A 57671-nucleotide genomic window follows, 5' to 3' on the forward strand; every position below is an offset into this window, starting at 1 on the left:
TGTGGGGTTGAAAAAGCCCAAGTGCGTTCTTCTCGTGCTCAACGCAATCACATTGGTTTGGCGATTCGAGCGTTTCTACGCCTGGAGATGCATTGGTTTAATACTGGCATTAGTTGGTATGAGTCCAAAGCCAGTATTGTTCGGGAGGCGGTGCGTTCCTACTTAGCGGCTCCTTGGCTGACTCTTGTACCAACTGCGTAACTCCTGTCAATGATGAATTTATCTTAGCTAAGGAAGAGAAGGCGATCGCGTCCAATCTTATCTCTTGCCGCTAAAACTTCCTGCCTTGCCCATTCGTCGGCTGCTACAATGTCATCAAGAGAAGGATTTGGTCGATTGTCGGATTGATGGCGATCGCATACATATTCAATACAACGCGGAATATCCAAAAATTCGATTTTTTCTTCCAAAAAGAGCGCCACTGCCTGTTCATTTGCCGCATTCAATACAGCAGGCATTGAACCACCAGCTCTTCCCGCTGTATAGGCAAGTTGCATACAGGGATACTTTTGATGATCTGGTTCTTTGAAAGTTAAATTTCCAGCTTTTACTAAATCTAACTGTTGCCAATCTGTATGAATTCGTTCCGGCCATGACAACGCATAAAGCAGCGGCAAACGCATATCAGGCCAACCCAACTGAGCTAAAACTGAAGTATCTTGTAACTCAATTAATGAGTGAATAATACTTTGGGGATGAATGACAATATCAATATGGTCGTAATCCATGCCAAATAGGAAATGAGCCTCAATTACTTCTAGCCCTTTATTCATCAAGGTGGCGGAGTCTATAGTAATTTTTTTACCCATTGACCAATTAGGATGCTTGAGGGCATCTGCAACTTTAACTGTTGCTAATTTTTCTACAGGCAAATCGCGGAAAGCACCTCCTGAAGCCGTGAGCAAAATTCGCCGCAAGCCGCCCATCTTAACCCCTTGAAGGCACTGAAAGATGGCAGAATGTTCTGAGTCAGCTGGCAGCAACTTAACGCCATATTTCTCCACCAAAGGCAGCACAACTGGCCCCCCAGCAATTAGAGTTTCTTTATTTGCCAGAGCAATGTCTTTTCCAGCTTCAATTGCAGCGATGGTTGGCAATAGACCTGCACAGCCGACAATACCAGTGACTACGATTTGGGCATCGCTGTAACGGGCAACTTCAATCACCCCGGCTTGGCCCGCAAGTAGGACGGGCTGGGGGTCGAGGTCTTTTATCGCCTCTTTCAGTTCTGACAATTTCTCTTCTTCGCAGATGGCTGCTATGCTTGGGCGAAACTGTCGTATTTGTGCAGCAAGCATTTCTACGTTGCGTCCAGCTGCTAACCCTACAATCCGAAACTGGTCCGGGTACTGAGCCACGATATCTAGCGTCTGAGTTCCAATTGATCCGGTAGAGCCAAGGAGAGCGATCGCTTTCATATTTATTTAATAATTCGCTGTACTTTACACTATACGATTGTTTGGGCTGTCTTAGTCGTTGGTCATTGAAACGTTGCCGGATTGAAAAGTTAAAGCCTTGTCAGGTTCTAACTTTTCAACCTAACAACAATAATTTATACTCAACTTTAACCTCAACGGACAATTGACAAAAGATGATAATTATGTTTTTCAACTTTAAGAGTAGTCGAAATTAATTTAACGGAGATACTGATGAAAGAAAATAAAGTTGAACATTACACACTTAAGGAAATCCACGAGCAGTCAGCCGTGGTACAAGCTTGTTTAGATGCTTTTACTAATCAGTCAATACCAGCATTAGGTGAACACATCATAAATTTAGGTTTTTACTCTAAGTTTTACCTTGATATAAACCAAATTCAAATTATTGCTTGTGGTAGTAGTTTGTATGCCGGCTTAGTAGGTAAATCTTTGTTTGAACAAGTGGCAAAACTTCCCACTATAGTACATGATGCTGCGGAATTTCGAGATGCACCACCGCCCCCAACTGCTAACACACTTATCATTGGCGTTACCCAGTCCGGAGAAACCGCAGATACACTCGCTGCGTTGGAAATAGAAAAAAATCGTAGGGTGAAGCAGCGACTTTTAGGAATTACCAATAAAACAGGAAGTTCTTTAGAGAAACTGGTAGATCATACTATCCATACGCAGGCAGGAATTGAAGTAGCGATCGCTGCCACAAAAACGTTTGTGGCTCAGTTGATAGCGTTTTACTGTTTAGCTCTTGATTTGGCTTACTACCGCCAATTTTTATCGGCGGAACAATTACATCAAATCATGGCACAATTACGACAAATTCCTGCGAAAATAGACATAATCTTGCAAACCCAAAAAGACGATATTGAAAAATTAGCGCAAGATTTAAAGGAAACACAAAATTGGATTTTATTAGGGCGAGGTATTAACTTTACCATTGCTTTAGAGGGAGCATTGAAACTAAAAGAAACCAGCTATATTCACGCCGAAGGTTATCATAGTGGAGAATTTTTGCACGGGCCAATTGCCATCCTAGATTCTAAAGTTGCTGTGGTAGCGATCGCTATGCCTGGTGTCGTTTACGAAAAAGTCCTTGCAAATGCTCAGAAAGCAAAGGCTTGTGGTGTTCGCCTAATTGGGGTAACATCCATCAAGTCTGAAATATTTGATGATGTGTTGTCTGTACCTGAAGTAGACGAATTACTCTCTCCCCTTTTAACAGTTATTCCCCTGCAAATCTTGGCTTACTATCTCGGAGTGCATCGGGGAGTCGATGTTGACCGCCCCAGGAATTTAACTAAGGCTATAACTCATGAATGAAGCTGGAACAATTGATACAAAAAAAGCTTTTTTAAACAATGCTTTCATCTTTGCAGTGGGAATGTGGCTAATTAGCAGACTCGTGATTTTGATAGCAATGATATTGATTGCTCCGCTGCTTCCGGCTCCACCAGGTGGGGTTGCGCCTACGTTTGGCTGGGGAGTTTTCGATTATTGGGATAGTGTACATTATCGCGCGATCGCTACTACTGGCTACGAATATATCAATGATGGAAAAGGGCATAATGTTGCTTTTTTTCCCCTATTTCCTTTAATTGTTCGTGGAATAATGCTCCTTGGCTTACCCTTTGAAGTAGTAGGAACATTAGTAAACAATTTTGCCTTTTTGGGCGCAATAATTATTGTTTACTTTTGGGTAGAAGAAAATCATGGAAAAAGTGCTGCAAGGTGGTCAAGTGCTGTGCTCGCTTGGTGTCCGTTTTCTCTATTTGGAACGGTAATTTATACAGAAGGGCTGTTTCTGTTACTAAGTACAGCCGCTTTGAGAGCATTTGATAAAAAACAGTATTTTTGGTTAGCTTTGTGCGGTGCATTAGCAACTGCAACTCGACCAACTGGGATAGCACTTATCCCCGCTTTTTTGATAGTAGCCTGGAGACAACGCAGACCCCTGATTGCCTACGTTTCCAGTTTAGCTACCGCAGTTGGTTTGCTGCTGTTTAGTTTGTATTGCTGGATTCGTTTTGCAGACCCCTTAGCGTTTGTCAATGCACAGCGGGGATGGCGACAAAATGTGGGGTTTGATTGGCAAGGTTGGGGGAAAATGCTGATGCAAATTTCGGTGGGGACAGCAAACTGGAAACACGGCTCAATTGTAGACCCTTTGCATCCACTGCTATTTTTAATTATTGTCGCTAGTGGCTTTTTGTTGTGGCGATTCCGGAAAAAATTGGGTGAGGTTAAAGTTAGATATGGTTTTTGTTTGTTATGGTTAATTTTATGGCTCGTGGCGGGCGATCCGTTGATTAATACGGTTGCTTTAGTAGGTGGTGGCTACTTGTTATGGCACTTACGCAAACAGTTGAGTTTGGTGACAGTAATTTATGGTTTTTGTGGTTTGGGATTAATTTTGAACTCTGGAGGTACTTGGTCAATTGGTCGGATTGCTTATGGAATTGTATCACTAGCGATCGCGCTTGGTTTATTACTTTCCCGTTATCCGCGTTGGGGATACCCTACAATCGGCTTTTTCACCATCTTTCTTGCCAGTTTATCTATTAGATTTGCCCAACACCTCTGGGCAGGGTGAAGATTGGATTAATTCAGCAATTAATGTAGAGTGGGCAATGCCCGCTATCAAACCAATTGGTGGAAATTTCCTCTAATAATATAAGGGATCAACAGAGATTTACCCTGTGCCTGAAGCGGTTCAAAAATATTATGAAAGAAAAACTGTTAAAGCCTGGTGCTGTGGCGCTAACAATCGGCACAAGTATCTTAATTTTATTTGCGTGTAGCAGTCTTAGACACGCAATGTTTCAATCGGGGGCTTTTGACCTGGGAATTTACGATCAAGTAGTTTATTTAATCAGTCAAGGACAACCGCCGATTTCCTCTATTCTCGGCTTTCATCACATGGGAAACCATGCAGCTTGGGCAGTTTATCCGCTGGCTTTATTTTACAAAATTTTCCCAAATGTTCACTGGTTATTGATAGTCCAAGCTGTTGCCTTATCTTTGGGTGCATTACCGATGTGGCACCTTGCACATCAGGCGGGGTTAAAACAATCACAATGCGTAGCAATGGCAGCGGCGTACTTACTCTACCCGTTAATTTTTAATGTTAATTTATTTGAATTTCACCCAGAAGTTATGGCTGTTCCCGTCTTTTTAGCAGCCGTATGGTGTGCTAGGGAAAGTAAAATCGGGTGGTTTTGTTTAAGTATTATTTTTATTTTGGGATGTAAAGCTGTCTTATCTCTAACTGTAGCGGCGATGGGTTTCTGGCTGCTGGTGTTCGAGAAGAGACGTTTTTATGGTGCTTTTGCTCTCTGCGCTGGTATTGCCTGGTTCCTCATTGCAACTCAGGTGGTTATTCCGTTCTTCAGCAGCAGTGAAGCCGCAGCAGTGGAACGTTACAGTTATCTCGGCAATTCAGTTTTAGACATTGCGAGAAATTTAGTATTTAAGCCAGAATTGGTGTTAGGAAGAATATTCTCAATTAATACCATAAACTATTTAATACTTTTAATTTTACCGTTAATTTGGGGGCTTTCGCCGCAGCATTTAACTCCTTTGGTGAGTTCTATTCCCGCTTTCATGTTGAACATTCTTTCCGACAAACCCCATCAACGGGATTTAATTCATCAGTATTCTTTGCCAATTTTGCCTTTTCTGCTGCTGGCTGTAATTTCTAGTCTTGCTGCTAATCGTAGTTGGTTGAAAAATAGAAAGGCGATAATTCTCTGGTCGCTAGTAGCTTTCTTAGCATTAGCAAAGTATGGGTATTTTTGGTCAAAATATCAGATTTCGCTAGATAATTGGCAAGCAACGCGGGAAGCGATCGCGCAAATTCAAACTTCTGATGGTGTCTTAACTACCCACAGAATTGTCCCCCATTTAACCCACCGCCGCCTGATCCAGTTCGTTGACGATTTTAATCCACCACCCGCCGGCCTTTCAGCCTTTGAGTATGTCTTGCTGAATGTGCGTTATCCCGGCGGATCTGGTAATCGAGAATTTGCCGCCAACTTTGTCAATCAACTCAGAAATGCACCGCAATTTCAATTAACCTATCGACGTGATGATGTTTATTTGTTTAGAAAAAAGTCTTAATAAAATTAAATACGATTTTAGGAGTTTCAAATGACATATCCCCAGGCACCTTGGACGCTTCAAGGTTACGCATTACAAACCTTGCATTTGGTAGATATTCCCAAAGCGCGTCCTTTCATCCCTCCAGAGTTTGAAATCGTCTCTGTATTCCCAGGAAAAACGCTAGGCGGGGTTTACTTATCCTATTACGGCACAGGTTCAGTATTAGAGTACAGCGAGTTAATTGTTGTCCCTGGTATCGTCAGCTATGAAGGAAAATTGGGCGGTTGGGTTTCCCATATTTATGTAGACAATTCTGATTCTGTTGCTGGTGGACGAGAAATTTGGGGACTACCCAAAGAAATAGCTGAATTTACGTGGCAAAAAGGCGACAATTCTCTTGTCACTGTCCGTCAAGGCGATAAGCAGTTGTGCAGCCTCAGTTACACAAACACCCCATTACCCCTTTCTACCTGGTGGCGACAACCCTTAACCGGATCTGCCTTCAGTACCCTAGACTCCAATGTGCTATTTTTCAAAAGTGGATTAGAGTCTCAGCTAAAGGCAGTTAGTGGCAAATTGGAAGTACCTACAATTAGTCCTTTCTCCCAGTTAGGCTTAGGTCAGCCTTTGGTAACAGTTTACTGCGACCAAATGCGTATTGTTGTAGATGCGCCGGAAGTAGTGGGAGGCACAGCAAGAGAAGCTGAGTTTAGCTATCGGTAAGCACTAGAACACCAATTCATAACAATTGTATTTAGGCTGACCGAAATAGCAAAACGCAACAAATGCTTATATTGCATTTGTTGCGTTACCGCAAACACCACTCGTAAGGGCGTATAAAAATACGCTTTTTGTGTGGCTCCCCAACCTACTATTTTGTTAACTTTGTTTGTCTAGCGCCACCTTAAAGAGCGATCGCAAAAATCAAAAAACCGCTAATTGCTTCCCCAATTAGCGGAGGATGATTGAGAGGAATCAGTCCGATATTTACTAATCTTTCTAGATATCAGATCCCGGTGCAGCTTCAGCACCCATAGGTAATACAGCACCACGTAAGAAATCAATTTGCTGCTGAAAATCCATGCCTTCAATTTGCGCTAACAAGTCTTTTCCTTCTTGGGGAAGTTCATAATTAGGAGGCATAGGAATGATGGTACCGTTGTCCATTCCTTGCGCTAAAAAGTACCAGAAAGCCAGCTTAGTTTCAGGACTCAAAGAGCCGTATTGACGGCTAATCTGAGTATTAGCATTTGTAGCGATGTCACGCTGAACTTGCAGCTGTTCTTCATGGGAGAGTTCTTTAACTTGATTGAACAATCCCTGTGCAATATCAGAGCCAGAAGCCCCTGGAGCCGCTGGTGTGATTGATTTACCCATCTTAGTGTAAACAAACCACAGCAATCCTAGCTGATCGTCTACATTCAAGCCCTTAAGAGCTTCTTTACCTTTGTCGTAGCTACCCGTAGTGGTGAATGTCATAATGCCCTCCAAAAAATCAATTATTGCTTAGTTTCCGCAGTTACTCAGAAAACTACTTTTCGCTTTCTTAAAGAAAATTAACTAATAATCGATGATGGTTTAACCCCGCTGAAGATAGATTACGATCCCCAAGACAAATCCATCAACGAGAGGGTAGATAAGTTATAAATTTATAACCAAAGGAAGATATGAAAAAGTAAGCGATCGCGCAACACTTAAAAAAAATCTCAGAAGGCGATCGCTCTTAGAATTTAAACAAGTAAGGTAAGGTAATATCTGCTAATTTACAGCGTTTAACTGCTCAGTTCCTCTACTTGGGCTACAGACAAACCAGTTAACCGAGTTACTTGTTCTACACCCATCCCTTCTGCCAGTAAGTTGCGTACCATCTGCTGCAACTGACATAAAATCAAGGCTTTAAGAGACTGGTTTGCTAAAACCCAGCCTGCTCCACCTGATTTTGATGCAGATGAAGCTAGATGGGAAGGTTTAAAGGAGAAACACAACCTATTGAAATTTTGCTAGGCATACGCCCAAGCAAGCTACAAATTCCTTAGGATTTCACTAAATTAAACTCTCTATCCCGTGTTGCAAATCTTTAGTCAAATGGGTTACAGCAAGTTTGGCACCGTGACGATTTTCTTGATAAACTGCGTAACGTTCTGAAACAGATATTGGTTGCCCGATAGTCATCTCTACTTGTTGATTGCCAAGACGAGGGCGTTCAAAAGGATTACTATTCTTAATGCGAGTCACCATATCCCATAAAAGTAAAGTTGTCTCAGCAAAGCGTTCTACTGTTGGTTTTTCTATAACATACTTGCCTGTAACTGCCACAAAAGTTTCTACCAAGCGCATATGCCATATATGGCTGTTTGCTTCGTCAGCTATTCGATTAGCTAATGCCCTTTCTAGGGGAGACAGTGCCTTTATATTCTTGTATTCTTCTCGATAAATGTGATTCCAACCAGCCTGCTCTAGGCGACGACAGCGGTCAATCACGCTTCCCTTGGGCGGTAAGTCAAAATATTGCTCTGCAACTTGTAGCGCCGCATCCATCAAAGCTTGAAGTCGAGCTTCCAAGGCTTCATTCTTTGGCAAATTTTTATGATAAAATCGGGTATAAAAATCCTCCATTAATGAGAGTAAATGTTCCCCTAAACGATACAAGCGTTTATAGAGAAAATGAGGATTTAAAACATCAGGCTCAGCACTTTCTGCATATGCGGTTAAACCGCTAACTGCTTCCAATTCACCTAAAAGCTTTTCTAAAGACTTCCAGGGAGCTTCAAGGTAACGATATTTAATCCCCACTGGTACAATCAAAACTTGCTCGGAGCGTCCAGCTTTAAGCAAATCTTCAACACACCAAAAGCCTAATTGAGAGATACCTGGTTCTAGTGGACTGATAATCTCATTGTGACCGTTGGTGGCACCTTCTGGGGCAGCTGCCATCGGAAACTGAGCATTAGCAAACAAGTCACGCGCCGACTTTAACCCTAACCAATCTGCTTTGCCTCTATGAATGGGGGTGCCACCTAAGCGAGAATAGATCCAGCCCATGTGTGTGCCTGCCCATAGGGGAATTCCCCGGTCATAGATAAAGTGGAAATGTAGGGGATTTTGCAGGGATACGCCTTGTTGTTGTGCTACCCGTGGCACCAATTTCCACATCAAGTGAGCCATGCACAGCGCATCTTCGGCATTGGGATGGCGAAATGCCATTAGGAAGCGGATTTTTCCGTCCTGAAATTGGCGATACAGATCAACCAAAACCTCCAGGTTGTCGGCTTGAATTTGGGTAATTGCTGTATGCGATCGCATCCAAAACGGTAGCACCATCTGGGCGGAGCGTAAAACTAGAGGATTGAAAGCTGGCGGAATAAATTCTAGCGGTGGTTGAGCCTGTATCATGAAATCTGGCAATGTCCTATCCTTATAACTTGCGATTAGACATCCTAGACTTAGCTTAGATAATAATTTTCCCATCTGTAGAGGCAACCACTGATGCGACTGTCACAAATGCTTTTTGTTACGCTGCGGGAAGATCCAGCGGAAGCAACAATCCCCAGTCATAAATTACTGCTCCGTGCAGGCTATATTCGTCGCATCGGTAGCGGTATTTACGCCTATCTTCCCTTGATGTGGCGAGTGCTGCAAAAGGTTTCCCAAATCGTGCGCCAAGAGATGAATGCAACAGGCGCTCAAGAATGTCTGCTGCCACAATTGCAACCAGCAGATTTATGGCGAGAATCGGAGCGCTGGGATACTTACACCCAAGCTGAGAATATCATGTTCGCCCTCACAGACCGACACAAACAAGAATTGGGATTAGGGCCGACGCATGAGGAAGTAATTACGGCGATCGCTCGTGATATGATTCGCTCCTACCGTCAGCTACCACTGCACCTCTATCAACTGCAAACCAAATTCCGGGATGAAATTCGTCCCCGCTTTGGCTTGATGCGCGGGCGAGAATTCATCATGAAAGATGGCTACTCGTTCCACACCAATGAGGAAAGCCTGAAGAAAACTTATCAGGATATGCACCAAGCTTACAGCAATATGTTGCGACGGTGCGGTTTGGCTTTCCGAGCGGTAGAAGCGGATTCTGGCGCTATTGGTGGCTCTGGTTCCCAAGAATTTATGGTACTCGCTGAGGCGGGTGAGGATGAAGTTCTCTACACCGAAGATGGACAGTATGCTGCCAATGTGGAAAAGGCTGTTTCTTTGCCACCGGATGCAGAAGAATCCTCATTTACAACTTCCGAAAAACGGGAGACACCGGGAACAGAAACTATCGATAAACTGTGCCAATTTTTAAAGTGTCATTCTACCCAAATTGTAAAAAATGTTCTCTACCAAACTGTGTATGACAATGGCATGAAAGTTTTGGTGCTGGTAAGCATCCGAGGAGATCAAGATGTTAATGAAGTTAAGTTGCAAAATGAGCTGACGAAGTTAGCACCACAGTATGGCGGGAAAACCATCATCGCCTTGACAGTACCAGACGCAGAAGCGCAGCAAAAATGGGCGGCAAAACCTCTACCTTTGGGTTATATTGCCCCTGATATTACTGATGACTACATCACTGAGGATAAACAAATACATCCTAAGTTTGTGCGCTTAGTTGATAAAACTGCTGTTAATTTAAAGAACTTCGTCACAGGTTCTAATGAAAGTGGCTACCACGTCGTCGGGGCAAATTGGGGTGAGCAATTTAAGCTACCAGAAATGGTATTGGATGTGCGAAAGGCAAGATTAGGCGATCGCGCAATTCACGATCCCAGTCAAACTCTCCAAACTGCCAGAGGAATTGAAATCGGTCACATTTTCCAGCTAGGCACCAAATACTCTAAAGCAATGGGAGCAACTTACACAAACGAACAAGGTGAAGAAGTACCTTTAGTAATGGGTTGTTATGGTGTTGGCGTGTCGAGACTGGCGCAGGCTGCGGTAGAACAATCTTATGACAAAGATGGGATTATCTGGCCGGTAGCGATCGCGCCTTATCAAGTCATCATTTCAATTCCCAACACAGGCGACACCAAACAAGTCGAAGCTGCTGAACAACTCTACACTCAACTTAATGAAGCGGGAATTGAAACATTATTAGATGACCGCGACGAACGCGCTGGAGTAAAGTTTAAAGATGCCGATTTAATTGGGATACCCTATAGAGTGGTGACAGGGCGATCGCTCAATAATGGCAAAGTGGAAATCGTCGAACGAGCCACCCATAAATCACAGGAAATTCCCCTTTCGGAAGTGGTATCGGCCTTAAAAGAGTGGATTTCTACTGCTGTCTCATAAGTACATCAATACTCATTCCCAGCCTATAACTGGGAATGAGTATTAAATAATTAATATTACCTAATGGAACTTATAGCCATCTTTTTGTCTGGGATACTAGCTCTCGTCTCACCTGTTGGATTAGTTCTCGATCGCACAGTAGAGAGCGCCATCCGCTCTCGATTTGATAAAATAGAGCAATTGCAAGTCCGCATCGACAACGCCCCCAACTATCAAATTGTCCGAGGAAAAGTCGAGCGAGTGCGGGTTGCGGGGCGGGGGTTCTGGCTAACACCAGAAATCAGAATTGCAGCTTTGGAACTAGAAACCGATCCCCTTGATATTGATGTAGCGCGTTTGCAAAAGCGGGGAAAGGCTCCAGTGACGACTTTACTAGAGCAACCTTTACAGGGGGGATTGCGTTTAGTTATCACCCAGGAGGATATTAATCAAGCTTTACTCTCACCTGCTGTAACAAAGCGTTTGAGTAAACTGGCAAGCCGTCTTTTGGGCAGTTCAGCTGAACTGATAGTTCAACGTTATGAGTTTGTCAATCCCAAGATAGAACTTTTGGGGAATAACCGAGTGCGTTTGCAGTTGGAATTACAAGAACAGGGAGCGGATAAACTGAGTGTATCGGTGGAGACAGGGGTGAGTGTTGCCGAAGAAACTAAGTTGCAGTTAATTGAGCCGTCGGTTTTGGTTAATAATACGCCAGTGCCACCCCCAGTGGTTGCTGCTTTGCTGTCCACTTTGAATGACCGATTGGATCTCAGTACCTTGGATGATGCTGCGATCGCTCTTAGAATCCTAAAATTAGATGTAAATAGGGAACAGCTAGAGGTAGCAGCATTTGTGAAAGTAAAAGCGCCAACTGCTGTACCTAGTGTGCGTTAGGTTTTTCCGGAGCAGCGCCCCTTTCAAATGTATTTCTCATCAAAACCTCCTCACAAAAATCCCAATAAATCTTTAAGGAGGGAAATTAATATGCAAGCTCAACAACCAGTCCGCCGGATAGCGATCGCGATCGCACTCGGTATGTCGGCGCTAGTTTTTGCGGCGTGCGCTCCAGAAGAGCCGCAGGCAGTAAATCCAAACACGTCTCCCACAACCTCTCCAGCTCCCATCGCCCAAGAGTCGCCCACGCCGTCTCAGACTAAGCCCCAAGCAGCCCAGAAGACAGTTGAAGTCTATTGGCTCAAAAGTAGTGGCAACAATATTGAGGTGGTGCCAACTCAGGTCAAAGCGGCAGCCGCAGTCAAATCGCAAGCTCCTCTCAACGAGGCTTTCAATAGTTTGCTGGCTGGCCCAACCGATCCGGCTTACAGCAGCACTATTCCCAAAGGAACCAAGCTCAGAAGTTTGAAGGTTCGGGACGATGGTGTTTATGTGGATCTATCCCAAGAGTTTACCAGTGGCGGCGGCAGTACCTCAATGACAGGTCGCGTGGCACAGGTTCTCTATACAGCCACCAGTGAAAATCCCAATGCCAAGGTTTGGCTGAATGTAGAGGGAAAACCTTTAGACGTTTTGGGCGGTGAAGGTTTAGAACTAGATCAGCCACTCACAAGGCAAACCTTTCAGGAAAATTTTAAACTGTAGTTTTTGCTTTGCCATTCATAGGGGCGGAGTTTCCCTGCCCCTAGAGAAAACAGGCTCAAACGGTGGATAATTCTACAATTGATTGAGGAATTGCTCTAAAGAGCCTGCCGTCAGCGCTACCTCTACCAAATCTTCCAATTGATTCAAATCAAGTGTTTGTAATCTTGGCTCGATTTCAGTAGGAACGTCCCCAAAGCGAGTGGTGAGTAAACGCAACAACTGTCGCAAAGCGCCTTGCTGTAAACCTTGCTCGATTCCTTGCTGTAAACCTTGCTCAATTCCTTGCTGTTGCGCCGCCTCCTCTGGTAAGGGGACAAGATTACCAGCTTGGTCATAAAAGCGCAACCATACCCCCGTAATTCGCTCCAGGGTTCCTTCCCAAGTTCCCAACCACAAGCCTAACCGCTGACACCAAAGCCATCCTTGCTCGTTCGGTATTAGTGGCTGATACTGTTGATTAACATCCAAATGCCACCCCCGTAAGGAATTGGGCTCGAACGGGTCAAACCCATAATAATCCGGGGTACGGAAAATCTGCTCGTAAATATCCTTCTTAACTCCCGTGTCTACCCCTGCTGTGGAGGGCGACATCAGCTCCACAATTACATCGGGATAGCGACCATTTTCTTCCCATACTACCCACCCTTGGCGGTCGGTTCTACCATCCACGTTCAACGCTACAAAAAAATCCGGCCCCCGGAAGTCTCGATTACGAACTTGAGTGCTGCTGTAGTAAACGAACATATTTCCCCCCGCAAAGTAATCATTGCGGTCAGCCAATGGGATTAACATTGACCGAATTAGGACATTCATAGCAATGCGGTGGAGATTGCTTTCCAAGGGTTCACCATCATCAAAAATTAAATCTGTAGGTGGCATAGGCGGTTCCCACTCTACCACCTGCCTCTGGGATTCCTGTTCTTGGGTTGTCTGGGGTTGCATCATATCAACCTGCCATCAAATTAAATAATTATAGAAATTAACATCAGCACTTCCAGCTATTGCAGTAAGTCGGCGGTTCAGCTCTATCCTACTAAAGTTTCCTCCTCAGCGCGATCGCACTTGACGGTTAATGGTATCGCTCAACTGCGATCGCACTTTTACTAATAGGGCTTGATTGGGAAACTTAGCAATCAAGCCCTAACTCGATAGCGGTTTTTAAAATTCTGGAGTTTAGACTAAGGCATGACAAAATGACTCAGAGGTAGTGAGTTAATGAACTATACTAATCAAAAAAACAAAAGTTAAAGTCGGCTTGGCTCTTTAACTTTTGTTTTTTTGAGCGATCGCTTCACGATAAAAAAAGGTATTGCAGCTAAAGTCGTGGCAAAATTCTGATTCCAACCGTGGCAATATCATAGGTATAACGACAAGCATTCATGTAACACGGCTTAACCCGATTTTCTGTTTTGATGCTACTGATACCCCGTCTTCTGAAGCCCATACAAAAATGCAAATTGAACCATACGATCCCCGCCAACTTGATGCCGTTATTCGTCTTTCGCTTCTGGCATGGACTCCGGTCTTTGATTCGATTCAGAACGCGATGGACTTTGACGTGTACCGAGCATTTTATCCCGACGATTGGCGTGTAAGCCAGCAAAAGGCTGTCGAGGAAGTCTGTGCTGATGCGGACACAAAGGTGTGGGTTGCGATAGACTCTGGTTCAACCGTGGGCTTTGTAGCGGTGAAACTCCACTCGGAGAGCAGCATGGGTGAAATCTACATGATCGCCGTTGATCCAGACTATCAACGTCGAGGCATTGGCACTGCGCTCACGCAATTCGCTCTTGATTGGATGAAAGTTGCTGGGATGTCCGTTGCTATGGTCGAGACTGGAGGCGATCCTGGCCATGCCCCGGCACGTCGTACCTATGAAAAGCTGGGTTTTGGGCTTTTACCGATTGCCAGGTACTTCAAGAAGTTGTAGGTGCGGAGGGTTTGAAGACGATCATATCTCAGAAAAATCCTAGTAGCGCATCCGAGATTTGTCAGTTAATCAGCTGCGTTGGGTTACGTTTAAGTAGGTAAAGTTTACCGCATTGCCTAAAGCACAAAAATACTTACTTAAATATGAAATAAATTGTTTTGGTGTAATCTTCGTTACCTTTTTATATTATTATTTTGGGTTATTATATTAAATAATGGAAATATTTGCACTTGTTAATAAACGTCAATATTTCCATTATAAAAATGCAATTATTAGATAATTAGATCGTAGACAAAAGTAGCCGAAAAAGCAAGATTTTTTTTGAACATTTATCGCACCTCGAATTGCAATCTAGAAACAGGAAAATTATTCTGGGTTAATCCGCATTAAGGGTTGCCCATATTCGACGGGTTCGCCGTTTTGAACCAAAATTTCCATCACAATACCAGACACTTCAGCCTCAATTTCATTCATCAGCTTCATTGCTTCAATAATGCAGACTGTTTGCCCGGTACGGATGCGATCGCCTACCTCGACAAATGGAGGTTCATCGGGTGCCGGAGAGCGATAGAAAGTTCCCACCATTGGGGATGCCACCTCTGGTAATTTGCGATCGCTATTGGGAGCAGCAACGGGAGCAACCGCACGGGGCGGCACCTCAATACCCGGACTAGGTAGCACAGGAATAGATGCTGCTTGGGTGGGAGGCGCAACGCTGGGGCTATCGCTTGTTGATAGGGCAGGTGGATCGACCGGAGCGATAAAGCGCGGCGCTTTCCGCACCGTAAGTTCAAAATCAGCGCTTTTTAATGTCAACTCCGCAATATCGGTTTGCGCGATCGCCGCCAGCAGTTCGCGGAGTTCGTTGAAATCTATTGACATGACGGGAAGAATGAAGAATGAAGGATGAAAAAAAAAATTAAAAATACCAAGTTAAAAATTTTAAAAGCGAAATTTTTAACTTGGCATTTTTAATTCTTCCTCTGACTTATACCATTTTGTTTGAGACTTGCGGATTTCAAATTCTGGACTTGTGTATTGGCTTTTAGTTGACAATCCAAAATCACCCGATGTTTTGGGAAGAATCCATCTCCTCAAAAATCGCTTCAAAATCCAAAATCCAAAATCCAAAATGGTATTAGGCATTTTCTCGACCCAGATAAGTATCGGTACGAGTGTCAACCTTAATTCGTTCGCCGACAGTAATAAACAGAGGAACCATTACCTGAGCGCCAGTTTCCACAATTGCTGGTTTTGATCCTCCCGTAGCAGTATCTCCTTTGAGACCCGGATCGGTTTGGGTGACTTCCAGCACCACCGAGTTAGGTAGTTCTACTTCCATTATCTGCTCGCCCCAGCGGATAACGTTCACTTCCATGCCTTCCTTGAGGTATTTCACGCGATCGCCAATCTGATCTGTTCGCAGAGAAGCTTCCTCATAGGTTTCCATGTCCATAAACACGAACTGGTCAGCCTCTTTGTAGGTATGCTGCATCGTGCGCTTTTCCAGGTTGGCTTGCGGTACCGTTTCAGCAGCCCGGAAGGTGCGCTCCACTACACTACCTGTTTGCACATTTTTCAGCTTCGTCCGCACAAACGCTGCACCCTTCCCTGGCTTGACGTGGAGAAATTCCACCACCCGCCACACAGCGCCATCTAATTCAATTGTGACACCGGGTCGAAAGTCGTTACTCGAAATCATGAATCTCTATCTTGGGGAGAACAATCGGCAATTCATTTTACCGCACTAGGGGCTGGGGGCTGGGTATTGGGGATTGGTGGTTGCGGATTGGAGACAAGTTATGAGATATGAGTTATGAATTCATATCTCATATAGGAGTCTTAAATAATTCGTGAAAGCGAGATGCCCGACTTCTCTAAGAAGTCGGGCATCTAAAGGGCTAGTGTCTTACAACTCTGGCTCAGATTGCTATAGCAGCCCTAAATGATTAGTGAAAGCGAAAAAACCCGGTAACTTTTAAGAAACCGGGACTGGTGGAGATAGTAATTTTACGTGTCTAAAATAAAATTGCTGTAACTCAGCATTTAGTCCCCAGTCCCCAGTCCCCAATCCCTAATCCCCAGTCCCTAGTGAACACCCGTATGGCAAGATTAAGAATGGAGTTTTTCAGCTGACGAAAGCTTCCGCCGTAACTGGTTGGCAGCACCCAGGGATTAATTTATGCTTCAAAAAAACCGTTCTATACTCAATTGGTGCAAGCGCTTGGCTCAAACTAGCGTCTTAGCGCTACTGCTGATTACTCTCTCAGTAGGACTTAGTGCTGCTTGGTGGGACACATCAGCCAAAAGTGTCCGCGATAGTGGGTTGCCATCTGGAAATGCGATCACAGACGGAAAAGCATTGCTACGGTATGCCCTACCCATTGAGAACCAAGAAATACGGAATATGCAAAGCAGTTTGGAAGATATCGCTAACCAACTGCGAGGTAAACGCTGGAGTCCCATCACTAGCGATATTACCAGGGCAGATCGGATTCTGAGCGATCGCGTCTCCGAATTACTCGCCAACATCCCAGAGTTGCAAAAACCCGAAGCCCTTGCCCTCATAGATAACATGAAGCAGCAAATCTCCCAGCTTCGAGAGGCGGTGGAAGCCAAAGATAAAGAACAAACCTGGACTGAGCGCGGTAAACTGCTCGACATGGTGGGACAGTTGGAAGAAATGATGGTGCAAAGTTTCCCCTACGAAGTGCCATCAGAGTACAGCAACCTGCCTCAACTCAAAGGTCGCGCCACCGTGGAAGTGACAACCAATCAAGGCACCATTACCCTAGTGGTTGACGGCTACAGTGCGCCCGTGACTGCTGGTAACTTTGTCGATTTAGTTCAGCGCGGCTTCTATGATGGTCTGGAGTTTGTTCGCGCCGAAGAGTCCTACGTGCTGCAAGTGGGAGATCCACCAGGGCCAGATCAAGGTTTCATTGACCCAAAAACTGGCAAGTACCGCAATATCCCCTTAGAAGTGCTAGCCAGAGGCGACCAAGAACCCGTCTATGGCATTACCTTAGAAGATGCTGGACGTTATCGCGATCAGCCAGTGCTTCCCTTCTCCGCCTACGGTGCGGTTGCGATGGCACGTCCTGAAGGGGAACCCGATGGTGGTTCTTCCCAGTTCTTCTTCTTCCTGTTTGAACCAGAACTGACCCCAGCAGGACGCAACCTCTTGGATGGGCGATATTCCGTCTTTGGCTATGTAACTGAAGGCAAAGAAGTCTTGCAAAAGCTGAAAGCAGGTGACAAGGTTGAATCTGCGAAGGTCGTCCAAGGGGCGAAAAATCTAGTTCAGCCACAAGTAGCATAAACATCTAGTTGATATGTAGAGTTATAAGTAGGGTGGGCATTGCCCACCCTACTTGCTAAGAGGTTGTCTTAAAAGTTGGTTGAGCAGTAAAAAAGCTCACTCGGTGTAAGCTGCGAATACGAATTGCACAGCACCGAGAGAGCCGCATGAGTAAAGCATATCCTAGCAACCTAACTCAAGCCCAATATGAATGCTTGAGTGACATGATTCCAGACGCAAAACCGGGTGGTCGTCCCCGGGAAGTGGAGATGAGGGACATCCTCAACGCGATTTTTTACATTCTGTGTGAAGGCTGTCGCTGGCGTGCGTTGCCGGGTGACTTTCCCAAATGGCAGACGGTGTACACCTACTTCCGCGACTGGCGGCTCAACGGAACTTGGGTGAGGATACATGACTATTTACGAGAGTGGGTGCGAATAGACCATGAGCGACAACCAAGTCCATCAGAAGCCATCATTGACTCTCAAAGCGTCAAAAATGCGGCGATGGTAAGCAAGCAGGTCGGATTTGATGCTGGAAAACAAATCAAGGGTCGCAAACGGTTCTTGACAGTCGATACATTGGGGTTAGTACTGCGTGTTTTAGTGACCGCAGCGAGTGTGGGTGAGCGCGAAGGCGGCAAACGGGTACTCAAGCGAGTCAAACCCATGGAAAAAGCGGTGTCACGGCTTCACACAATTTGGGTCGATGGGGGCTTCGATGGCAACCCATTCATGATGTGGGTGATGGACGTTTGCCGTTGGATTGTGCAGGTGGTGCTGCGACCGGAGCAAACCAAAGGATTTGTGTTGCTCAAAAAAAGGTGGGTAGTAGAACGAACGTTTGGCTGGCTGATGGGGTGCCGTCGTTTAGTTAGAGACTATGAGTTATTGCCAGAAACCTCGGAGACGTTTATCTACCTAGCAATGATCCGTATCATGGTAAGGCGATTGGCATAAAGTTTTACCCCTCAAACCTTTTCAAACATCCTCTTAGAAAGATGGCTAGTGCGAGTAATTAATGTGCCAAAAGCCCTTTCATTACGTGGTTATCCGGCGGGTGTAGAAGCCGAATTGCATTTGGAAATTCAGGATAACATTCTACCCGATAATAATGGGAAGTTTATCTTAGCAGTTTCCGGAGGTCGCGGTGAAGTAACTAAAGGCGGGAGGGGAGAATTACGTTTAGATGTGCGTGGATTATCGCCTTTATTCACAGGTTTGTTTACACCTCATCAACTGCAAACAATTGGGCAAATTGAAGCAACTGCTGATGCAATCGCCGCAGCAACGCAAATATTTGCGGGTTCGGAACCTTGGATGTCCGATCATTTTTGATAATAAGTTAGGAGTAGCGTGGCAATTAGCTATTAGCCAGAAACTGATCAAAATCCGGTACATCCACCCAGCAACCTGTTTCATGGGATTGATGGGTTAAATCCATTAATAGCTGAGAATAAACCCCTTCTCGCAGCGATGGCGTGACTGCTTTTCCTGCGTCAATTCCTTTCACCCAGTTATCTACAACTCTGATAAATGGTGCCAAACGCCCATCAGTGTAATTTTGGGGAAACAGCAAATGATTAGGAATTTCTATCTCAGCTAGGGATTTACCCGCGCCTGCACCCCAGAGGCGAAAACCATGAACGTAATCTTTTTGATTGTCGCTGCCCAAGACTAACGTCCCGCGATCGCCATATACTTCTATCCAGTGGGTTCGGCTTGCATAAACTACGGAACTGATACAAACTTGGCATGGCGTACCATCCGCCAAAAGTAGCATCAACGTACAAGTATCATCAGCATCCACAGCCTTCATTTCCCCCGTCTCTGGAACTGGACGAAAAGGAATCCCCGTAATCAACTGGGCGCATAGTCGCTGCACGGGTGCAAACAACCAACTAATATAATCAAAAGCGTGAGAACCAACTGCTCCCAAAGCACCGCCGCCTTGGTCTTTCCGAGCATACCAGTTCCAAGGGCGCGAGGCATCAGCGCGACTCGACACCAACCAATCTATTTTAATCAGGCGCTTTTCTCCTACATACCCTTCTGCCAATAATTCAGCAAATTTTTGCCATGCGGGGACAAAGCGAAATTCAAAATCCATTGTAGCGATCGCGCCAACATCGATCGCCATATTGTGCAATTCTCGCGCCTGGGTTGCTGATAAAGCTGTCGGTTTTTCTAATAATAAATGCTTCCCAGCTTGCAACACAGTCTTTGCCATTTCGTAGTGCAAAAATGGCGGCGTTGAGATACTGACAGCATCAACATCCGATAGGGTGACGATTTGTTCTAGATTATCGCCAGCGTGAGGAATATTGTGGGCAGAAGCGATTGCTTTTGCTTTCTCCAGATCCCGGTGATAAACTGCCACTACCTGAGTGCGCGGATGTGCCTGAAATCCGGGAATGTGGATTTTCTGACCAAATCCCGTGCCTACAACGGCTACGTTAACATTGCTGAGTGTCATGCTAAATTTGCGGATTTAAACTTTTCCACCCATTCAATCACTTGATGACCTAGACGAGTGCCGTTTAGTCGGTCGGCTTCCCGGATACCAGTGGGGCTGGTAACGTTAACTTCAGTAAGGTAGCCGCCAATTACATCAATACCAACAAAAATTAAGCCATCCCGTTGTAATGTAGGCGCTAGTTGGGTGCAAATTTCCCGCTCTCGTTCGGTAATTTCCGTCTCCGCTACTCTACCACCGACTGCCATATTACCCCGAAATTCTTTACCTGTGGGAATGCGATTTAACGCCCCAATTGGTTCGCCATTGAGTAAGATAATTCGCTTATCTCCATCTTTAGCGGCAGGTAAATAGGTTTGTACCATGACTGGAACTCGTCCCTGAAGGGTACTCAGTTCAATTAGGGAATTAAAATTGCGATCACTCGCATCCAAAAATAATATCCCTTCTCCCGCTTTCCCACCCAGTGGCTTCAATACAGCTGTCCCTTTTGCTTCCAGAAATTCGCGAATTACCCCTTTATCGGCACTGACAATCGTTTCTGGAATTGCCTCGGTAAACTGGAGTGCATACATCTTTTCATTTGCCGCTCTCAGCCCTTTGGGGGAATTGATAACCAACGTTTCAGCAGCATCGATATAGTCCAGAATGTACGTCGCGTAGAGGTAAGGAACCGTCACTGGCGGGTCAGTCCGCATGAAAACCGCATCCATTGACTCAAGTCGAGAGAGCGTGCGATCACCCACAGCAAACCACACCGGCTCTGCCACCCACAGCCCGTTCACCAGCTGCACTGGTGTCAGTTGCACAGGCTCCAGCACCGCCCAAGCCTTGCCATCCACCACACTCAATAAATTAGCCTGCGTTATCCAAACCTCGTGACCAAGTGCTTGCGCGGCTTCCATTAGCGCCACGCTGCTATCGTGACCAGGATCTAGCCGTTCGATGGGGTCAATGATAAATGCAAATTTCATTTTAGATATCAGCTAGCGGCTTTTTGTTCATTGTCGATTGTCCGTAGACGTGTGAAGAGGCAAGAAAGTTGGAACGTTTCAACTTCCCCACTCTTCACACAATGACTTCTTATTGCAGGAGTTGATCAAGTTTACCTTGAGCCTCTAGGTCATAGGTATCATCGCACCCACCGATGTGCTGATTGTTGATGAAAATCTGAGGTACTGAACGCCGCCCATTCGCTCGTTTTGCCATTTGCGATCGCGCTGCCTCGTCCCCATCGATACAATACTCTGTATACTCAACGCCCTTTTCATCGAGCAAAGCCTTGGCGCGGATGCAGAATGGACATCTGCTCCAGGTATAAATTTCCACGTTAGCAGCCATTTTGTCCTTAAATATTCATTAATATTTGTTAATCCTAGTCTACCCAAGTACATTAACTTTTCCCTGTTAAAGCTAAATCCCTTAAAAAAACGCCTCTCACTTCCTTGAGAAGTGAGAGGCGTTTTAAGTAATACGTATCTCTACAGGAGAAAAAACTGTCCTTTAAATAGCCTTTGAGACTACTTTTTGATGCTTTTGCGACTTTTGCCGAAACCCCAGGTTACTAAACCTGTCAGTAAGATGGCACTCATTGTATTGGGTTCAGGAACTTCCTTGGTTCCGCCTGTCTTACCATCTGTGTTATTACCTGTCTTACCATCTGTGTTACCACCTGTGTTACCGCCATTGCTGTAGTCAACTCCGCTACCCCCATTGCTGTAGTCAACTCCAGTACTACCGCCTGAAGTTGGAACTGGAGTTGGTTCGGGAGTTGGTACTGGGGTGGGAACTGGAGTTGGTTCGGGAGTTGGTACTGGGGTGGGAACTGGAGTTGGTTCGGGAGTTGGTTCGGGAGTTGGTACGGGAGTTGGAGTTGGTACGGGAGTTGGAGTTGGAGTTGGTACGGGAGTTGGAGTTGGAGCTGGAGTTGGAGTTGGAGTTGGAGCTGGAGTTGGAGTTGGAGTTGGAGTTGGTTTGGGGGCGATCGCAACCGGATTATTCACAAAGGCTTCACTTCCACCATCACCAAAGGCTTGGACGTGGAAACCCAGGCGCAGCGCACCGCTTTGTAAATCACTAAAGACATTGCTTAACGTTTTGCCTGGATCTAAATTAAACAGGATACTAACCCATTCTCCAGGATTCACACCCATCTGTGACGTTGGCTGGTTAGCATCCACTACGAAATCTTCTGAAAACTTGACCGTATTCCCGCCCGGCAGATTACCTTTGTTCGCCTCAGAAAACGACACTCCGCTGCCGCTATCGGTAATTGAGATTATGTTCTTCAAAACGCTGGAGTCATCCCAGTAAAGTTGGGTGATCGAAGATAGTTGCGTTCCGATGTTGCTGAACTTAAACAAAACCTGAGTAGCGGAAAGAGTCTCTCCACCGCTAGCGTCGGTGACATCTACAAACAACTGGGATTCCCCAGTTGCCTCGTTCATGGCGTTATTGTGAGTAATGTTACTAAATCCAAACTGAATGGCTTGCGCTTGGGTGGCGGTTAAGGCAGAAGATACAACAGCAACACCAGCAGCCAGCAAGGAATGTCCAATTAATGTCGAAAATAACCGTGTCATTGTAATTAAAACCTGAGTCTGTTTGAGCGTGTATTGAAGTTGCGCTAGGGGAAGCTTGATATTTCACTTCCATGCTGGGTTGTAGATAGCAGGAAGGTTAACCCTGATTTTAATAATTGGAACTTGTAGCTTAGCTTTGTTTTAATTAAAGCTAATGTTTACCTAGCTGCTTCAATTTCTACTATATCCACTGTTTAGTTTAGTGTCTATTACTAGAACGCAATCTTTTTTGTATCTTCATTTACTCTCAAATTTTGATTAAAATACTGTGTAATTTACTGATGCATATTTATAAAGTTATCTGATATTTATCGGTTATAGCCTGGTTTGCATTTATACATAAACCACCAAAGGTATTGCAGGGCAAGGCTCCTGAGCTAAGCAAAAACTTTTCATAGAGATTATTTATAATTAATTATTGTAAGTATTACTTATTAACTATAAATTCAATATCAGCATAAATACGTAAACGAAACCAGTAACAAGGTCTGGGTTAGGCAATTTTAAGTATATTCCGATTATTAGTAGCCTTAGATATAAATTAGACAGTTAAAAGACACAAAAAGTTCTCAAGCAATCCTTGCAAGAGTTGTGGAATATTTTTTTCATTTGTCAGGCAGGTGTTTCTCCGGCAACAGGCTATAATAGCCAATCCTACGGTTTACAAACTATTTAGTAAGCTGGCGTATATTTGATATTCTTGAATTTGTCAATAAAGAAATCGTTAGCTAATAAGTAACCGAAGCCCATATTTATTTGGGTATTTACCGAAAAACATGGTAGTAAATGAGGTTGCTAAAATTTGACGCAGTATTTCCCCGCAGAGGCTAGACTGGTTAGAAATCAACACTTAGCAGAAAACTACTGATGAGCGATCGCGCTTGAGCAGTATATATTTACAAAAGCGAGTTCATTGTGCCTTCTGGGAGGTTAAAGAGCGATCGCTTGGCTCTTTGAGTAAACATCTGGGAAATTACCTAAATTTTTAGGGGTAAGGCATCGAAGAGATCGGGAAAAGGGGTATTGGTGAAGAGGAAGACGAAACAGTTGCATTCTTGGGTTCCACAACGCGGAGCAACGACTAAAATGCCGATGTAATCGCCTCCGCTCCTCCTCCTCAGTCCCTTTCATTGTCAAACAGTGTCACTCAAATAAGCGATAGACTATAGCCTAGACTCGATAATATCCTTGTAAAGACTCCATATAGCCTACTGCCGATGTTAATGTTGAAATACAGGTGTGCAGAGTGAGTCCAAACACAAAGCAGATTTTATGCTCTAGCGGGTCATATAAGTTTTGAGAGTGAGCCAAATCACAAGTTTATATTGCACTAAATGGCAGACGTTTTGGCGACTAAACTGCTAAGCTTTTTAAATTAATACCAAGAGCTAGAGTCCTCATTCGGACGTGCGTCCCACAAGAGGCAGTAGCGTCAAAAAAAGTTTCCTCAAGAAACGCTTGGTCTATCGGCACCTGCAATCATGCCAGTGAGCAGTTGTGATTCATACTCAAATTTAAGCATAGGGTCGTCTACCAAAGCACTTTTTAGTATGTCAGTAGAAGTTATACCATTTGGTATAGCTTTGCAACCACGGTTCGACCTAGGGCTTGGGCTAAACAGAGCAGGGCATTTCCACGCGATCGCTCACCTGGATGGCACAAATTATATGCAGAACCGAAAACCTTACTGATGGATCGCAATCGGAACCCTACAGGGAACACCCATGTCTAGCATACAAAACCTATTCACAATTCACTTTTGGGGCGTTAGAGGAAGTATTGCCTGTCCGGGGCCGGAGACAGTCCGGTATGGCGGCAATACACCTTGTGTGGAGATGCGCGTGGGTGGTGAACGCCTGATTTTTGATGGCGGCACTGGTCTACGAGTTTTGGGGCAATCGCTCCTGTCCCAAATGCCAGTGGAAGCTTATATGTTTTTCACTCACTCCCATTGGGATCACATTCAGGGGTTTCCCTTCTTCGTCCCTGCTTTTATCAAAGGGAATCGCTTCCACATTCACGGAATGATTGCTCCCAATGGCTCGACGCTGGAGCAGCGCCTGAGCGACCAAATGCACCACCCAAATTTTCCCGTACCTTTGCAGATCATGGGAGCAGATTTAAAATTCTACGATCTGCCAGTAAGTCAAAAGGTGGAGATTGGTGAAATTACGGTTGAGAATGCGCTCCTGAACCATCCAGGGGAAGCTGTGGGTTATCGCGTTAACTGGCGGGGCTGTGCGGCTGCTTATGTTACGGATACAGAACATTTGTCAGACGGTCTAGATGAAAAAGTTTTGTGGCTGGCGCGGAATGCAGATGTCCTGATTTATGATGCCACCTACACCGATGAGGAATATTCCTCGCCAAAATCCTCTAAAGTCGGCTGGGGACATTCCACATGGCAGGAAGCGGTGAAAGTGGCGCGGGCAGCTAATGTGAAAAAATTGGTGATTTTCCATCACGATCCCCTGCACAATGATGATTTTCTCGATCGCACTGGCGAGTTAGTAGCTCAACAGTTTCCCGATGCGATCATGGCTAGAGAAGGGCTGTCAATTCAGGTAGCGCCTCCTACGGTGCAGAATGCGATCGCTCAAAAAGAGGCAGGTGTCTCAGCCTGAGACAATTCATGGTCAATAGTCAATTAGAAATTGGCTACTGACTAATTACAAAATTATGTAAAAATGTAAAGCGTGTGGGTTACTTCTTCTCCTAACACTGCTATAACACCAACCGCTGTTGCTCTGGGAAACTTTGACGGAGTTCATCGCGGGCATCAACAGGTAGTCAGACCAATTTTAGAGGTTTCTGGCGCTCCTGCTGCCCTGACGCTTCCTCAATCGGCCCTAAATCGGCGGGAGCAACACCATTGGTTGAGCCTGCGGGAGAATGCTCATCAGTCCTCAGAAACGGGGATGCAAACAGATGAACATCTAATCTCAACGGTAGTGACGTTCAATCCGCATCCCAGAGAGTTTTTTACTGGTCAACGCCGGGGGTTGCTGACACCCCCACCGGAAAAGGTGCGACAACTCAAGACAATGGGTGTAGAACAGTTAGTGCTGTTGCCATTTGACCGGCAATTAGCTTCCTTGAGTCCAGAAGATTTTGTAGAAAAGATTTTGGTGCAGCAGCTCAAAGCCCGTCGCATCAGCGTAGGAGAGGATTTTCGTTTCGGGTGTAAGAGAGCCGGAACAGCAGCAGATTTAAAAGCGATCGCAGCCTCCTATGGCATCCCAGTCACTCTCGTACCCTTGCAAACCTGTGAAGGAGAACGTATCAGCAGTTCCATCATTCGTCAAGCTCTAGAGTCAGGAGATTTAGAGCAAGCAAACCGCCTGTTAGGGCGATCCTACACCCTCACAGGATTAGTAGTAAAAGGGCAGCAACTCGGCAGAACCATCGGATTTCCTACCGCCAACCTGCAATTGCCTCCTGAAAAGTTTTTGCCCCGTTTTGGCGTGTATTGTGTCAGAGTCTATAACGAAGTCGAGAGCCTTTCGCAAGTCACACAGCCACAGGCAACAGCCAATATAGAAACCCAAGCAACTAGCCTCACCACAGCAAAAGATGCTTCTGTCTTGCCTATAGAAGCCATTGGTGTGATGAATATAGGCTGTCGCCCCACTGTAGAAGGAACTTCTCCCACGGTAGAAGTTCACCTGTTAGATTGGTCTGGGGATTTGTATGGAAAGACCCTAACAGTGAGCTTAGAAAAGTTTTTGCGTTCAGAACAAAAATTTACTTCTCTAGAAGCCCTCAAAGCCCAAATTCATGCAGACTGTGAAGCTGCAAGAGCTTTTTTGAGTAGTCATTAGTTATTATCAGCCGGAAAAAGCGATCGCATCTTGCAGCAGTCACGATGAGTAACACAATTTTGTCCTAAAACAAAGCCACGAACTAAAGTTTGGGCTAAAAGCTAAAGTCAGTTTTAACTGGCTGAAATACAGATTTTATTAAAGAAAAGTTTCAACTCGTTAAAATCGGTTTAAACTTTCTAGTGTGAAATTTATTTCAAAGCTTGTGGTAATACGTTCAATTCAGGTAAGTAAAGAAAACAACTGACAACAGACCATAAATTAATGACAATGGAATAATAACTAATGATTAAAGACTATGAGACAACGTATTGAGCAGCTTAACCAAAACTTAAGTCGTACTATTGTAGGGAAAGGAGATGCCATTCGCTTAGTGCTGGTAGCGGTACTTTCCGGCGGTCATGCTTTGCTCGAAGATGTCCCTGGCGTTGGCAAAACTTTACTGGCAAAATCTCTGGCACGCTCCATCGACGGCAAATTTCAGCGAATTCAATGCACCCCTGACCTTTTGCCTACAGATATTACCGGAACGAATATCTGGAATCCCGCTTCAAGAGAGTTTGAATTTTTGCCGGGGCCAGTGTTTGCTAATGTGCTGCTGGCAGACGAAATTAACCGCGCTACACCCCGCACCCAGTCTGCTTTGCTAGAAGTGATGGAGGAACGACAAGTTACCGTAGATGGGGTTTCTCGCACTGTACCTAGCCCGTTTTTTGTCATCGCCACTCAAAACCCAATTGAGTATCAAGGTACGTTTCCCTTACCAGAAGCTCAAATGGATCGCTTTACTCTTTCCTTAACCTTAGGCTATCCCACAGAACAAGAAGAACTCCAGATGCTGCAACGCCTCGCTGAAGGCGTGACAGTAGAAGATTTGCAACCGTGTATTTCTTTGGAAGATGTGCAGGAGTTACGGCGTTTATGTCAGGGCGTGAAGGTGGAGATATCTTTGCAACAGTACATCCTTGACTTGGTGCGGGCAACCAGGGCAGATGAAGAAATTACTCTGGGTGTAAGTCCCCGCGGTACAGTTGCCTTACAGCGAGGCGCTCAGGCACTAGCTTTTCTGGAAGGGCGGGATTATGCTATTCCCGATGATATAAAATTTTTGGCACCTCACGTTCTTTCCCACCGTCTCATACCATCTGGCGGTCGCCGTGCTAAGACAATTGTGGAGCGGCTGCTGCGCTCAGTTCCCATTCCGTAAGCCAGAAAATGAATATCGAGCAAGCTTTTAATGCTGCCGCAGCAGATTATGATAAGCTACGTCGCACCCTGATTCCATGTTTTGATGACTTTTATGGAACGGCGGTTCAGGTCATACAAATTGAGCGTACAGTACCCCTGAAGGTTCTTGATTTGGGTGCGGGGACTGGACTTTTTTCAGGTATGGTTCAGGCAGCGTTTCCTCTAGCAGAATTTACCCTGATTGACTTAGCCGGTGAGATGTTAGAAATAGCTAAGTCTCGATTTAGCAGCATGGGTAAGTCTCCCCGAATCGTAATTGACGATTATGTTAAGGCTGATTTGGGAGGGCCATATGATGTAGTTATCTCTGCCTTATCGATACACCATCTATGCGATTCTGACAAAGAACGTCTTTTTCTGCGAATTTACGATGCCTTGAGTCCAGGGGGGATGTTCGTCAACGCGGATCAGGTACTAGGCACAACTCCTGAATTAGAGAAACTTTATCGACAACAGTGGGTTGACAAAGTTGGCGCTATGGGTATCTCAGACGAGGAACTAAATGCTGCCAAAAAACGTATGGAATATGATCGCATGGCACCTCTGGAGGATCAACTTGGTTGGTTAGAAGCGGCTGGTTTTGTAGACATAGATTGTTGGTACAAGAATTTTAGTTTTGCGGTGTTTGGCGGGCGCAAATGAAGCGATTCTGGAAGGCACTCCCCTTGTAGGTGGGGTTTTGACTGCTAATGCTGCTTTGAAATGGGTTTTGTGAGGATGGGACGAAAAGTTAGATCGACACAACGGCAACAACTAAGGAAAGAAGTAGCGAAAGGCGGTAAACGCAAGCGATCGCTATTTACTTTATTCTTGCTACTTTTAGTCTGGAGTCTTATCTTGGGCTGGGGGCTGGCACAAGCAAGGGATGTCAGCAGTCAGTCGTCAGTCAAGAGCGAACAGAGGTCAATGAAAGTTGAAACGTTGGTAGGTTCTAATAACTTGGCAGCTTTCCAATCGGACATCTCTCAAGCGCCAACAAACAACGGACAAGCGACAACTGACCCGGTTTCCGGTCGCCTCCAGCTAGGGCAACAACTTTACCTGGACAACTGTGCCACCTGCCATCTTGCCCTACCTCCAGGGGTTCTCCCTAGCGAAACCTGGCAAAATCTGCTGCAAGAGACGCAGCAGCATTACGGAACCAAGCTACCGCGCATTATCACTCCCACACTTTTACTCATGTGGGACTACCTGCGTACTTATTCTCGTCCACAGTTAGAAAAAGAAGCAGTGCCGTATCGGGTCACAGAATCTCGCTACTTAAAAGCACTCCATCCCCGCGTCAACCTGCCCCAACCAACTACACTCTCCAGCTGCCTTACCTGTCATCCCGGTGCCGAGAAATATAACTTCCGTAGTCTGACCGCTGAATGGGAAAATTCACCCTAGCTTGGGTGGGATGCCCGTACCGTTTCAGCCTGAACGAAAATGATACGATAATTTTAGGTTTTAGATTTTAATCCAAAATCTAAAATCATCGCCAGCGGAGAAACTCCTTCGCCCCACAAAATCTAAAATTCTTAAGTTCTCTCTATCCTCCTATGTTTAAAAAAATACTGGGCGATCCTAACGCACGCAAGCTAAAAAAATTTCAACCTTACGTTGTAGACGTTAACCTTTTCGAGGAAGAAATCCAGGCGCTGTCGGACGAGCAACTAACAGGTAAAACAGCGGAATTTAAACAGCGCTTAGCAAAAGTTAAAACATCGCGGGAACGCGAAGAAGTTTTAGATGAACTGCTCCCAGAAGCCTTTGCTGTAGTCCGGGAAGCTGGTAAAAGAGTTTTGGGAATGCGCCACTTTGATGTACAGATGCTGGGTGGCATAGTTCTGCACAAAGGTCAAATTGCTGAGATGAAGACAGGGGAAGGAAAAACCCTGGTGTCAACTCTGCCTGCTTACCTAAATGCACTCACGGGCAGAGGGGTTCACGTAGTCACAGTTAACGATTATCTGGCAAGGCGCGACGCTGAGTGGATGGGCCAGATACATCGATTTTTGGGCTTGAGTGTAGGGCTGATTCAATCTGGGATGGGGCCACAGGAACGCCAGAAAAACTACGCCTGTGATATTACTTACGCTACGAACAGCGAACTGGGTTTTGACTACCTGCGTGACAACATGGCAACCTCAATGGTTGATGTGGTACAGCGTCCGCCAAATTATTGCATCATTGACGAGGTGGACTCGGTATTGATTGATGAGGCACGGACACCACTCATTATTTCGGGACAGGTAGAACGCCCCACAGAGAAGTATATGCAGGCGGCTGCGATCGCAGCTGCTCTGGAAAAAGAAGTGGAAACTGACGGCTCAAAGGTTGGGCATTACGAGGTAGACGAAAAAGCCCGTAACGTCCTGATGACCGATGAAGGGTTTGCCAGAGCCGAACAGTTGCTGGAAGTCAAGGATTTGTACGACCCGAACGACCCTTGGGCGCACTATATCTTCAATGCAATAAAAGCTAAAGAGTTGTTTAAAAAGGATGTAAACTATATCGTCCGCGACAATGAAGTAGTGATTGTGGACGAGTTTACAGGTCGCGTGTTGCCCGGTCGTCGTTGGAGTGATGGATTACACCAGGCGATTGAAGCAAAAGAGCGGGTGGAAATTCAGAATGAGACGCAAACACTGGCGACAATTACCTATCAGAATTTCTTCTTGCTGTATGACAAGCTAGCCGGGATGACCGGAACAGCAAAAACTGAAGAAGCTGAGTTTGAAAAAATTTACAAGCTGGAAGTAACCCAAATTCCCACCAATAGACCTCCCGGACGGCGGGATATGCCAGATGTGGTCTACAAGGCAGAGGCAGGAAAATGGCGCGCGATCGCTGAAGAATGTGCCGAACTGCACAAACTTGGACGGCCAATCTTGGTGGGAACGACCAGCGTAGAAAAGTCGGAATTGCTATCAACTTTGCTTAGCGAACTAGAGGTTCCCCACAACCTGCTGAATGCGAAACCGGAAAATGTGGAGCGAGAGTCGGAAATCGTCGCTCAAGCGGGACGCAAAGGCAAGGTGACGATCGCAACAAACATGGCGGGACGCGGAACCGACATCATTCTCGGCGGTAATTCCGATTACATGGCACGTCTGAAGCTGCGAGAATATTTTATGCCCAAGATTGTGCAGCCGTCAGAAGAAGATAGTTTTGCCTTAAGCTCTGTTCCAGGGGCTTCTGGACGTGCGCCTGCACAGGGATTTGTTCCGGGCAAGAAGGTGAAAACTTGGAAAGTTAGCCCGCAAATCTTCCCGACGCAGTTATCCCGGGAGACAGAACAAAAGCTGAAAAGTGCGGTAGATTTTGCCGTGCAGCAGTATGGCGAACGGAGTTTGGCGGAATTGGAGGCGGAGGATAAGATAGCCGTTGCTTCCGAAAAGGCACCGACTGACGATCCAGTAATCCAAAAGCTGCGGGAGGTTTACAACTTAATTCGCAAAGAGTACGACACCCTTACCGAATCAGAACATGAAGAGGTGATAAAACTTGGCGGTTTGCACGTCATCGGGACAGAACGCCACGAATCGCGTCGGATTGACAACCAATTGCGCGGTCGGGCGGGTCGTCAGGGCGATCCAGGCTCAACGAAGTTTTTCTTGAGTTTGGAAGACAACCTGCTGAGGATTTTTGGTGGCGATCGCGTAGCAGGATTAATGGATCGGTTGCGCGTAGATGAAGATATGCCTATCGAATCCGGAATGCTAACGCGCAGTCTGGAAGGGGCGCAGAAAAAAGTCGAAACCTACTACTACGACATCCGGAAGCAGGTTTTTGAGTACGACGAGGTGATGAATAACCAGCGTCGCGCTATCTACGCCGAACGTCGTCGCGTCTTGGAAGGTCTGGATTTGAAAGAACAGGTGATCCAGTATGCTGAGCGCACGATGGATGATATTGTGGATGCCTATGTCAACCCGGAATTACCTTCGGAAGAGTGGGATTTAAACAGTCTGGTGGCAAAAGTTAAGGAATTTGTCAATCTTTTGGCAGACCTAGAGCCATCTCATCTAGATGATATGGGTGTAGGGGAAATCAAAACTTTCTTGCATGAAGAAGTGCGAAAAGCCTACGATCTCAAGGAATCGAATGTAGATCAAATTCAGCCGGGTTTGATGCGACAGGCAGAGCGGTTCTTTATTTTGCAACAGATTGATACCCTCTGGCGGGAACACTTGCAAGGAATGGATGCTCTCCGCGAGTCGGTGGGTTTGCGCGGCTACGGGCAAAAAGACCCCCTGATTGAGTACAAGCAGGAAGGTTATGAAATGTTCTTGGACATGATGACGGATATCCGCAGAAATGTGGTATACTCCCTCTTCCAGTTCCAACCCCAAGCTCAGCCGCAAGCAGTTTAAATATAGCGGTTCTCAGTCAGAAAGTCGGAACAAGAGAACCCCACGGGAACAGCCAACCAAAGTTGGGAGTGGGGTTCTCTTATTAATCGGTAATTAGGATTTGATAGTCGTTGGCAGTAACAAGCGGGTTAAGTAGCGGTTTCCTTCCATTTGGTAGAATTGGAGGTTGCCGCCAAAGGAACGGACAAAGCGTTGGCAAATTTTTAGAGCAGGTAATTTGGGCGCTGCGAGTACCTTAAAGTTAAAGGTTTCGGAATTGGTAATTAATAATTCTAGTAGAGGCGGGGTGAGGCTACCCGGTCGAGCCGCATGACCAGAGGTATCAGACGATGGGAAAAGACTTTGCTCGTTGGCACTTTTAACTTCAGTCTTGATATTTATCCGGCTACCAACTGGGGCCAGACGACCCGCGACGCTGAGAATTTCGCAGAGGACACATTCGAGTTTGAGTGGGTCAGCATAAACGTCCTGGTTGCTACTAGCACCCCCAGAACGCACTTGGAGTTGTCGTTCATGATACAGGGGTGCTAAGAGCAAAAGCGATCGCTTCAACACACTTGTTAGCGTCACCCTCGTCAGATGTTGTCGCAGCTGCCACTGCTCCTCTTGCAGGAGTGGCGTGAATTCTGTCAGGATATTCTCTAATTCCCGCAGCAGTTGCGTCGAGTGCATCCGTACTAAAGACTTATCTGGCTGATTCCCCTTAGCGGGTGATTCTAGTTCATTTAGGCGGTTGATGCGGTCAGTGGTAGCCTGATGCAGGCTTTCCAAGCAGCGATGTTTATACCAGTTGAGCTGTTCTAAGTTTCTTACCTCTTGGTGTAGAGTTGCACTCAACAAGTTATAGCGGCGAATTCGGGCGAACTGTCGCACCAGAGTTTCTAAAACTGGTAGAAAGTGCTTAGACCACTCGCGCCCCCGATCGTCTGCAAGTATGATGAAACCAGCCAATTTGGGATTTTGGATCTTCGATTTTGGATTAGAATCGTCTTCCGACAATCCAAAATCTAAATTCGGTTGCTTTGCAAAATCCGGCAGAGCCATAATTAACAGACAGCCGATGCCGGGACTACTCAGCCATTGCCGAGAAGAAGTTGGGATTTGGGTGCCGCGTTTTTCGACAAGACCATCCGTAGCTAAGGCTTCCTGAATTAGGAGATCCGTTGGTGGTACCGACAGTCCTGGGGAAAGGGCAAAACGAGGATTAGCCATTACCGCCGCCGCGACCTTCCCGGTTTTGTGGCGTTCCGTTGTGCCTTCCCAGTCCAGAAGCATAGCTAAGGGACATTCCAGCATCTCAGAGAGGAATTGTACCAAGGCGCGATCGCTTTGTGCTTGGTCTGACGATGCCGACAAAAGCATTTGCAAACCGTTGTGGAGGTGAAGTTGCGCTGACTCTGAGAGTTTAGTGAGGGTTCTCAGGTTGAAGGTGCGTACTGCCACACTTAACTGTTGGCTGACGATGCCTACTAAGGATCGCTCAGTTTGACTCCAAGTTCGGGGGGTGCTGTGGCAAATAACTAGAAAACAGGAAAAAGAAGTATCCGCATCTTGCACAATAGGGCATATTAAAAGCGATCGCACGCCCACAACCCCCAAGCTTTCCTTCCAACTTAAAAGTCGCTGGTCTTGTTCCCAATCTTCTATCGCCACTACAGATGACTCGCTTTGCTCAAATAACTGCTGCTGGGCATCTGTAAGGCGGATTAAGCCTGTCGTCAGCGGTCTTCTGTTAAGCGGCTGGCGCTGGTAAACAATTGTGTAGGGACTTGATGATTGGGGATTTGAAGATGGGGCGGCTTGAGGAAAGCTTTCTTTTCCTTCTTGGTTCCCAGCCCCCAGTCGCCAGTCGCCAGTCTCCAATCCCTGCACTATCAAAAAACGTTCCACACCCAATCGGTTTAGCAGCAACTGAGCGCACTGATCTAAGGCTTTATCCGCATCAGTATTATCTGCGATCGCGCGGGCGCACTCAGCAACCAGTTGGGCATCCTGTTGAGTTGAGACCAGTGTTGTTTCTATCTCCTCACTGCCCGCTCCCAGGGCGATCAACTGGGCAGCAGCGCGGATATAGTTTTTTTCCGCCTCTTCCCAAATCCGGGCTTCATTGCCTTCTACAGCCAGAAATCCCACCAGTTCTTGCTGCACCAAAATTGGCGCTGCCAGTAAAGACCTTGCCCGCAGTCTAGAAAGCAACTGTCCTGTCACTTCGGCTTTCAGAGGGCTTCTGCCAGCACCAATCGCAATTAACCTATTTTCATTCAGAGCTTGATAAAATTCGCTAACTTCTTGTAAAGTGATGCCAGCAGCAGCACTGGTTAACGGGTTTGTTAGTCCCTTAGAGGTGTGGCGATTGCCCACCCGGTGCCAAAAATAGCGTCTCTCTGGCGAATACCAATAGATGCTGGTGCGCGTTGGTGCAACGAATTGCTGAGTCATGGCTACTACCGCTTCCAAGCGTTGCTGCATCGTGGGAAACCGGGCCATCTGGTCTATCACTTGGAACAGCGGTTGGTCGGGGCGCTTGGTAGAGGAATGCTGCCAATCTAGTTCTATCTGATAAAGTGCAGTAGCTAATCCTCCGAACAATAGTGACATCTGGGCTTTTTCGCCAGCGCTTTGAGAACCACCCCATACGTGTGACCCCAGCAGTACAACGCCATAACAACGGTCTTTGCAGCGCAAGGGGAAAAAAAGCGCTCCCTGAACCCCAAATTCTTGCGCCGCCCGCCGCCATTCTCCAGCCCGCACTTCTTCGCTCAAATTCGGCACACTCACTGGTCGCTGTTGGATCACTACCTGTTCTAAAAGGTCGCCTGGGGTGAGGGTAAACTTATTTTTCAGAAATTTGGTGTCGCCAGTAGGGGTGATCCCTCCTTTGCCAAACAAACGGTGATCTAATTTATCGTAAAGACTAATCCAAATCAGGCGATATTCAAACTCTGAGACAAGATAATTCAGGGTGGTTTCGATGAGAACGTCAACATTCTCCTCTTCCCGCAGGGTCTGAAGAACGCGCCCCAAGGCAACGATTTGATTTTCGTAGTCTGCTGGACTTTGCTGATGACCCATGTTATTTAACTACGATGCTGCCTTTATACCATTTTGGCTACAAAAATTTTGGATTTTGGATTGTAGAGACGTGATATATGGCATCTCTACGAGTAGTTTGTTTCAGAAATTGAAGTATTGTAGGCATAATATCAAGTGGTATTAATGAATTAAAATTTTAAAATAAGAGATAAATTCGGTTATTATCCATTTTTAATTAGCATTTTTAAGGTTTAATTTTTTTGACCAGTAACCAGCTTTTGGATTAAAGAAAGTGGATATATATCAAGCCGCTATTCGTCCGGTTTTATTTTCTGGGTTGAAAGCCGATCCAGAATGGCTGCATCAGCAAACTTTACAGATGTTTAGTGCCTTAGCGCGATCGCATCGCCCCCCTAGTAGTTGGATTCTCTCTCAACTCCAGCAAACCTACTGTCTCCAAGATTCTCGCCTTGAGCAAACTCTCTTTGGGCTAAAATTCCCTAATCCAGTTGGTTTGGCAGCTGGGTTTGATAAAGATGGCGTTGCTGCTAAGATTTGGCAGCATCTCGGCTTTGGCTTTGCGGAACTCGGCACTGTGACGTTGCACTCGCAACCGGGAAACCCCCGTCCTCGCCTGTTTCGCTTGGCCGAAGACAAAGCCGCCCTCAACCGGATGGGATTTAATAATCAAGGAGCAGCTGCGATGGCAGCTAGGCTAGAAGCTCTTGGTCATTCCAATTCCCAATTCCCCATTCCCCTTGGCATTAATCTAGGTAAATCTAAGATAACGCCATTAGAGTCTGCTGCGGCTGATTATCTTGGTAGTTTTCGACTCTTGAAGGATTGCGGCGATTACTTTGTAGTTAACGTAAGTTCTCCGAATACTCCAGGTTTACGAAGTCTCCAATCAAAAGAGCAGCTGAGTCTGATTTTGGATGCCCTGCAACAAGAAAACCAGGGAGAAAAACCTATATTAGTGAAGATTGCACCAGATTTGGAATGGGAAGCGATCGCTTCGGTCATCGAACTAGCTCAAAACTACCATTTGGCGGGGATTATTGCCACTAACACTACCATCAGTCGGGATAATCTCAAAACCCAAACAGTTACCTCGACAGGTAAACCAGTTAGCGAAGAAGCTGGCGGGATCAGCGGCGCACCAGTGAAACAGCGTTCTACTCAGGTGATTCGCTTTATTTATCAGGAAACCAAAGGCAAATTACCTATTATCGGTGTCGGTGGCATTTTCACCGCCCAAGACGCCTGGGAGAAAATCGTCGCAGGTGCTAGTCTACTGCAAGTTTACACTGGCTGGATTTACGAAGGCCCTTGGATGGTGCGTCGCATTCTGGAAGGACTACGGCAAAAATTAGAAGAGAAAGAATTAGCTTCCTTCTCTGATGCTATTGGCATTGAAAATCAGCAGTCATATAGCAATCCTAAATGATTCATGAAACCCTGTAGGGACACGGCACTGCCGTGTCCCTACACTAGGGCGAATACTCGTTCACAACTTAAACAGGATTGTTATAGATTGGTTAAGCGAGGCGCACACCCCCAACCTACGCTTATTGACAACTGACTTCAGCCTGCGCTTCCTTTATATCCACTTGAACTGGTTTCAAGGGGTTTGAGCTTTGAGAAGTGAAATAAATTTCACGGCTCTTAAGTCAGTGCCATTCGACTAAGAATCTTTGTTTACCAAAATAATGTGATACTTGGAGTCAAAAACAATCTTTTCTTCTTGCTGTAACTTTCCAAGCAAGCGCGTGATTGTCACTCTAGTAACACCGCAGGCGTTGGCAAGGTCTTGATGAGTCAGACGAACACTCAGGCGAGTTCCTTGCGCTACGGGTTCGCCAATTTCCTGTTTCAGCAGCAACAATAAATTCTGTAAGCGATCTTGCAATCGTCGTTGTCCAGAAATAGCTAAAAGTGATTCTGTCTGCTGTAGCCGTCGATTAATTTTTGGTAAAATGCTCTGCGCTAGAGTTGGGGAGGCTGCTATTTCTGCTAAAGAAATGGTAACTAACTCCACGTCCGATAGAGCTGTAGCTTGATAGGTGTGTAGAGTAGTCAAACAAGAACCAAAAAGCATTGAGGGGCCAGCTAATCCTACAAGCACCTCTTCGCAATTTTCACCCATCGTAGTCAACCTTACTAAACCCTGACAAACTAGCCAAAGCTTTTGAGGGTCGAGGGGGACGATTTCCCCTCTAGAATAACGATGCACGACGCGATCGCTTTTGTTGTCGTAGTCATCCTTTCTTAATACGCCATTCGCCAGCTTGCTGGCAGTGATATCGCGAATCATCCAGCGCAATGTGGCTGAATTGCCCTTTTTATTGAAACTCAGAGCTACTGTCACAGCCGCATCAAAAATCTCTTTATGGCGCGGCTGTATACGTACTTCCCATTCACGCACTTGCTGCGGCTCGGACAGTTGGTTGAGTTGATGGCGGAAGTCTCGGCGCTCTTGTTGAGTGATGAAAACAGTCAGGGGTTTGCCTACTAGAAACTCGTGAGACACGTTGAGCAGCGCCGCAGCAGCGCGGTTGGCTTCTCTAATTGTTCCTTCTGCATCAGTTATTAAGTAACCCTGCGGTGCGAACTCAAACAGTTCCTGGTAGCGCTGGCGTTCCGCTTCTAACTCCTGTTGTACGCCTGCCAGTTCCTCATTCTGCTGGCGTAGTGTCTCTACAGCTACTTGCAACTCTTCCGACGCGATGCCTAACTCTTTGAATGCCGTCGGCAATAGCTCTGTTTGCCGCAACGGTTCCAATGCGATCGCGCCTTCATACAGATCAGCTAGACGCAAGTGTATGTCTTCTATCTGTTGGCTAAATATGTTTACATTCATCTCAGTTTTCCTATGTTTGCTGGTTTTTAATATGGAGGAATAGAGGCTACTCATATTTTTACCTTAAATTCTTCACTTCTTCTAGCAGTTTTTTCTACTGCCTATCACCTTCCTAAAGACGCATTGTTAACTTTTTATTTAATTATTTATCTTTATCGAATATTACGATTTATCCTTATCTTTATTCAAGATAATTTTTTAAATTTAAAATTACCCTAGTATTGTACTATTAAATAAATTTTTAATGAAAATTGGGGTTTTGGAACTTTACCAAACATTGACACAGTTTTAATGCCTAGCGTTCGCCTTGTTATATCCATTCTACAAATAATTAAGCCCATCTAATTAGCAACAGATATAACGATTGAAAGCATAGCGATTTCAATTTTTTGGTACTTTCAGACGATTAGCTATTGGCTATTTGTAATAGCTGATGTTGTTACTTGTCACTATCTACAATTATTTTAAAATTTTTGCAGATGGCGAGTATTGTTGATGAGAATAAGCAGCTAAATTTAACTAGGTTATCTGAGCGATCGCATAACAGCACCCTACGCGAAATTGTCTTAATTGAGTCCCTTATGAAAAGGGCAGGGGGAATCTGATGTGTGGCATCAAAAAGAAGATTAGTATTAGACTAAGGCAGAATCAGAAAACCGCACCGCTGAAACCACGTAAGTGTATCCATATGAGCAAAATTGCGATCGCTTCATCCGGATAATCTCCTTGTGTCCCGCTAGTTTATCCAGTACCTAATCGTTTTATCATCACTTTTTATGGCATTTCTCAACATCGTCAGAGAAGTCTTGACAGGTGTCGTGCAAGGGTTTCGTATGGCTTGGTGGGTAGAAATTGCTACTACCGAGCCTCGCTGCATCTACTATTTTGGCCCTTTCGATAACTCTGCTCAAGCCGCGGCAGCCTGCCCCGGATATATTGAAGATATTCACAAGGAGAAAGCTCAGGGAATCAAGGTTAAGATCAAACGCTGTAAACCAGAGGCGTTGACGATATGTGATGAAGAAAATGATGAGTTATGAGTTTTCAATTAATAACTCATAACTCATAACTTTTAGAATTCGATTCCCGGTTGCGCCTTAACACCCTGTTCCCGGAACGGATGCTTGACGAGAGTCATTTCAGTTACTAAGTCAGCTCGCTCAATTAGGGGAGCTGGCGCACCTCTGCCTGTGAGAATAACATGAGACTGGGTTGGCTTCTCTTGCAACCCCGCTAGCACTTCCTCCACACTCAAGAAGCCAAGTTTCAGCGCCACGTTAATTTCATCTAACAACACCAACTTAAAGTCAGGGTTGCGGATAAAGTTTAATCCAGTTTCCCAAGCAGCGTGCGCTTTCTGGATATCTCGCTCTTTGTCTTGGGTTTCCCAGGTGAAGCCTTCGCCCATTGCATGGAACTCTAGCTGATCTGAATAGCGACTAAACACAGCCTTCTCTGCGGGTTCCCAGGCTCCTTTGATAAATTGTACGATTGCTACCCGATAGCCATGACCTAGCGATCGCAACACCATCCCCAAAGCAGCAGTAGTTTTCCCCTTACCATTCCCCGTATTGACGATTATTAAGCCTTTTTCCTGGGAGGCTTTTGCCACCCGTTGATCTTGAACTTCTTTGCGCCGCTGCATTTTCCGCTGATACTGCTCTTGAGTTAGCGATGATGCTGTACTTTCCAGGGAGTCATCAACTTCTAAGTTTTCATTCAAGTCAGTCTGGCTATCAGTTTTCATAAAACCTTTACAGAAACAACTATTACATTTTTTAAAATTTACCTTAGTTTAGCAACTTTGTTAAAACAAAATTTATATAAACTATCTAATCTTTATGAAAACATTACTATTTTTTGATTAATTACTACTTACAATAAATTAATAAAAATTGTTTTTATTACCATGAAATTATCAGGCTAAGCAGGATACAGCTAGAGGAAACATTACGCTTAATGGTAATTTCTCTAGTCGGATTGTCTGAAATTCACTCAACAAATCATGAAAATCTTTCTTCTCCCAGCTTTTATCACTAATCTGTGTCTCTGTTATGAGGGGCGTCACCCCTTTTTGATAATCTTTAACTAAGCTGAACTGGTGTCGGCTTCATTTAAGTGCATACCCGTATGATTTTAAGTTTGTCAATGAAATCTGAAAAAAGCGCAAAAAAACTTAATCTAGAATCAACATTACAAGGATTAAACCTCTACGAAGCTTGTATCGAGTTTGATTGCACCACAGAAGACGTTATCAAGCTATTTGAGGAAAATCCGCTGCTACCGGGTTTAATTGTAATGGAGCGGAATCAGCTTGTTGGCATGATTTCCCGACGACGGTTTTTTGAATACATCAGCCGCCGCTACAGCTTGGAATTGTTTGCCAAACGACCTTTGCGTGAAATTCCAGCTTCGCCTTTTAGCGAATCGCTGTATCAATTTAGCCATACCCAAATTTTAGTTTTTCCCTCCTACTCTTCGATTACAGCAGCAGTGCGGGAATCTTTGAAGCGATCGCCTGAATTAATTTATGAACCAATTATCGTTCAAACCGCACCAGGTGTCTATAAACTATTGGATGTACATCAACTTTTGATGGCACAGTCAGAGCTGCATGAGATAACGATGGCAGCTTATAAGCAGATGGGAATAGCGCTGCAAGAAGCAAAAAACCAACTTTTAGCTGTTTTAGATGCCGTACCAGGATTTGTTTCTTGGATTGGTTCAGATTTACACTATTTGGGAGTCAACCAGCATTTAGCAGAATCATTTAACTTATCACCAGAAGAATTTATCGGTCAGAAAGTTGGATGTTTTGACAGCAGCAACCAGTTTACTGAATTGATAGAAGATTTTTTTAAATCTCCAGCCCAAACTACTTGCCAAGAAGCGATCGCACAAATTAATGGCAGCGCTCGGAGTTATCTAATTGTAGCTCAAAAGTATAATCAGAACCAAGCTGCTGTTACAGTAGGCATTGATATCACCCAACGCAAGATATTAGAAGAAGAACTGCGGGCATCCCTAGAGCGGGAAAAAGAACTTGGCAAACTCAAATCTCGCTTTATTTCTATGACCTCCCATGAATTCCGTACTCCCCTTAGTACCATCCTCTCTTCTGCCGAATTATTAGAACATTACAGCCACAACTGGACTGAAGAGAAAAAAATCGTCCACTACGATCGCATTCAATCATCTGTTAACCGGATGATTAGATTGCTAGATGATGTGCTAACCATTGGAAAAGCTGAAACAGGAAGTTTATATTTCAAACCTTCACCTGTGAATTTAGAACAATTTTGTTTGGAATTAGTAGGAGAGTTACAGCCAACCGAAGGTAATCCGCACCCGATCAACTTTATTAATCACTGCCAACACACCTATTATTACCTTGATGATAAGCTGCTACGCCATATTCTGACAAATTTGCTTTCAAACGCTATAAAATATTCACAGGAAGGTAGCGAAGTTAAATTAGAAATCTTCCATAAAAAAGGAAGAATAACCTTTAAAATTGAAGATAAAGGCATTGGTATTCCAGAGCAAGATCGCCAGTGCCTGTTTGAGTCATTCCATCGAGCCGCAAATGTTGGCAACATCCCCGGAACTGGACTTGGATTGGCAATTGTGAAAAAATGTGTGGAGCTGCACTCTGGAGAGATTACGGTAGACAGTCAACTGGGAGTAGGTACTAACTTTACAGTCACGCTACCAGTTAGCAGTCGGCTTTCAGCTTTTGCGCGCAAGAGTAAGTTGCCACAATATGCTAAACACAAACATTGATTCCACAGCGAAAATAATCAAAGCCACTAAAGCAATTCTCATTCATTGTAAACTGTAGCGCGGGCATCACAACGACAGGCTCTCCGGCTGTTAGGTTATGACAAAGATTTTGGTAATTGAAGACGAGACATCAATCAGAGAGAACATTCTGGAGTTGTTGAAGGCAGAGGGTTACAACGCTCTTGCTGCGGAAAATGGTCAGATAGGGTTGCAGTTGGCTACTGAACAACTCCCAGATTTGATTATCTCGGATGCGCGGATGCCAAAACTCGATGGTTATGGTGTATTGACGGCGCTACGATCTAACGCTGTGACAGCGACAATTCCCTTCATTTTTCTCACAGCCAAAGCTGCTAAAACTGATTTGCGTCAAGGGATGGAATTGGGTGCAGACGACTACCTCGCCAAGCCGTTTACTAGAGGCGAGTTATTGAGAGCGATTGCTACACGTTTGGAAAAACAGGCAGCAGTTAACCGACAATCGCAACAGCAACTCAATAATTTACGTACCAATATCACCCTTACCCTTCCCCACGAACTTCATACACCCCTTAATGGAATCTTGTGCGGTTCGCAATTACTAATTGATGAAGCCAACGACCTAGAACCGCAAGAAATCCTAGAAATAGCAGGTGATATTCGTACCTCTGCGGAACGTTTATCTAAATTAGTTCAGAATTTTTTACTGTACGCTCAACTAGAACTAATTGGAACCGATCCAGAGCAAATAGAAGCGTTACGACAAAATAGCCGCACTGATTCCGCTAAAAACGCCATAATAGACGCAGCAACTCAAAAAGCTAAGCAAGCTGGTAGAGAAATGGATTTAGTATTAGACCTGCAAGATGCATCTGTCTCCATTTCTCAGAAAAAACTGCAAAAAATTGTTGAAGAACTGGTAGACAATGCCTGTAAGTTTTCCTCTCCCAGAAGTAAGATTCGCGTCGCTAGTAAGTATGAAAATAGCACTTTTGTGCTGTTTATAACTGACTATGGCAAGGGAATGACAGTAGAACAAATTGCGATGATGGGAGCTTATATGCGATTTGAGCGCAAACTTTCGTCGCAGCAAGGGCCTGGCTTAGGGCTGCTAATTGCTAAACACTTAATCGAGCTGCACGGTGGAGAATTAGAAGTTGATAGTATTCCCCAGGAGAAAACTATCGTGCGCGTTGCTTTGCCAATAGCAAATTGAAAATGCTAACTTTTTAATTTACGAATTTCCGTCTTTAATTCTGATTCAACCAGGGAAACTGAGAAGCAACATCATCAGGTTCTTCAATTATATCAGCCATATCCCCGTGGTAGTTCTTGTTAATGAAAGCAGCTTTGCTCTTCAAATGTTTAGGTACATAACAAAGGTTAACAGGGAGTCCGTGGAAAAGTAAAAATTCTGCTAGATGTTCGGGATGAATATATATACCCTCCTGATGCAGTCGCTGCAACATTTCCAAAAAAGTAGGCCAACGTTGATTGGTTTGAGGCTGAGGTGATGATGTAACGCTAGATGTATTAGAGGAAATATTGTTGGTCATAGTGTCTTGAGAGATACTTAATTTTTCTCCGGATTTAAGGCATGATAATTGCCTTTTCCTAGTCTACAAAATTTTTAGATTTAGCGAATTGCGGTGATCCCCATACTTATGCTAGATGCCATTTTCGTGAATCGCTGCTATGCGCTAAGCTGTCCTATGCCGTTTTTATGGTCTACACAACAATTGGAGTGTGGCAAATGCAACAAATAAGCTAAATCCAGGCAAAATTGAAATGTTAGCCCAATCATATAGCTTTAAATTTACAAATTCCATGAATTTAGGCAAAATAGCTGTCATTCAAGGTGATATTACCCAGCAAAAGGTAGATGCGATCGCTAATGCGGCGAATACCTCTTTACTCGGTGGCGGCGGTGTCGATGGGGCAATTCACCGAGCTGCTGGGCCAGAATTGTTGGTAGAATGTCGCCAGCTCAAGGGCTGCGCCACAGGTCAGGCAAAGATTACCAAGGGTTATAATCTTCCTGCTAAATGGGTAATTCATACAGTCGGCCCTATTTGGCAGGGAGGCAACTATCAGGAGGATGAGCTTTTAGCTAGTTGTTATCGCAGTTGTCTAGCTATAGCAAAGCAATACGAGATACGCAGCATCGCTTTTCCTGCTATCAGCACGGGTGTCTATGGGTTCCCGATAGAACGCGCCGCCCGAATTGCTGTGAGTGAGGTAAAAAAGTTTCTGGAGGGGAATGCCTCAGTCGAACAGGTGATTTTTGTATGCTTTGGGGAATCAGCCTACAATTCTTATCGTGCTGCTATCAATGAAATTTTACAGGCAGAATAGCGATCGCTTCTTCAATCCTCTTTACTGTTGCTACTCCAGCTGGGTATCTCCTCCACCATCGCTGGTTATATTGACAATGGCGTTCATTCTTTTGCGAGTATAAAAATGTCCAAATCGGGTAACAAAATCGCACCCGCGCCTATGCCAGGGACGATTAACGTCGTGGATCTAGTTGATAATTACTTCAGTGCCTACAACTCCGCTCGTCTGCGAGAAATGTGTCACCTGTTGAGTCGCGAGGTATTACAAGAAGGTGTCACAGTCGGAGTTAGCCTATCCGGTGCTATGACACCAACTGGGATGGGAGTAGGAATTTTAGCACCACTGATCCGCCACGGCTTTATTGACTGGATGATCAGCACGGGTGCTAATCTTTACCACGATATGCACTTTGGTTTGGGTTTTGACCTTTATACAGGTAATCCGTTTGTTGATGATGTCAAGTTGCGCGAGGAAGGCACCATTCGCATTTATGACATCGTTTTTGGCTACGACGTGTTGCTCGAAACCGATGCCTTCATCCGCAAGATTCTGCAAGCCGAACCGTTCCAGAAGCGGATGGGAACTGCCGAATTTCACTACTTGCTAGGCAAATATGTTCGGGAAGTAGAAAAGCAAGTTGGGGTAAAAAATTCTAGTTTGTTAGCGACTGCTTATGAGTGTGGCGTTCCCATTTATACTTCTTCCCCCGGAGATAGTTCGATTGGGATGAACGTCGCGGCTTTGTCGCTGGAAGGGTCAAAATTAATAATAGATCCATCCCTAGACGTGAACGAGACAGCTGCGATCGCATACTGCGCCCGTGAAACTGGCAACCCAGATGTAGAAGGTAAAAGCGCTGCTGTCATCATTGGCGGCGGTAGCCCGAAAAACTTCCTGCTGCAAACCCAACCGCAACTTCACGAAGTGCTGGGATTAGAAGAACGAGGTCACGACTACTTCGTTCAAGTCACCGATGCTCGTCCAGATACAGGTGGTTTGTCTGGTGCTACCCCAAGCGAAGCCGTCAGCTGGGGCAAAATTGATCCGGAAGAGTTACCCAGCACGATTGTCTGTTACACCGACAGCACCATTGCCCTACCGATTATCACTGCCTACGTGATGAACCAGTGCCAGCCTCGCGCTTTAAAGCGGTTGTATGACAGGCGGGAAGAAATGTTGGATAAATTGCGTACAGATTATCTGGCGGCAAAAACCCAGCCAATTGAAGACATCCCGGCTGCTGTTGCTGAGAGTGCTTCTGGTGAGCAACCTGTAGCAACTTATCCCTGCGGCAGGGTGATTCCTAATACTCAGTAGTATTTCTCGTTCCCAGTCTCTGACTGGGAATGCTGATTTTGTTAGCGAAGCGGCGCGTAAGCACGGTGCCTGATATTTTCTGTCTTACGAGGGAAGTTGAGCCTAGGAACGAGGAAGTTTAGCAGTCACTACATACCACATATTATTTGGTAACGTCCGCTTGTGGAGAAACTTCGCTTCCAAGTCATCTTGCTGCAAAATTTGAATGTCAGATAAGCTTTTTTCTCTCAGCCATGCTTCCATCTCATTGCTATACATACCAAATAGATATGGCTCACCGATTTCACTGAGTTTATCAATGCTGGAAGCTATACCTGGAACTAAATCGTTTTTGAAAGTCATTAGTGGTGAACAACAGTCAAAGACGAAAACTGAACCTGGTGCCATTTGCGCTTTGATGAAGTCGAGGAAATTGGAAACACTCTCTTTGGGCAAATAGTAGCTAACTCCTTGCCAGATATAAGCAGTAGGAATTGTTTTGTCAAAACCATACTGAAAAATACTGCTGAGATTGTCTTGATTGAAATCTAGAGGAATGTGTGACAACCCTGGAGGAATATTGCCTAATCTTTCAATCAAGTATCTCTTTTTATCATCAATTGTCTGCGGTAGATCGACTTCAAAGGTGACAATAGAATTCTCTCTCACACAAGGAAGGCGGAAAAATCTCGTGTCGTAACCTGCTCCTAGAAGGATAAGCTGTTTACATCCTGACGCGATCGCATCTTCAATCGCTTCATCACCATGCTTTTCTCTGAGAATCGTGTACCAGTAAGCAATCTGCTGAAATCTTTCCGCATCATCTTTTGCGGAATCAACATTCAGAGGATTCTCTTGAAGAGAGCTTACTATCGATTCATCAAAAAACCAGCCGACGTACTCATCCTTTAAAATCGCTTCGCTGTGAAACTGATGAGCCAGTTTTAGCATGGCAGTTCCCTTATTGGTTGACTTGCCCCACTCAATGCTCATAAACTTCTCCTGTTTCTCGTTCTCAAGCTGAGCCTGGTAACAAGCATAATTATTTACAGTGGCTTTTGGGCAGGCACACCAACAGCACGGGGAAATTCTCTCGGTGTGGGTGCCACTTTCCGGAGGTAAAGACAGTGACGAATGCTTCCACTACAAGGAGTAGTAAATTCCTCGATGGATTCAACAATGCCGCCTAATTTTTCTAGGGCTGGTTGTAGGGTATCGTTTTCCTCAGTTGTCCACTGTCCGCGATAGAGGATGGCTAACCCGCCGCGTTTCAGCAATGGTAGCGCATACTCGGCACAGACAGAAGGCTCAGCTACTGCCCTGATTAGAGCGAGGTTGTAAGCATTTCGGTCAGAAGGATATTGACCGATTTCTTCAGCTCTACCAGTAATTGTATTGACATTTGTCAGACCCAGCTCTGAGGTCGTATTTTCCAGAAAGGCGATTTTTTTACGGGTGGCATCGAGTAAGCTGACAGTGTAATTAGGGAAAGCGATCGCTATCGGAATTCCCGGAAATCCTGCCCCAGTTCCAATATCGATCGCTTTGCCAGATAAACCAGCAATTTTTTCAGATTTCTGGCTAAAAATTCCCCGCAGAGAATCCCACAGGTGTTTTTCCCAGAACTCCTCCGGTGACGTAATCCTGGTTAAGTTCAGCTGGCGGTTCCCTGCCAAAATCAACTCATAAAGCTGCTGAAATAGCTTTTGCTGTTCACTATCAGGTTGCCAACCCAGTGTTTGCTGCCATACATCAGCCATCTCAGGCAGTATTGGCATTTCGATATCGCTCATTTTTCTATGGTCATTAGTTATTGGTGCTGACTAATGACTAATGACTGCTTCGATTTTAGATCCTAGCGTCCCGGGGTCTACCGATTGTAATTCTCCACGATCGATTGTCCAGCATTGGTCAGCGATCGCTAATAAGTCACTTGCATCGTGAGTGACCACCAACAACGTCCAATGAGTTTTTAGTTTACCTAATAACTTCACCAACTGAAGCCGCATTGACCAATCTAGCCCCGCTGTTGGTTCATCCAACAAAAGTAAATGTGGTTGGCGAATCAGCTGTACTGCTAGAGCAAGGCGGCGCTGCTGACCCCCGCTCAGAGAATGCGGTGACGTGGAAAGCGACAGATGATCTAAACTTACTTCACAAAGAGCTGCCTTGACTTTTTCAGCTCCCAACTCTGGATGACCCAGCCGCAGTTCCTCTAAAATCGTACCACCGCAGAAATGCCGCTCCGGAAACTGAAATACCAATCCTGCCAGCTGTTGCAGGTGTTCGGGAGTGAGTTCCTGGTCTCGCCAGAAAACACCGCCATCGGTTTTTTCTGCCAGACCTGCCAAAATTTCCAAAAATGTGCTTTTGCCAGATCCACTTGGCCCAATCACAAGACCAAGGCCGTTTGGCGCTAGTTCTAAATTAATGGAATTCAGGATAGCAGTTGGGGTAGCGGGGGGGTGATAAGTCAGGTTTTTGAGATAGAGCATCAATTCTGGGAGTAGAAAAGAAAAAATTGCCAAACTTGTAAGGGCATCATCCTAAGCGAATTAGCCTGCTTTAATTTTTACTTAAAATAAGTGGGAATAAAAAAACTGCATCTAGAAACCTGTTTTTCGGACAACGGATTTGCCACTGACGAACAAACTAACCGAATTTTTCTGGAACCTGAAATTATTAATAGCGTCAAACTGTTGGATCGCTCTTTTTGTTAAAGGGTGACTAATTATACACTGCTTGTCTCAGAATGTTCAGGTATCACAGCAGCGTATCTTACGGTGTTGTTAGATAGCATTGAAAATTAGAGACAGCATTCACTCAAGCTAATGGTTTAGTGAGGATGACGATCATGGCTCGGTTTTCTGTACAATTGCGGATTGTTGGCGCGATCGCTAGTGCTTCCTTGACTGCACTCAGTTTATTCCCTACCCCTACTCTAGCTGGCGATCCCTTCCGTTCCAGCAACTCAGGGCAGATTGGAAACCAGACTGAAGCTGCTTTCAAGGCTATCTTTGAGACGGGGAACTATCCACAAGCAAAGCTTTACCTACAACAAGCGGAATCTAGTGAACCTAATGAACCGCTCGTCTACGCAATGCGGGCATCTTTAGCTTACACTGAGCAGGACTGGAATAGCGTTAACACTTACGCTGAGAAAACTCTCAAAACGGCTGAACAGCTAACTACCAGAAATCCTTTGCGTGGCAATTTATACACAGCAGTTGGGCATTTCTTACAGGGTGCATATAACCTTAGTCTTGTCAATAACGATCCCATCAAAGGCGGTTCTCAAGCTTTGAATAAGTTGCAGGAGGTATTCACATATCTGGATAAGGCGGAAAAAGTAGGTTCTGACGACGCAGAACTCAACTTACTTAAGGGGTATATGGATTTGATGATGGCTGTCAATTTACCATTTTCTAATCCCAAGCAAGCAATTGAACGCTTAGAAAAAGCAGGCCCCTCTTATTTGGCTTATCGTGGGATTGCAGTTGGACACCGGGATTTGAAAGACTACGACAAGGCGCTGGAATATGTAAATCGCGCTTTGGCAGTAACGCCCAACAATCCAGAGGTACACTATTTAAAAGCTCAAATCTTAGTCGCGAAAGGCAAGAAGCAAAAAGACCAATCTCTTTTCAATGAAGCTAAGAAGGATTTCAACGCCGCTTTAGCAAAACCTAATCAACTTCCCAAAACCCTTGTAGCACAAATGTTCTATGAGCAGTGCAAAAACCAAAAAAGCGTTGATAGTAAAGAACGGGATTGCGATGGGATGCGAGATAAAATTAGGGATGCAAGTGGTAGTTGGGGCCCTGCAAAAATGCCACCCCTAGAATAGATAGTTTAAAACAATGCACGTAATTTTTCGCGAGTATAATCCTTTTGACCTGTGGATTTGGCTGGAGTTCAGCATAACTCCTTCTCAAATGGAAAAGCAGTACGTTGAAGAAGTGTTTAACTCCTGGTTTTTCTTGGGAAAACTGGGAGGTTTTAATGCTGAAAATATCCAGGTTCAGGATACTGGTTTGGATATCAGCTATATGGATTATGACACTGACGCGGCTGAAAATAGTATGGTTTCGCTCATGCACAATATGGGCGAATTTGAGTATGAGGGGAATTGGGCGAGATGCTGGTTTGATTTGGGAACGAGTGATGCGATCGCGCTTGATATCGTGATTAACGCACTCAAACAGTTAAGCAACGAATACGTAACTCTGGAACGCCTGTACATTGGCGGCGAAAACGAGGATTGGCCTATTAAAGGTAGCGAGAGTCGGTCTGCTTTTATTTACGACGAGAATTAGGACAAACGATGCACAAAGAAGGTCAGATTCGGCTGCTGGTACTGGGTTTAATTCGAGATGGCGAGAAGTCGCAAGGGGGATATGCCAAAGGCGATCGCATCTTTATATCTGAAGGCTATGACCCCGTTAAGCAGGAAACCTTTTATCGCGCTTTAGGCGGCGGCGTTGACTTTGGAGAAACCAGTGAGATAGCCTTGAAACGCGAATTTCAAGAAGAAATCCAGGCAGAATTAACTAACATTCGTTATCTGGGCTGTCTGGAAAATATCTTTGTGTTCAACGGCAAGCCTGGTCACGAAATTATTCAATTGTATGAATGCGATTTTGCCGATCCCAAGTTTTATCAGATGGAACAAATTCCTTTTGCTGAAGGCGATAGGAAAAAAACAGCACTTTGGGTAGATATTAACCGCTTTAAATCGGGAGAATTACGGTTAGTGCCAGAGCAGTTTTTTGATTACTTGTAAAAATGCAAGGGCAACTAAAGAATGTTCCCCGATCTAGTTCCCAGACTCAGCCTGGGAACTAACTTTTGAAAACACCCCTTTCGATGAAATTATCAGGCTCCGGCACCATAACGGCATTCCCAAGCGGAGCCTGGAAGATAAGGCAGACTCCCTAAAATAAAGCCTGAGTCGGCAGGCTTTATTTATGCGCCAGACCAAAGTCTGAGCGCCTTTTTTAGCGGAACATACTGCTGACAGAACTATCTTCGTGAATCCGCCAGATAGTTTCACCTATCACATTGGCTACTGAAAGTACCGTCAACTGTTGAAAGCGATCGCGCTCAGGAACCGGGATGGTATTTGTGACAATCACTTCCTCAAATACACCACTCGAAAGGCGATCAATTGCTGGAGGCGAGAAAACCGCATGGGTAGCACAAGCATATACCTGACGCGCGCCCTCTTGTCGTAATAACCTAGCGCCTTCAGAGATGGTGCCGCCAGTATCGATCATGTCGTCTACCAAGACGGCTGTTTTACCCTCGACATCACCGATCAGATTCATCACTTCCGCCACGTTATGCGCCTGCCGACGCTTATCAATAATTGCCAGCGGCGCATCGTTTAGCTTTTTGGCAAATGCTCTAGCTCTAGCCACACCACCCACATCGGGTGAAACTACAACCAGATCGGATAGTTGCTTATTTGCCAGATAATCTATCAGTACAGGTGAGCCGTAAACATGGTCAAATGGAATATCAAAATAGCCCTGAATTTGGGCTGAATGTAAATCCATTGCCAGAATGCGGCTGGCTCCAGCCTCAGTAATCAGGTTCGCAACCAGCTTGGCGGTAATTGACTCGCGCCCCGCTGTTTTGCGGTCTGCCCTGGCATAGCCATAGTAAGGAATTACTGCGGTTATTTGCCGCGCTGATGCTCTACGACAAGCATCAACCATAATCAACAACTCCATCAAGTGATCGTTCACTGGTTGGCAAGTTGGCTGAATTAGGTAAACATCACATCCCCGAATCGATTCCTGAATTTGAATGTAAAGCTCTCCATCAGCAAACCGCTTGCGAACCATTGGTCCCAAGTCCATGCCAAGATAGCGAGCAACTTCCTGAGATAGTGGCACATTAGCAGAGCCGGAAAACAGTCGCAGACGGTTGTTGTCCGCAATCGGTGGCAGTGTAGGCTGAAGCGTTAAAGTTGGAGAACGGAGCACAGCAGACCCTCAAGAGCTACTTCAATCGCAATCTTATCATTCTCACTCAAAATCGCTCTATGATTTCTTTGTAAATAAGGTATAAATGTGTGAATCAATCGTCACACAATATCTAAAAAGTTAATCTGTAAACAAAAAAAATTAACTTGCTATTGTTATGTTTGAGGTCTATCTGGTCAATTAAGCTGGAAACGGCACACCATTTACATAGAATAGCCTACAAGCAAAAAGCAGCAAGTAGATTGTAAAATTGTAGAGTCTACGTATTTATGCTGATATTGGACTGAAATTTGATTTCATTTACTTCAGTCTAACTAAGCTAAACTTTATTGGCAAAGACGCTTTTGATTTAACAAGTTGAACAACACGAGCGTCGGCGAGTGCGCCTTACGCGATCGCTACCTATGGCTGTGAGAGCAGCGTCTGACAAAAAAGCGTAAGCGGCAGCATTTGGCACAATAGATCGTAGGGCTTAGTCTCGAATTCAGCTTGATATTATAACTAACAATGGTGAGATTGGTAAGTTGTTAATATTATTTTCCCAGCCCCCAATCCCCCATCCCCACTCCCTTCCTCCCCAGTCCCCAGTCACTGTTTATGCAACCACCAATTCCCATTGGAACAATTCTGCAAAACCGCTACCGCTTGATCGGCGTTCTCGGTCAGGGGGGGTTTGGCCGAACTTATCTAGCAGAAGACCAAGGGCGCTTTAATGAAAGCTGCGCCCTCAAGGAGTTGATTCCGCCCTCGGATTCGACTAACCTGCTGGATAAGGCAAGGGAACTGTTTCAACGGGAGGCAACAACTCTCTATCAAATTCAGCACCCCCAGATTCCCCAGTTCCGGGCTACTTTTGAGCAAGACCAGCGCTTGTTCTTGGTGCAGGACTATGTAGAGGGGAAGACTTATCGCACACTGTTGGATGAGCGTCGCACTCAGGGTAGCGCCTTCTCGGAGGCGGAAGTATTGCAATTTTTGCGGAATTTGTTGCCAGTCTTGGCGCACATTCACAAATTCGGCATTATTCACCGGGATATTGCGCCGGACAATATTATTTTGCGAGAAAGCGATCGCCTGCCCGTTCTCATCGATTTTGGCGTGGTGAAGGAACTGGCAACCCGGTTTCACTCACCGAATGTAACAATGCCAATAGCGACAACGGTGGGTAAGTTGGGTTACGCCCCCAGCGAACAAATGCAGTCAGGGCGTGCTTATCCCTCAAGTGACCTCTACGCTTTAGCGGTGACTTGTATAGTGCTGCTAACTGGCAAAGAACCACGAGAATTATTTGATGATGTCCAGCTGGTTTGGAATTGGCGCAAGTGGGTCAATGTCAGCGATGGCTTGGCACAAGTGCTAGATCGGATGTTGAGTTATCGACCAGGCGATCGCTACCAAGGTGCCGGAGAAGTCATGCAATCACTGCAAGCTTTGACTAATCCTACCTTTGCGCCACCTCCACCCCAGCCTTATTACATCTCCCCACCCCCCGTCAATCCTCCCCAACCTACCCAACCAGGCCCGGTAACTCCCCCACCACCAGCCCCAACTCCACAGCCTCCAAAGCCGACTACCTCCCAGATAAACACAGTAGCTGTCGGACGGCGGCCAGATCCGGTCAATCCCACCCCCAACACGCCAAATCGGCCAGATCCCAATCCCAACGTCGGTCGTCCAAATCGGCCCGATCCAGTAATTCCGGAAGTAAGCGATCGCCCGACTTTTTTACAAGACCCGTGGGCGATTGGTTTCCTTACACTTTGTCTGGCTTTACTAGCTGGTTTCGGATCTTGGGCGCTAGTTAGTGCTTTCAATCGGCAACAGCCGCAACCAACACCAACCCCCGTATTCACTGATACCCCAGCACCGACACTTAGCCCGACACCCACGCCTACGCCAACACCCAGTCCCACCCCCACGCCCAATCAGGAACCTGTTACTTATAGCCAGCGCCTAGAAATAGCGACCGGCCAAACCATTACCAAACAAGGAAATCTCAAAGAGAACGAAACACTTAATTACACCATTTCTGGCGAACAAGGACAACAGCTAGATACCTTCCTGAGTGGCGAAGGCGTTTTAATGACGGTGTTGGGGCCAGACCAAACGCCTCTCAATGAGCGTGCCAAGCGGGTTCTGGGCTGGAGAGGCACCCTCCCCTATACAGGTAACTACACTATTGCCCTGAGTCCCATTAAAGGGCTGCAAGCGAGCGAATACAACTTGCAGATTAGCCTGAGCAACCCTACACCTACACCGACACCGACACCAACACCGACACCTACACCTACACCAACGCCGACTGGTGGCGAATTTGACGTTGAGCCGATTAGCTTCCCACCAGGCGAGCAAGCAGTGCAGGTTTCGGCTAGAACCAGCCCGCAAAGGATTAAGCGTTATTTGGTGAATGTTCGGCGTGGGCAGAGACTAAAGGTGGATATCCAGCCTGGAGGGGCAACTTTGGATCTTCGCTTTCCTAGCGGTCGCCTAGTGCCAGACGCTTCTGGCGTTTTGGCTTGGGAATTTGAGGCACCTCGTAGCGGTGAGTATCAAATTGATGTGATAGCGTCCCAGGATACTGCCTTTACTCTGGATATTGCTGTGCGGTAATAGGGACTGGGGACTGGTGACTACGGACTAGGTAAGACTTTTTCCCAATTCCCCCATTCCCAATTCCCAATTCCCCCATTCCCAACTAACTGAAAACTACTTTGAACACATTACTAATTACTGGAACCGATACGGACGCTGGGAAAACAGTTTTGACAACGGCTTTGGCGGCTTATTGGCAGACGTATTATTCTGCTAAAAGTTTAGGGATAATGAAGCCGATTCAGTCGGGAACTGGAGATAGGGAACTTTACAATCAGCTATTTTCCCTGAATCAATCTCTGGATGAAATTAACCCTTTGTATTTCCAAGCACCTCTAGCACCTCCCATAGCAGCCGAGCGAGAAGGAGCGAATATTGATTTGGGCAAAGCTTGGCAAGCGTTTCAAAATCTACAGCGATCGCGTGATTTTTTGCTAGTGGAAGCGCTGGGGGGATTGGGTTCGCCTGTGACGTATGAACTCACTGTGGCAGATTTGGCGCGGGATTGGGGTTTACCAACGGTTTTGGTAGTACCTGTAAGATTGGGCGCGATCGCGCAAGCTGTCGCTAATGTCGCTCTTGCTCGTCAATCTGGTGTCAAACTTAAAGGCATTGTCCTCAATTGCACTCAACCTCGTTCAGACCAAGAAATTGCCGATTTGACACCAGTAGACTTGATTCAGTCTTTAACCAATGCGCCAGTTTTTGGCATCATCCCCCATCTAGCTGACGCGACCGATCTAGCCAAACTGACACAAGTTGCGTCACAGTTAGATATAGAGAGGATTTTAGATTTTAAATTTTAGATTTTGTATTTTCAGTTGTTGGTTGCTTTTGATAGTCCAAAATCCAAAATTTACTAATCCGAAATCATTGGAGCTTCAGAAACTCCTTCGCCCCCGCAAAATCCAAAATTCAAAATCCACTCATGGTTTCCACTTCTTTAAGCCCGCTTCCTGTTGATATATCTCGCATTCGTCGGGAAATTCAAGAATTACAGCCAACTATCGTAGAATTGCGGCGGCGACTGCATCAAAAACCTGAATTAGGCTTTAGAGAACATCTCACATCTGAGTTAATTTCCCAAAAATTACAAGAATGGGGAATTGAGCATCAAACTGGCATTGCCCAAACCGGAATTGTTGCCACAATTCATGGGGATAAACCAGGTAAAGTGCTGGCGATTCGGGCAGATATGGACGCGCTGCCAATTCAGGAACAGAACGATGTGCCTTATCGGTCGCAGCATGATGGAGTGATGCACGCTTGCGGTCATGATGGACATACTGCGATCGCGCTTTCCACTGCCTTTTATCTCTCCCAGCATCGCCAAGACTTCACAGGCACCGTAAAGATTATCTTCCAACCCGCTGAGGAAGGGCCGGGAGGTGCCAAGCCAATGATTGAAGCTGGAGTCTTGCAAAATCCGCAGGTTGATGCTATAGTCGGGCTTCATTTGTGGAACAACCTGCCACTGGGTACAGTCGGCGTTCGCAACGGTGCCTTGATGGCAGCAACAGAAAGCTTTCGCTGCACAATTCAGGGTAAAGGCGGACACGGAGCCATTCCGCAACAAACAGTAGATTCAATTTTAGTCGCCGCTCATATTGTTACTGCCTTGCAAACGATTGTGGCGCGTAATGTTTCCCCGCTAGAGTCAGCAGTCGTTACCGTTGGCGAAATTCATGCAGGCACAGCAGTCAACGTAATTGCTGATACCGCCTATCTCAGCGGAACTGTAAGATATTTTAATCCTGCATTAGGAGAATTAATTCCCCAGCGACTTGAGCAGATTATCGCTGGGGTTTGCCAAAGTCACGGAGCTACATATAAATTAGACTACCAGCGACATTACCCAGCAGTGATTAATGATGCAAAAATAGCGGAATTAGTCCGTTCTGTGGCAGAAGGCGTAATAGAAACTCCTCTAGGAATTGTGCCAGAATGCCAAACAATGGGCGGTGAAGATATGTCCTTTTTCCTTGAGGCTATACCTGGTTGCTATTTCTTTTTGGGTTCAGCGAATCCAGACAAAGATTTAGCATATCCGCACCATCATCCGCGATTTAACTTTGACGAAACAGCCTTGGGGATGGGTGTAGAAATATTTGTTCGTTTGGTCGAGAAATTCTGTGCTTTGAAAAGTTAAAAAAAAGTATAAAATTTATACTTCATAAGTTGAAAAACGCAAAGTTTCTAAAACTTTGCGTACTTTTGCGTTTAAAAACACTTGAGGTGAAATGAAGCCTATGAGATGATTTTTCATGTAGTTGGGGAGAAAACGCATTGCAGCAGCTGTTACGGATATCTAGAATCATCGACGCTGTAAATGAACGCATCGGACGCTTAACCTACTGGCTAGTGCTGCTGATGGTACTGGTGGGAGTGTGGAACGTCGCTGGGCGCTACATTGGGCGATTGATTGGGCAAAACCTGACTTCTAACGCCTTTCTGGAAACCCAGTGGTATATATTTGACCTAGTTTTCTTATTAGGAGCAGCCTACGCCCTAAAACACAACGAACACGTCCGCGTAGATATTTTTTATAGTCGCTGGAATCGTAAGTGGAAAGCACTAGCTGACCTGTTCGGGACGTTATTCTTTCTGATTCCCTTTTGTCTAATGGTGATTTATTTCTCCTGGGATACGATTCTTAATTCTTGGAAGATTTGGGAAAATTCCCCAGACCCAGGCGGTTTACCGCGTTATCCGATTAAATCCATGATTATCATCAGCTTCGGACTGCTGATTCTCCAAGGCATTTCCGAGGCAATTAAAAATTTTGCAATTTTCACTGGCAAGTTAGCGCCTCAGGAGGAACACCATGACCCTGGATTATGAGTGGTTAGGCCCAGTGATGTTTGGTGGAGCCTTAGTTTTGCTATCGCTTGGCTACCCCGTGGCCTTCTCTCTGGGGGGTGTGGCAATTTTCTTTACCTTGTTGGGAGTAGGGCTGGGCGTTTTTGACCCAGTTTTCTTGACGGCGATGCCCCAGCGGATTTTTGGCATCATGGCGAATTACACGTTGCTGGCGATTCCTTACTTCATCTTCATGGGGTCAATGCTGGAGAAATCGGGCATTGCAGAGCAATTACTCGAAACGATGGGGATTTTGTTCGGGCGGCTGCGCGGTGGGATCGCTTTGGCTGTGGTTCTGGTGGGGGCACTATTAGCGGCGACTACTGGGGTGGTGGCGGCAACTGTGGTGGCGATGGGCCTGATTTCCCTGCCAGTGATGCTGCGCTACGGCTACAACAAAGAACTCGCTACTGGCGTGATTGTTGCTTCTGGTACTTTAGGGCAGATTATTCCCCCCAGCGTGGTGCTGGTGGTACTGGGGGATCAGTTGGGTGTGTCGGTGGGCGACTTGTTTATTGGTTCGGTGATTCCGGGTTTAATGATGGCGGGTGCCTTTGCCTTACACGTAGTGATTGTGGCGTTTCTCAAGCCAGAGGTAGCACCAGCATTGCCGCTTTCAGTGCGGGATATCGGTGGTAAGGCGCTGGGGTTGCGGGTGCTGAAGGCTATGGTGCCACCGTTGGTGTTGATTTTGTTGGTATTGGGTAGCATCTTTTTTGGAATTGCCACACCGACCGAAGCGGGTGCCGTTGGGTGCTTGGGAGCGATCGCGCTGGCTGCTGCAAACCGAAGGCTAAGTGTGCCGGCATTGCAGGCGGTT

Annotated in this window: 49 protein-coding genes and 2 pseudogenes (1 of these 51 running past the window's edge); 32 read left to right on the top strand and 19 right to left on the bottom strand. The window is 45.6% G+C overall.

All coding sequences use genetic code 11. The annotated features are described in order from the left end of the window. Positions 1-201, top strand: a pseudogene (locus tag H6F66_RS10225) (IS701 family transposase); the annotation flags it as partial. A 23-nt stretch (positions 202-224) separates the two neighbouring features. Here H6F66_RS10225 and dxr read toward each other — a convergent pair. Beyond that, positions 225-1418: a 1-deoxy-D-xylulose-5-phosphate reductoisomerase gene (gene dxr / locus H6F66_RS10230; RefSeq protein WP_190420806.1), complete on the bottom strand. Its 1194-nt coding sequence runs from the start codon at positions 1416-1418 to the stop codon at positions 225-227. Positions 1419-1649: 231 nt separating this feature from the next. Here dxr and H6F66_RS10235 point away from each other — a divergent pair, with 231 nt between their 5' ends. From H6F66_RS10235 to H6F66_RS10250, 4 genes are all read left to right on the top strand, one after another. Beyond that, the gene (locus H6F66_RS10235; RefSeq protein WP_190420808.1) at positions 1650-2756 is read left to right on the top strand and encodes an isomerizing glutamine--fructose-6-phosphate transaminase; all 1107 of its coding nucleotides are present in this window, start codon (positions 1650-1652) and stop codon (positions 2754-2756) included. Continuing rightward, positions 2749-4026, top strand: coding sequence for a mannosyltransferase family protein (locus H6F66_RS10240; protein WP_199295281.1), 1278 nt, complete (start codon positions 2749-2751; stop codon positions 4024-4026). The genes H6F66_RS10235 and H6F66_RS10240 overlap by 8 nt, the downstream gene beginning before the upstream one ends. Before the next feature lie 131 nt (positions 4027-4157). Then, positions 4158-5552, top strand: coding sequence for a DUF2079 domain-containing protein (locus tag H6F66_RS10245; protein WP_190420809.1), 1395 nt, complete (start codon positions 4158-4160; stop codon positions 5550-5552). Between the two features lie 30 nt (positions 5553-5582). Continuing rightward, positions 5583-6257 carry an acetoacetate decarboxylase family protein gene (locus tag H6F66_RS10250; RefSeq protein ID WP_190420811.1) on the top strand — a complete coding sequence of 225 codons (675 nt, stop codon included), beginning with the start codon at positions 5583-5585 and terminating at the stop codon, positions 6255-6257. Positions 6258-6533: 276 nt separating this feature from the next. Here H6F66_RS10250 and H6F66_RS10255 read toward each other — a convergent pair whose 3' ends face one another. Further along, positions 6534-7013 carry an orange carotenoid protein N-terminal domain-containing protein gene (locus H6F66_RS10255; protein ID WP_190420813.1) on the bottom strand — a complete coding sequence of 160 codons (480 nt, stop codon included), beginning with the start codon at positions 7011-7013 and terminating at the stop codon, positions 6534-6536. Positions 7014-7577: 564 nt separating this feature from the next. Continuing rightward, complete coding sequence (locus tag H6F66_RS10265) at positions 7578-8939, bottom strand: 1-acyl-sn-glycerol-3-phosphate acyltransferase (protein ID WP_242019217.1); 1362 nt, start codon at positions 8937-8939, stop codon at positions 7578-7580. Positions 8940-9020: 81 nt separating this feature from the next. On the opposite strand from H6F66_RS10265, the gene H6F66_RS10270 reads away from it, so the two are divergent. The 3 genes from H6F66_RS10270 (at position 9021) to H6F66_RS10280 (ending at position 12407) form a co-directional block, all read left to right on the top strand. Beyond that, complete coding sequence (locus H6F66_RS10270; protein WP_190420817.1) at positions 9021-10826, top strand: proline--tRNA ligase; 1806 nt, start codon at positions 9021-9023, stop codon at positions 10824-10826. Between the two features lie 63 nt (positions 10827-10889). Further along, positions 10890-11702, top strand: a complete 813-nt coding sequence (locus H6F66_RS10275; protein WP_190420819.1) for a DUF2993 domain-containing protein — start codon at positions 10890-10892, stop codon at positions 11700-11702. Between the two features lie 90 nt (positions 11703-11792). Beyond that, positions 11793-12407 (top strand): GerMN domain-containing protein, encoded by a 615-nt coding sequence (locus H6F66_RS10280; protein WP_190420821.1) that lies wholly within the window; start codon positions 11793-11795, stop codon positions 12405-12407. Positions 12408-12479: 72 nt separating this feature from the next. On the opposite strand, the gene H6F66_RS10285 is transcribed toward H6F66_RS10280, so the two are convergent. Further along, positions 12480-13352, bottom strand: a complete 873-nt coding sequence (locus H6F66_RS10285) for a Uma2 family endonuclease (RefSeq protein ID WP_199295282.1) — start codon at positions 13350-13352, stop codon at positions 12480-12482. 505 nt (positions 13353-13857) lie between these two features. Between H6F66_RS10285 and H6F66_RS10290 the strand changes: the two genes are divergently transcribed. Beyond that, positions 13858-14337, top strand: a complete 480-nt coding sequence (locus tag H6F66_RS10290; RefSeq protein ID WP_190420823.1) for a GNAT family N-acetyltransferase — start codon at positions 13858-13860, stop codon at positions 14335-14337. 366 nt (positions 14338-14703) lie between these two features. On the opposite strand, the gene accB is transcribed toward H6F66_RS10290, so the two are convergent. The 3 genes from accB to efp form a co-directional block, all read right to left on the bottom strand. Then, entirely contained in the window at positions 14704-15219 is a 516-nt protein-coding gene (gene accB / locus H6F66_RS10295) for an acetyl-CoA carboxylase biotin carboxyl carrier protein (protein ID WP_190420825.1), read from the bottom strand. 75 nt (positions 15220-15294) lie between these two features. Further along, positions 15295-15483, bottom strand: coding sequence for a hypothetical protein (locus H6F66_RS10300; protein WP_190420827.1), 189 nt, complete (start codon positions 15481-15483; stop codon positions 15295-15297). Further along, positions 15476-16039, bottom strand: a complete 564-nt coding sequence (efp, locus tag H6F66_RS10305) for an elongation factor P (RefSeq protein ID WP_190420829.1) — start codon at positions 16037-16039, stop codon at positions 15476-15478. Before efp ends, H6F66_RS10300 begins: the two co-directional genes overlap by 8 nt. A gap of 480 nt (positions 16040-16519) precedes the next feature. On the opposite strand from efp, the gene H6F66_RS10310 reads away from it, so the two are divergent. From H6F66_RS10310 to H6F66_RS10320, 3 genes and pseudogenes are all read left to right on the top strand, one after another. Next, the gene (locus H6F66_RS10310) at positions 16520-17659 is read left to right on the top strand and encodes a peptidylprolyl isomerase (RefSeq protein ID WP_190420831.1); all 1140 of its coding nucleotides are present in this window, start codon (positions 16520-16522) and stop codon (positions 17657-17659) included. 146 nt (positions 17660-17805) lie between these two features. Beyond that, entirely contained in the window at positions 17806-18597 is a 792-nt protein-coding gene (locus H6F66_RS10315) for an IS5 family transposase (RefSeq protein ID WP_190420833.1), read from the top strand. Between the two features lie 39 nt (positions 18598-18636). Beyond that, positions 18637-18975, top strand: a pseudogene (locus tag H6F66_RS10320) (sterol carrier protein domain-containing protein); the annotation flags it as partial. Between the two features lie 25 nt (positions 18976-19000). Here H6F66_RS10320 and H6F66_RS10325 read toward each other — a convergent pair. The 4 genes from H6F66_RS10325 to H6F66_RS27625 form a co-directional block, all read right to left on the bottom strand. Beyond that, the gene (locus H6F66_RS10325) at positions 19001-20113 is read right to left on the bottom strand and encodes a Gfo/Idh/MocA family oxidoreductase (protein WP_190420835.1); all 1113 of its coding nucleotides are present in this window, start codon (positions 20111-20113) and stop codon (positions 19001-19003) included. Further along, complete coding sequence (gshB, locus tag H6F66_RS10330) at positions 20110-21087, bottom strand: glutathione synthase (protein ID WP_190420837.1); 978 nt, start codon at positions 21085-21087, stop codon at positions 20110-20112. Before gshB ends, H6F66_RS10325 begins: the two co-directional genes overlap by 4 nt. Positions 21088-21196: 109 nt before the next feature. Further along, the gene (gene grxC, locus H6F66_RS10335; protein WP_190420839.1) at positions 21197-21454 is read right to left on the bottom strand and encodes a glutaredoxin 3; all 258 of its coding nucleotides are present in this window, start codon (positions 21452-21454) and stop codon (positions 21197-21199) included. Positions 21455-21633: 179 nt separating this feature from the next. Beyond that, a complete protein-coding gene (locus tag H6F66_RS27625; protein WP_199295020.1) occupies positions 21634-22695 on the bottom strand; it encodes a hypothetical protein in 1062 nt (353 codons plus the stop codon). Positions 22696-24419: 1724 nt separating this feature from the next. Here H6F66_RS27625 and H6F66_RS10350 point away from each other — a divergent pair. The 6 genes from H6F66_RS10350 (at position 24420) to secA (ending at position 32122) form a co-directional block, all read left to right on the top strand. Beyond that, positions 24420-25319 (top strand): MBL fold metallo-hydrolase, encoded by a 900-nt coding sequence (locus tag H6F66_RS10350; protein WP_190420843.1) that lies wholly within the window; start codon positions 24420-24422, stop codon positions 25317-25319. Positions 25320-25391: 72 nt separating this feature from the next. Beyond that, complete coding sequence (locus H6F66_RS10355; protein ID WP_190420845.1) at positions 25392-26516, top strand: bifunctional riboflavin kinase/FAD synthetase; 1125 nt, start codon at positions 25392-25394, stop codon at positions 26514-26516. Positions 26517-26814: 298 nt separating this feature from the next. Then, positions 26815-27723, top strand: a complete 909-nt coding sequence (locus H6F66_RS10360) for a MoxR family ATPase (protein WP_190420847.1) — start codon at positions 26815-26817, stop codon at positions 27721-27723. Positions 27724-27731: 8 nt separating this feature from the next. Further along, positions 27732-28406 carry a class I SAM-dependent methyltransferase gene (locus tag H6F66_RS10365; RefSeq protein ID WP_190420849.1) on the top strand — a complete coding sequence of 225 codons (675 nt, stop codon included), beginning with the start codon at positions 27732-27734 and terminating at the stop codon, positions 28404-28406. Positions 28407-28481: 75 nt separating this feature from the next. Next, positions 28482-29153: a diheme cytochrome c gene (locus H6F66_RS10370; protein WP_190420851.1), complete on the top strand. Its 672-nt coding sequence runs from the start codon at positions 28482-28484 to the stop codon at positions 29151-29153. A gap of 152 nt (positions 29154-29305) precedes the next feature. Then, positions 29306-32122, top strand: coding sequence for a preprotein translocase subunit SecA (gene secA, locus H6F66_RS10375; RefSeq protein ID WP_190420853.1), 2817 nt, complete (start codon positions 29306-29308; stop codon positions 32120-32122). Between the two features lie 93 nt (positions 32123-32215). On the opposite strand, the gene H6F66_RS10380 is transcribed toward secA, so the two are convergent. Next, positions 32216-35194, bottom strand: a complete 2979-nt coding sequence (locus H6F66_RS10380; protein WP_190420855.1) for a GAF domain-containing protein — start codon at positions 35192-35194, stop codon at positions 32216-32218. A 253-nt stretch (positions 35195-35447) separates the two neighbouring features. Between H6F66_RS10380 and H6F66_RS10385 the strand changes: the two genes are divergently transcribed. Next, the gene (locus H6F66_RS10385) at positions 35448-36602 is read left to right on the top strand and encodes a quinone-dependent dihydroorotate dehydrogenase (RefSeq protein WP_190420857.1); all 1155 of its coding nucleotides are present in this window, start codon (positions 35448-35450) and stop codon (positions 36600-36602) included. A gap of 237 nt (positions 36603-36839) precedes the next feature. Here H6F66_RS10385 and H6F66_RS10390 read toward each other — a convergent pair whose 3' ends face one another. Next, positions 36840-38015 carry a helix-turn-helix domain-containing protein gene (locus tag H6F66_RS10390; RefSeq protein WP_190420859.1) on the bottom strand — a complete coding sequence of 392 codons (1176 nt, stop codon included), beginning with the start codon at positions 38013-38015 and terminating at the stop codon, positions 36840-36842. Positions 38016-38791: 776 nt separating this feature from the next. Between H6F66_RS10390 and H6F66_RS10395 the strand changes: the two genes are divergently transcribed. After that, complete coding sequence (locus H6F66_RS10395; protein ID WP_190420861.1) at positions 38792-39055, top strand: DUF1816 domain-containing protein; 264 nt, start codon at positions 38792-38794, stop codon at positions 39053-39055. Between the two features lie 32 nt (positions 39056-39087). Here the strand turns inward: H6F66_RS10395 and cobO are convergent, their stop codons facing one another. Continuing rightward, positions 39088-39762, bottom strand: a complete 675-nt coding sequence (cobO, locus tag H6F66_RS10400) for a cob(I)yrinic acid a,c-diamide adenosyltransferase (protein WP_190420863.1) — start codon at positions 39760-39762, stop codon at positions 39088-39090. A 401-nt stretch (positions 39763-40163) separates the two neighbouring features. On the opposite strand from cobO, the gene H6F66_RS10405 reads away from it, so the two are divergent. Continuing rightward, positions 40164-41798, top strand: a complete 1635-nt coding sequence (locus tag H6F66_RS10405; RefSeq protein ID WP_199313316.1) for an ATP-binding protein — start codon at positions 40164-40166, stop codon at positions 41796-41798. Positions 41799-41895: 97 nt separating this feature from the next. Beyond that, positions 41896-42993 carry a response regulator gene (locus H6F66_RS10410; RefSeq protein ID WP_190420867.1) on the top strand — a complete coding sequence of 366 codons (1098 nt, stop codon included), beginning with the start codon at positions 41896-41898 and terminating at the stop codon, positions 42991-42993. A gap of 34 nt (positions 42994-43027) precedes the next feature. Here the strand turns inward: H6F66_RS10410 and H6F66_RS10415 are convergent, their stop codons facing one another. After that, the gene (locus tag H6F66_RS10415) at positions 43028-43333 is read right to left on the bottom strand and encodes a hypothetical protein (RefSeq protein ID WP_190420869.1); all 306 of its coding nucleotides are present in this window, start codon (positions 43331-43333) and stop codon (positions 43028-43030) included. Between the two features lie 271 nt (positions 43334-43604). Here H6F66_RS10415 and H6F66_RS10420 point away from each other — a divergent pair, with 271 nt between their 5' ends. Both H6F66_RS10420 and speY read left to right on the top strand, forming a co-directional pair. Next, positions 43605-44132, top strand: a complete 528-nt coding sequence (locus H6F66_RS10420) for an O-acetyl-ADP-ribose deacetylase (protein WP_190420871.1) — start codon at positions 43605-43607, stop codon at positions 44130-44132. 105 nt (positions 44133-44237) lie between these two features. Further along, positions 44238-45431, top strand: a complete 1194-nt coding sequence (gene speY, locus H6F66_RS10425) for a deoxyhypusine synthase (protein WP_190420873.1) — start codon at positions 44238-44240, stop codon at positions 45429-45431. 102 nt (positions 45432-45533) lie between these two features. Here the strand turns inward: speY and H6F66_RS10430 are convergent, their stop codons facing one another. Genes H6F66_RS10430 through H6F66_RS10440 form a run of 3 tightly spaced genes read right to left on the bottom strand, consistent with a single transcriptional unit; the run spans position 45534 to position 47905 of the window. Continuing rightward, positions 45534-46403, bottom strand: coding sequence for an SAM-dependent methyltransferase (locus H6F66_RS10430; RefSeq protein WP_190420875.1), 870 nt, complete (start codon positions 46401-46403; stop codon positions 45534-45536). 53 nt (positions 46404-46456) lie between these two features. Next, a complete protein-coding gene (gene rsmG, locus H6F66_RS10435) occupies positions 46457-47203 on the bottom strand; it encodes a 16S rRNA (guanine(527)-N(7))-methyltransferase RsmG (protein WP_190420876.1) in 747 nt (248 codons plus the stop codon). Between the two features lie 30 nt (positions 47204-47233). Further along, a complete protein-coding gene (locus H6F66_RS10440; protein ID WP_190420878.1) occupies positions 47234-47905 on the bottom strand; it encodes an energy-coupling factor ABC transporter ATP-binding protein in 672 nt (223 codons plus the stop codon). A gap of 359 nt (positions 47906-48264) precedes the next feature. On the opposite strand from H6F66_RS10440, the gene H6F66_RS10445 reads away from it, so the two are divergent. Genes H6F66_RS10445 through H6F66_RS10455 form a run of 3 tightly spaced genes read left to right on the top strand, consistent with a single transcriptional unit; the run spans position 48265 to position 50193 of the window. Continuing rightward, the gene (locus tag H6F66_RS10445) at positions 48265-49257 is read left to right on the top strand and encodes a Sll0314/Alr1548 family TPR repeat-containing protein (protein WP_190420880.1); all 993 of its coding nucleotides are present in this window, start codon (positions 48265-48267) and stop codon (positions 49255-49257) included. A 13-nt stretch (positions 49258-49270) separates the two neighbouring features. Continuing rightward, positions 49271-49726 carry a DUF3531 family protein gene (locus H6F66_RS10450; RefSeq protein ID WP_190420882.1) on the top strand — a complete coding sequence of 152 codons (456 nt, stop codon included), beginning with the start codon at positions 49271-49273 and terminating at the stop codon, positions 49724-49726. A gap of 8 nt (positions 49727-49734) precedes the next feature. Further along, the gene (locus tag H6F66_RS10455; protein WP_190420884.1) at positions 49735-50193 is read left to right on the top strand and encodes an NUDIX hydrolase; all 459 of its coding nucleotides are present in this window, start codon (positions 49735-49737) and stop codon (positions 50191-50193) included. Between the two features lie 214 nt (positions 50194-50407). On the opposite strand, the gene H6F66_RS10460 is transcribed toward H6F66_RS10455, so the two are convergent. Beyond that, complete coding sequence (locus tag H6F66_RS10460; RefSeq protein WP_190420886.1) at positions 50408-51400, bottom strand: ribose-phosphate pyrophosphokinase; 993 nt, start codon at positions 51398-51400, stop codon at positions 50408-50410. 597 nt (positions 51401-51997) lie between these two features. Between H6F66_RS10460 and H6F66_RS28865 the strand changes: the two genes are divergently transcribed. The 5 genes from H6F66_RS28865 to H6F66_RS10485 all read left to right on the top strand — a co-directional run. Next, entirely contained in the window at positions 51998-54010 is a 2013-nt protein-coding gene (locus tag H6F66_RS28865) for a serine/threonine-protein kinase (RefSeq protein ID WP_190420888.1), read from the top strand. 101 nt (positions 54011-54111) lie between these two features. After that, positions 54112-54798: a dethiobiotin synthase gene (gene bioD, locus H6F66_RS10470; RefSeq protein WP_190420890.1), complete on the top strand. Its 687-nt coding sequence runs from the start codon at positions 54112-54114 to the stop codon at positions 54796-54798. 122 nt (positions 54799-54920) lie between these two features. Further along, positions 54921-56141, top strand: a complete 1221-nt coding sequence (locus H6F66_RS10475; protein WP_190420892.1) for a M20 family metallopeptidase — start codon at positions 54921-54923, stop codon at positions 56139-56141. A gap of 137 nt (positions 56142-56278) precedes the next feature. After that, positions 56279-56833: a TRAP transporter small permease subunit gene (locus H6F66_RS10480; RefSeq protein WP_190420894.1), complete on the top strand. Its 555-nt coding sequence runs from the start codon at positions 56279-56281 to the stop codon at positions 56831-56833. Beyond that, a protein-coding gene (locus H6F66_RS10485) for a TRAP transporter large permease subunit (RefSeq protein WP_190420896.1) crosses the window boundary here: on the top strand, positions 56817-57671 show its 5' portion. 483 nt of this gene lie beyond the right edge of the window; 855 of the gene's 1338 nt are visible here — the first part of the coding sequence; the start codon lies at positions 56817-56819; the stop codon falls past the right edge of the window. The genes H6F66_RS10480 and H6F66_RS10485 overlap by 17 nt, the downstream gene beginning before the upstream one ends.

This window comes from Trichocoleus sp. FACHB-6, assembly GCF_014695815.1.
GTDB classification, from domain to species: Bacteria; Cyanobacteriota; Cyanobacteriia; order Cyanobacteriales; family FACHB-T130; genus Funiculus; species Funiculus sociatus.

Excerpts from the sequence above, each read along its gene's own strand:
- dxr (WP_190420806.1), bottom strand. The coding sequence starts at position 1,418 with ATGAAAGCGATCGCTCTCCTTGGCTCTACCGGATCAATTGGAACTCAG.
- H6F66_RS10235 (WP_190420808.1), top strand. The coding sequence starts at position 1,650 with ATGAAAGAAAATAAAGTTGAACATTACACACTTAAGGAAATCCACGAG.
- H6F66_RS10240 (WP_199295281.1), top strand. The coding sequence starts at position 2,749 with ATGAATGAAGCTGGAACAATTGATACAAAAAAAGCTTTTTTAAACAAT.
- H6F66_RS10245 (WP_190420809.1), top strand. The coding sequence starts at position 4,158 with ATGAAAGAAAAACTGTTAAAGCCTGGTGCTGTGGCGCTAACAATCGGC.
- H6F66_RS10250 (WP_190420811.1), top strand. The coding sequence starts at position 5,583 with ATGACATATCCCCAGGCACCTTGGACGCTTCAAGGTTACGCATTACAA.
- H6F66_RS10255 (WP_190420813.1), bottom strand. The coding sequence starts at position 7,013 with ATGACATTCACCACTACGGGTAGCTACGACAAAGGTAAAGAAGCTCTT.
- H6F66_RS10270 (WP_190420817.1), top strand. The coding sequence starts at position 9,021 with ATGCGACTGTCACAAATGCTTTTTGTTACGCTGCGGGAAGATCCAGCG.
- H6F66_RS10275 (WP_190420819.1), top strand. The coding sequence starts at position 10,890 with ATGGAACTTATAGCCATCTTTTTGTCTGGGATACTAGCTCTCGTCTCA.
- H6F66_RS10280 (WP_190420821.1), top strand. The coding sequence starts at position 11,793 with ATGCAAGCTCAACAACCAGTCCGCCGGATAGCGATCGCGATCGCACTC.
- H6F66_RS10285 (WP_199295282.1), bottom strand. The coding sequence starts at position 13,352 with ATGATGCAACCCCAGACAACCCAAGAACAGGAATCCCAGAGGCAGGTG.
- H6F66_RS10290 (WP_190420823.1), top strand. The coding sequence starts at position 13,858 with ATGCAAATTGAACCATACGATCCCCGCCAACTTGATGCCGTTATTCGT.
- accB (WP_190420825.1), bottom strand. The coding sequence starts at position 15,219 with ATGTCAATAGATTTCAACGAACTCCGCGAACTGCTGGCGGCGATCGCG.
- H6F66_RS10300 (WP_190420827.1), bottom strand. The coding sequence starts at position 15,483 with ATGCCTAATACCATTTTGGATTTTGGATTTTGGATTTTGAAGCGATTT.
- efp (WP_190420829.1), bottom strand. The coding sequence starts at position 16,039 with ATGATTTCGAGTAACGACTTTCGACCCGGTGTCACAATTGAATTAGAT.
- H6F66_RS10310 (WP_190420831.1), top strand. The coding sequence starts at position 16,520 with ATGCTTCAAAAAAACCGTTCTATACTCAATTGGTGCAAGCGCTTGGCT.
- H6F66_RS10315 (WP_190420833.1), top strand. The coding sequence starts at position 17,806 with ATGAGTAAAGCATATCCTAGCAACCTAACTCAAGCCCAATATGAATGC.
- H6F66_RS10325 (WP_190420835.1), bottom strand. The coding sequence starts at position 20,113 with ATGACACTCAGCAATGTTAACGTAGCCGTTGTAGGCACGGGATTTGGT.
- gshB (WP_190420837.1), bottom strand. The coding sequence starts at position 21,087 with ATGAAATTTGCATTTATCATTGACCCCATCGAACGGCTAGATCCTGGT.
- grxC (WP_190420839.1), bottom strand. The coding sequence starts at position 21,454 with ATGGCTGCTAACGTGGAAATTTATACCTGGAGCAGATGTCCATTCTGC.
- H6F66_RS27625 (WP_199295020.1), bottom strand. The coding sequence starts at position 22,695 with ATGACACGGTTATTTTCGACATTAATTGGACATTCCTTGCTGGCTGCT.
- H6F66_RS10350 (WP_190420843.1), top strand. The coding sequence starts at position 24,420 with ATGTCTAGCATACAAAACCTATTCACAATTCACTTTTGGGGCGTTAGA.
- H6F66_RS10360 (WP_190420847.1), top strand. The coding sequence starts at position 26,815 with ATGAGACAACGTATTGAGCAGCTTAACCAAAACTTAAGTCGTACTATT.
- H6F66_RS10365 (WP_190420849.1), top strand. The coding sequence starts at position 27,732 with ATGAATATCGAGCAAGCTTTTAATGCTGCCGCAGCAGATTATGATAAG.
- H6F66_RS10370 (WP_190420851.1), top strand. The coding sequence starts at position 28,482 with ATGGGACGAAAAGTTAGATCGACACAACGGCAACAACTAAGGAAAGAA.
- secA (WP_190420853.1), top strand. The coding sequence starts at position 29,306 with ATGTTTAAAAAAATACTGGGCGATCCTAACGCACGCAAGCTAAAAAAA.
- H6F66_RS10380 (WP_190420855.1), bottom strand. The coding sequence starts at position 35,194 with ATGGGTCATCAGCAAAGTCCAGCAGACTACGAAAATCAAATCGTTGCC.
- H6F66_RS10390 (WP_190420859.1), bottom strand. The coding sequence starts at position 38,015 with ATGAATGTAAACATATTTAGCCAACAGATAGAAGACATACACTTGCGT.
- H6F66_RS10395 (WP_190420861.1), top strand. The coding sequence starts at position 38,792 with ATGGCATTTCTCAACATCGTCAGAGAAGTCTTGACAGGTGTCGTGCAA.
- cobO (WP_190420863.1), bottom strand. The coding sequence starts at position 39,762 with ATGAAAACTGATAGCCAGACTGACTTGAATGAAAACTTAGAAGTTGAT.
- H6F66_RS10405 (WP_199313316.1), top strand. The coding sequence starts at position 40,164 with ATGAAATCTGAAAAAAGCGCAAAAAAACTTAATCTAGAATCAACATTA.
- H6F66_RS10410 (WP_190420867.1), top strand. The coding sequence starts at position 41,896 with ATGACAAAGATTTTGGTAATTGAAGACGAGACATCAATCAGAGAGAAC.
- H6F66_RS10415 (WP_190420869.1), bottom strand. The coding sequence starts at position 43,333 with ATGACCAACAATATTTCCTCTAATACATCTAGCGTTACATCATCACCT.
- H6F66_RS10420 (WP_190420871.1), top strand. The coding sequence starts at position 43,605 with ATGAATTTAGGCAAAATAGCTGTCATTCAAGGTGATATTACCCAGCAA.
- speY (WP_190420873.1), top strand. The coding sequence starts at position 44,238 with ATGTCCAAATCGGGTAACAAAATCGCACCCGCGCCTATGCCAGGGACG.
- H6F66_RS10430 (WP_190420875.1), bottom strand. The coding sequence starts at position 46,403 with ATGAGCATTGAGTGGGGCAAGTCAACCAATAAGGGAACTGCCATGCTA.
- rsmG (WP_190420876.1), bottom strand. The coding sequence starts at position 47,203 with ATGAGCGATATCGAAATGCCAATACTGCCTGAGATGGCTGATGTATGG.
- H6F66_RS10440 (WP_190420878.1), bottom strand. The coding sequence starts at position 47,905 with ATGCTCTATCTCAAAAACCTGACTTATCACCCCCCCGCTACCCCAACT.
- H6F66_RS10445 (WP_190420880.1), top strand. The coding sequence starts at position 48,265 with ATGGCTCGGTTTTCTGTACAATTGCGGATTGTTGGCGCGATCGCTAGT.
- H6F66_RS10450 (WP_190420882.1), top strand. The coding sequence starts at position 49,271 with ATGCACGTAATTTTTCGCGAGTATAATCCTTTTGACCTGTGGATTTGG.
- H6F66_RS10455 (WP_190420884.1), top strand. The coding sequence starts at position 49,735 with ATGCACAAAGAAGGTCAGATTCGGCTGCTGGTACTGGGTTTAATTCGA.
- H6F66_RS28865 (WP_190420888.1), top strand. The coding sequence starts at position 51,998 with ATGCAACCACCAATTCCCATTGGAACAATTCTGCAAAACCGCTACCGC.
- H6F66_RS10475 (WP_190420892.1), top strand. The coding sequence starts at position 54,921 with ATGGTTTCCACTTCTTTAAGCCCGCTTCCTGTTGATATATCTCGCATT.